The organism is Helicobacter sp. 23-1045 (assembly GCF_053654655.1).
This window is the reverse complement of sequence record NZ_JBSIUR010000002.1, coordinates 169,877-219,554: the sequence shown is the minus strand read 5'-3', so window position 1 is coordinate 219,554 and position 49,678 is coordinate 169,877. Positions and strand designations below refer to the sequence as shown.

The window sequence follows — 49,678 nt, the reverse complement described above, 5'->3', positions numbered from 1 at the left end:
CGCATTTTTCGCGGTGAGTGCTTCAACTTTGGCGAGATTTATTTGCAGTGCTTCGCCTAACTTTACCACAGGTTTTTTATTCCATTTGTCATTATTATGCGTGGTTTGCTTTGTCTCGCCTTCGTTATTTGAGTATTTTAAGTCTAAAATTTGGGATAGTAAATTTTCATTATTGCCGTTAAATTCCGCATTTATGGTGCTAAATTTATATGAATTTGGTGCGATGAAAAATGTCGTCTCTGCGCTTACAGATTTGCCATCTTTGCTAGTGCCGACACAAGAGATACTCGCCTCACCGCTAGATTCTGGCGCATATTCGCCAAAGATGAAATTTTTCCCTTTGCCTGAAAATAATGCGCTAAAAAAGCTATTTTCTTTTGCCGCTCCGCTAAAACTTTTGCCACTTTTTTCGGTGATGGTGCAGTTTAATGATGAAATGCCACTGCTAAATTTCCCCGCGCTATCGATTGAAAAAATGCGGAAATTGTATGAGTTGCCTGAGATTTTCGTATGGACTTTTGAGGCGATTTGATTTGTATTGCCATCTTTTTCATCTAAAATTACCAAGTTGCCTAACTCATCGGGCTTTTCGGGTTCGGGCTTAGAAGTGTCGCTCCACCCGCCACTTGGTGAATCTGAGCTCTGTTCGCAGGGGATTGCAGCGGTGCCCTGCCAATTTATGTATTCTTGGAATACGACAGATTGCCCGTTGCCGTTTCGTGGCATATTTGCAGGTGGTGCTGGGTCGGTGTATGTGTAGCAAAATCGCCATCCACTTGCTAGTCCCTTTATGCCTTTTAGGTGCTTTTCGCACTGCTCTTGTGTCATATCTGCCTTGCAGTTTGGCTTCCAATAATATCGTGTGCCATTAGCGTCTCTCTCGCATTTATTTTTGTCGTTTTCATCTTTGCCTGTTTGCTTATCCACGCATTTTGCGACTTTGGACCAATCGCTGGTGCGGACGCAATATTTGTAGGTTGTAAATGGATTTTTGGAGCCGGTGCCTATGGCGAAGTTATTATCTTGGCATTGCAAGGGGCAGTCTGTGCCTACTTCGGTAACTCTGTCATCCTTGCCATCCAAGCTCCACACCCACTCTTTGTTGCAGTTTTCCGTTGTGGGTTTTGGGAGGCAGTAACTGCCAAGCATATTTTTTTTCGTGCTTTTCGTTTTGCCAATTTCGGAAAAACAGCGAAATTGTTTGTCAGATGGTTTTATGCCCCCCCCCGCTGCAAAAACAGCAGAAACGCTAAATCCAAGCAACAAAAGCAGTGCAAATATCTTTTTCATCGTAAATCTCCAAAGGTTAAATTTATGAAAATTTGGCATTTTAGCAGGATTGATTTAAAAAATGTTTAGATTCTGCGAAATTTTTGAAAATCGCAGAATCTTGCGTGAATTTTTGCAGAATCTAATAGATTGCCACGACTTGCTTTCGCAAGTCTCGCAATGATGAAATGGATTCCCACTCCCTTGCGGAGGGGATTAGGGGGTGGGTAATTTTCGCATTAGATTCTGCGTTTTTCGCAGAATCTTGCCCCAAATCCGCAGAATCTGCCAAAAAAATCATAGATTCTGCCCCTACAACCTCATCTCCAACACTTGATAGCTAAAATCAAACACCATCGCACCGACATTTTCAACCTCCATTATTAGCTTCATATTCTTTTTTTGCTGATATTCTAACTCATCAAATGCGATTAGAAATCCCCTTGCCCAGCGGTTTCGCACCCCTAAAATCTCATCACTCTCTTCAACCTCAATCTCTCGCATCCACATAAAATCCACATTATTTGTCAGCCGAAAATGTAGCGATTCTACAAGCGGGATATCCACCTCGCTAAAAATCTCAATGAAAAAATACTCCCGCCCCGCGCCAAAAATGCGTGAATCGACATTATTTAAATGCGTAGCGATGGCAATTACTTCGCTTTTGCCACCCTTTGAAATCTCTGCCTTGCGACTTTGATTGATTTTTTTCTCCATTAAAACGCTTGGTTTATACCCATCTTTGTAAAGTCCGCACCCGCTAAAAAATCCCGCATTTAGAAACGCAATTAGAATAATCCACCGCACCATTAAACTTCTTTTTTTAAAAATTTTTGGATAAGATTTTAGCAATTTTTTCTTTAAAGGATAAAAATGGCAAAGCACCTTTTAAGCACGACAGAATTAAGCGTAGATGAGATTTATGGCATTTTGGATGAAGCACTTGCGATGAAAAATGCGCCAAATATCGCGCCATTTTTGAGCGATAAACTTGTTAGCACGATTTTTTTTGAGAACTCCACTCGCACATTAAGTAGTTTTGAAATCGCCGTAAAACGCTTGGGCGGGAAGGTTGTCCGCCTTGATATCTCTAAAAGCTCCACACTCAAAGGCGAAAGTATGGCAGATACCGCCGCAAATATCAACGCAATGCGCCCAAATGCCATCATCATTCGCCACAGCCAAGCGGGAGCGGGCGAATATCTCGCGCGGTATGTGAGTGCGCCAATCATAAACGGCGGAGATGGCGCGCACGCCCACCCTACACAAGCATTGCTAGATGCGATGACGATGAGAGAGCATTTTGGCGAGTTGCGTGGCAAGCGAATCGCGATTGTGGGCGATATCGCAAACTCGCGCGTGGCGACAAGCGGGATTGATTTATTTACGCGACTTGGGATGAAGGTGATTTTAGTCGCACCACCGCATTTTCAAAGTTTAGCACAAGAATCGCAAAACTTGCAAAAATGCGCTGATTTGCGCGAAGTAATAGATTGCGTAGATGCGATTATGAGTTTGCGGACGCAAAGTGAGCGGCATAATCATCAAATCTATGGTTCGCTAAAAGATTATGCGTCAAAATTTTGCATAACGCGCGAGTTGCTTGGGGAGCGGGATATCATCATCTTGCACCCGGGACCTGTGCATCGAAATATCGATATTGATGATGAGATTTTGCGTGATAGGCGAAGCAAAGTGCTCTCACAAGTCGCAAATGGCGTTTTCGTGCGAATGGCAGTGTTGAAGCAATTTGTGCGATGAGAGTGCGCGAAAATTGCTAGATTCTGCGAATCGCACGAAAATCGCAGAATCTACCACAAATCCGTCATTGCGAGGCACGAAGTGCCGAAGCAATCCACACATTTCGTCATTGCGAGATTCTGCGAATTTGGCGCATTAGATTCTGCGAATCGCAGAATCTGCATTAAAATTTCACATTTTTATTAAGGATTTGAGTTTTGAAAATTTTTATTTTATTTTGCGCTATTTTTTCCGCACTCATCGCACAGCCCTACATTTCAATCGATGGTAAAATCAAATACAAAAATTTAAAGCATTTTGATTATGCAAATCCAAACGCACCCAAAGGCGGGACGCTCAAATCCGCTGCGATTGGCACTTTTGATAGCCTAAATAATTTTAGCCTAAAAGGCGCGAAGGCAGAAGGTTTGGAGCTGATTTATGACACGCTCACGGTGCAGAGCAAAGATGAGCCTTTTAGCGAGTATGGGTTGATTGCCGAATCTATCGCGCTTTGCCCAAAAAATGACTGCGTGATTTTCACCATAAATCGCAATGCGCGCTTTAATGACGGCGTTGCTGTGAAGCCAAGCGATGTGAAGTTTAGCTTTGAAGTGCTGATGAAGTATGGCAATCCGCTTATAAAGCAGTATTATGCCGATGTGAGCGCGGTTTCGCTGATTGGCGATGATAAAATCAAATTTAGCTTCAAAAACGGCGACAATCGCGAGTTGCCTTTGATTTTGGGGCAGTTAAGCGTGTTGCCAGAGCATTTTTATAAAGACAAGGATTTTGAAAATCCGCTGTTAGTCCCGCTAGGCAGTGGCGCGTATAAAATCAAATCCTTTGAAGTAGGGCGAAAGATTGTCTATGAGCGCGTGAAAAATTATTGGGCGCAAAATCACCCCACGCGCAAGGGGCTTTTTAACTTTGATGAAGTGATTTATGAATACTACAAGGACGAAAATGTCGCATTGCTCGCATTTAAAAGCGGTGCGTTTGATTTTCGATTAGAAAATAGTGCGAAAGTGTGGGCTACGGGCTATGATGGCAAGGCGTTGCAAAGCGGTGCGCTAAAAAAGGCGACATTCACTCACGCGCTCCCTAGCGGTATGCAGGGCTTTTTTATGAATACGGCGCGGGAGGTTTTTAGCGATATTGCCTTGCGTGAGGCGATAAACTATGCCTTTGATTTTGAGTGGAGCAATAAAAATCTTTTTTTCTCTCAATACACGCGCACAAAGAGCTACTTTGATAATTCGATTTTCGCTTCACGCGGGATTCCTAGTGGCAAAGAAAAAGAGATTTTGCGCTCTTTGGGCGCAAGTTCGCATATTTTAGATTCGCCATTTCCTAGCGTGGTGTTTAAAAATGCAAAACAAAGGCGCGAATCGCTTCTCCACGCGCAAAAAATCCTAAAAGACGCAGGATACACAAAGCGCAACAATCGCCTTTTTAAGGGCGATTCGCAAGTGCGCTTTGAGATTTTGCTAGTCTCAAAGGCAATGGAGCGAGTCGCCTTGCCCTTTGTGGCAAATCTCAAAATTTTAGGCATTGAGGCAACTTTGCGCACTATTGATTTGGGGAGCTACATAAATCGCGTGAATAATTTTGATTATGATATGATTGTCGCAGTAATCCCGCAGTCGCTATTTCCGGGCAATGAGCAGCGGTATTTTTGGAGTAGCCAGAGCGCGGAGACAAAGGGTTCGCGCAATTTCGCGCGGATAAAATCGCCCATTGTCGATAAACTCATAGAAAATATTATAAACGCCAAAGATAGCGATTCGCAAGTCGCAAATGTCCGTGCGTTGGATAGAATCTTGCTTTGGGGATTTTATGTCGTGCCACATTTTCACTCACGCGAATTTCGCGTGGCATATTATGATAAATTCGCATATCCCGCAACTTCACCACTCTATGACTTTGATATTTTTTCGTGGTGGGCGAAGTAGATTTGGTGGATTTGTGCGAATCTAAAAGATAGATTCGCGTAATGATTCAAAGTTGAATCTATAAATAATTTGCATTTAGATTCGCATAAAGTCCGCGAATCGCACAAGATTCACGATTCGCTGAAATAGATTGCTTCGTTGTATTCGTTTTACTCACGCACCTCGCAATGACGAGAATATTAAAATAATTTGCGTTAGTAAATCACAATCCGCAGGATTTGCGAACGAAGTGAAGCAACCATCGAAGTAATGGCGGTGTGGCTTTGCACGAAGTTTGCCCTATTGCAAGGAAATAGGACTAATCGTCCATTGACGAAGCAATAGGGCAAACTTCGTGTGAATTGCATACCAAAGACACAAATTGTCCCGCCCTACGCTTACTTCCGCTTTTTTAGCACTTCCGCCAACAAAAACGCCAACTCAATCGCCTGTGTCGCATTAAGTCGCGGGTCGCATTGTGTGCTATAATTTGACGCAAGCGCACTCTCCGTGATTTGCGCCCCGCCACCGATACATTCCGTTACATCTTGCCCTGTCATTTCCAAGTGAATGCCCCCAGCGTAGCTATTATGCGCCTTGTGAATCTCAAAAAAGCTTTTCACTTCCTCCAAAATCTTGTCAAACGCGCGGGTTTTGTAGCCATTACTTGCCTTAATCGTGTTGCCGTGCATTGGGTCGATACTCCACAAAATCTTGCGCCCCTCAGGTAGCACCGCCTTTAAAAGCGCAGGCAACTTCGCCTTTATCTTATCTGCGCCCATTCGCACGATGAGATTTAGCCGTCCTGCTTCATTTTGCGGATTTAGCGCATCGCAGATTCCCATAATCTCATCTTTTGTCGCGGTACTACTGATTTTCACACCAAGCGGATTTTCCACCCCGCGCAAAAACTCTATATGCGCACAATCAAGCCCCCGTGTGCGCTCCCCTATCCACAGCATATGTGCAGAGCAGTCATACCACTTGGCCGTGAGCGAATCCTTGCGACAAAGTTGCTCTTCGTAGTTTAGTAGCAACGCCTCGTGGCTTGTGTAAAACTCCGTTTCTTTGAGCTGCTGCGTATTTTGCGCATCGATTCCACAGGATTTCATAAACTCCAACGCCTCCGTGATTCGCTCTGCCAAAACCTCATATTTCTTGCCAAATGCGTTGTTTTTGACAAATTTCATATTCCACTTATGCACTTCATTCAAATCCGCAAAGCCCCCTTGCGCAAAGGCACGGAGCAGATTTAGCGTAGCGGCTGATTGATTGTATGCCTGTAACATTCGCTTTGGATTTGGCATCCGCGCCTCCACGCTAAAATCTGTGCTATTTATAATATCGCCCCGATAAATAGGGATTTCCACGCCATTTACAATCTCACTATCATTGCTTCTAGGCTTTGCAAACTGCCCTGCTAGTCGCCCGACTTTCACCACAGGCATACCCCCTGCAAATGTCAAAATCGCGCTCATCTGCATTATCACCTTAAACATATCGCGGATATTTACGGCATTAAACTCGCTAAAAGATTCGGCGCAATCGCCACCTTGTAGCAAAAATGCCCTGCCCTCTACCGCGTCAGAGAGGCGTTTTTTAAGGTTTCGCGCCTCCCCTGCAAAAACAAGTGGCGGATAGCTTTTGAGCTCGCTCTCCACGCGCTTTAATAGCGTTTTATTTTCGTAAGTGGGCTGTTGCTTGATAGGGAAATTTCTCCAACTCTTTGGCGTCCAATCTTTTGTATGTGGCATAAATCCGTCCTTAAAAATTTATAAAAATCGCCATTTTAGCAGAATCTGCTTTAAGTTTTATCAAAATCGCAGAATCTGCGGTGTTTTTCGCGTTAGATTCTGCGAAAAATTATTAGATTCTGCGATTTTGATAAAACAAAAAATTGCCGAAATTGCCTGAAATACTTTCTAAAATACTTTGCAGTGGGGGCGAAATATGCTTCAAAAAATGCTTAAAAAATGCGCGGTTTTGGTGCTATTTGTGGGATTTGGCGCGAATTTGAGTGCGGAGGATTTCAGCGATAAGAGCAGTCTTACAATCGGTGCGTATGGCAATTTTGGCGCGACTATGGGCGTTGGCGTGGATTTTGGCTTTACGATTTATAGTAGCGATAGCCTGTGGCAGGTGCGAAACATTATCTCAATGGAGTATAAAGGGCTGAAATTGCAAGGTGGCGCGTATGATTCAAGTGCGCTGATTTTTAATGAAAAAGTCGCGTTTGCTTTGCTTTTAGGAAGCTCGGTTAGCGCGCACATCGACTTTTCGTTCTTTCGCCCATATCTTTATGTAAGCGGCGGATTTGGACTGCTTGGCGCGAAAAATTCGCCGATGGGAAATGCGCCGTTTTATTATGAAGTGCAAGGCGGTTTGGGGCACGAATTTATCACGCTTGGCGGGCATACGCTGTTTTTTGAAATCGGCGGGGGGATTAGCAATATCACCTACCCACTGCCAAATCAATCCAAAAACGCCACGCTTGGCGGGATGGTAAAGACGATAGTGGGGTATAGATTGCATTTTTAGATTCTGCGAATTTTGCGTGAAGTGCGAGAAAAACACAGAATCTAGCGGGAAAATCGCAGAATCTCACAAGAAAATCGAAAAAAACGCAGAATCTGTCGTGTTTGTTTTTTTGTCATTGCGAGAATCCGCGTTAGCGGATTCGTGGCAATCTAAAATCAAATCTTGTGTTTTTCGTGCAAAATTCTGCGATTCGCAGAATCTAGCGCGGTTTCCGTCATTGCGAGATTCTGCGAAGCAGAATCGTGGCAATCCATTAGAGAGACTCTGCATTTTAGACGAATCGCTTACTTGCAACGAATCTGTATTGATTTGCTTTTGGGATATTGATTCAATATTTTGATTAGATTCGCGTGATTTATGGATTGCTTCGTTGTGGCTTCGCCACGCCTTGCAATGACAAAATAAAAGCAGATTCTGCGATTCGCAGAATCTCGCAAGAAATTCAAAAAAACGCAGAATCTAGCAAGAAATTTGCAAAAATTTGCAGAATCTATCGCAGAATCTAATGCGAAAATTACCCACCCCCTAGCCCCCTCCGCAAGGGAGGGGGAACAATTTCCGCAGAATCTCGCAAGGAAATCGCAGAATCCCGCACGAAATTCGCAATAATTTGCAGAATCTAGGATTGTCACGAATCCACTAACGCAAATTCTCGTAATAACGGAGATATTTCGCTTCGCTCAATATGACAAATTTCTGCGTGTGAGATTCTGCGAAAGGCACAAATTTCGCAGAATCTCGCATAAAAATCAAAAAAACGCAGAATCTTCGCACATTTTCACACAAATCCCCACGCAACCTAACGCATTTGATTACCCATCATTTTTCCCCACATTAGCTTATATTTGCGTTGCACTGCTTCTAATTCGCGCTTTTTATTTTCCACCTCTTGCAAAAGCGTCTCTATCATTTTTTTATCGTCTGCTTCTTTTTCTCTCGCACTCAAAAGCGTATCTTTTAAAAACTGATTTTCGCCCTTTATTGTGGCAATCGTCTCATCTTTTGCTTCAATCACCTTTTCGTGCAAACTCAAAATCGTCCCTATGCTTTGCTCAAAAAAGTCGCCATCCACGCCACTTTTTGCCACCAAATCGCTCTGTGTGCTTCGCACAAGCGCATTTGTCCCGCTCACACTATCGACATATAGGACATTTTCGATATATTTTGCGTTGATTTGCCCCTTTGCGATTAGCTCTTTGATTTGTTCGGTTTTTAGTCCTGTGATTGTCAAAAATTCATCGATTTTTATCCAATTTTCTTTTGTATTCGCGCTCATTGGTTAAATCCTAACTTCGATTTCCGCAGAATCTAACTCGACTTTTTTTGCCTTCATCACCCTATCTTGAATGAGTTTTCCTGCCAACTCTTCATTTTTTAACGCCAAAATCTGCATTGCCAAATACGCCGCATTTATCGCACCTGCCTTGCCTATCGCCATTGTCGCCACAGGCATTGCGGAGGGCATTTGCGCAGTTGATAGTAGCGAATCTAGCCCATTTAACGCACTTGCATTGAGTGGCACACCAATCACAGGGCGCGAAGTCTCCGCTGCCACCGCACCTGCCAAATGCGCCGCCATTCCCGCAGCTGCGATAAACACACACGCACCGCGATTTTGCGCGTCTGCGACATATTTGCGTGTCCGCTCGGGGCTTCTGTGCGCAGAGCTAATGATGACTTCATAAAGGCAATCAAACTTTTTTAGCACTTCCACGCACTCACTCATCGTCTCATAATCGCTTTTGCTCCCCATAATTATGCTGATAAAATCCATATTCGCGCTCCCAAAATTAAACTTTTTGAAATGATAGCAAATTTTAATCCCTTTGCCAAAAACTCTCTTGTAGGCGCGAATCCGCGCTAATTTGCGATGCAAAATCCACGCCATTAGATTCAAGTAAGGTTTGTCCTAAAAACGGATTGCGCCCTAAACCAAAGGATTTTGTGCAAATTCCTAGCGAATCTAAAATAAGTGGCGCAAAGTCAAAGTGCGAAAGATTGCGGGATTTTGGGCTTAGATTCGCGGATTTTGTGTGCGAATCACAAAAGCGCGGATTTATAAAGACATTGTAGATTTTGCGCGATTCGCGGGGCAAATCGATATTTGCATTCATCAAATGGTCGCCCACAATCAAAATCGTAGTATTTTCATAAAAATCCTGTGTGCGAATCCACGCCACAAATTCGCCAATTAGCGAATCTTCGCAATTTATGGCGTTTTGGTAGTTTTCTTCCATTTCGCCACAGGTGGATTCGATGAAAAAGTCGGGCGAATGGGTGTTGTTTGTCAATAAATATAACGCAAAAGGTGCAAATTCGTCTTGTGGCGATAAATCGGGGAGACTTGCCACTCGCTTCGTTGATGAACTATCAGTTCTATCGCCTCGCTCGTGGCTACGCAACCCCGATTTCTCGCTCACAATACTAGAATTTGTATTTTGATTTTTCGCTGAATCTGTTAGTTTTCGCAACTCATCTTTTGCAAATTCAAATAATTTGCTATCCGAAAAACCCCAATGGTGCGGATAATCATTTGGCAATGCGCCGATTTTTTTGTAATGTTTCACATCTTTGCTTTGTATTTTGTGAGTGGCTAAAAACGCGCCCTTTGCGACAAAATCATCGTTTTCACCCATAATCATCACTTGATTGTAGCCCATTTTTGCAAGCGAATCGCTCACACACTCCGCATTTGGCAAAAATGTCTTTGCGATGATTGATGGCGAATTTAGCGGGATTCCGCACATATAGCCAATCATTCCAGCGATTGTCCAAGAAGTCGCACCCACTTGATTGTGTCCGCCAAAGCCCTGTGTGGTGGAGAAATTCACATTTTGATTTGCAAAGGCGCGTAGATTTGGGATAAGAAAATTTGACTCCAAAGATTCGACAAAGATTACAATAAGATTGCGCTTTTGCGTGGAGCGTGGCAAATCTTGCATTTCTATCCTATAATTTTCCTCATAAAAATTGCTATAATCCTTTGGCGCGAAGTATTTTTGCAAATGAAAATGCGAATCCAAAATCCACGCATTTAGCACGATGACAGCGATAAAAAGCGTGATTTGTGCGTAGAGATTCATAATCGCACAGATTTTTTTAAACAGCCAAAATATCGCAAAAATCACAAATGCGATTGCGCCAATCCACAAAATCGCCTTTATCGCAAACCACGCGCCAAAAGGCTCATTCCACCAAAATGATTTGAAATATCCGCCTTTGATGAAAGTTAGCACCATTTCATAAAGCGGAATGTGTTGTTGCCACGCCACAATCATTGAGACTTTGATGATTTTTTGCGCTTTTAGCAAAAATGCCCCAAAGATTAAGCCCAAAAATAGCGCGACATTTGGGCGAATCGCAAACAAAATCGCCACCAAAACGCTAGGGATTAAAGCGCGTGTTGCATAGCTTATCAAAAAGTCGCTATTTACGCCCACAAGGGGAAATCGCAAGTGAAACATAACCACATCAATGGTAATGTCGGCATAATAATTATTGACAATCCAAATATAGCTAAAAATCGATAGCGCACTTAAAAACGCGACAAAAATCGCAAAGATTCGCAAGGAAAGGTGAATCTTTTGGTGCGAATCTAAAAAATGCCACAAAGGCGCGTCAAATTTTTGATTTGGGCTTTGATTTGTGCTTTGATTTGCGCTTTGATTCACACTAAACCACGCAAATAAAATGGTAGATTTTTTTGCTCATCTTTGATAGTGGTGGGCTGTCCGTGTCCGGGATAAAGCGTGGCGTTGTAGGGGATTTCGCCAAATCGCTTTAAGGATTCGCGCATATCTTTTGGGCTTGAATAGGGAAAATCACTCCGCCCGATAGTGCGATAGAATATAAAATCACCGCTGAAAATGTAGATTTCGCTAGATTCTGTGTTTTTTGGACTTTTTTCGCTAGATTCTGCGATATTTGTGCGATTCGCAGAATCTGCGCTGTTGTCCGTCATTGCGAGATTTTGCAAAGCAAAATCGTGGCAATCCATAGGATTGAATAAAGAAACTTCGGCTTTGCCTTGTTTTGTGAGCGAAGCGAAACAACCATCTATTTTCAGATTCTGCGTTTTCGTGCAAGATTCTGCGTTTTTTATTTGATTCGCAGATTCTGCATTTTGTCCCCCCTCCCTTGCGGAGGGGGCTAGGGGGTGGGTATTTTTCGCATTAGATTCTGCGATTTTCTTGTCATTCTGAGCGAAGCACGAAGTGCGTAGCGAAGAATCTCTGCCATTTTGAGATATTTCGCTTCGCTCAATATGACAATTTTTATTAGATTCTGCGATTTTCGTTTGTTTCGCAGAATCTACCCACCCCCTTAATCCCCCTCCGCAAGGGAGGGGGAGATTTTGAGATTCTGCGATATTTATTTCATTTGCAGAATCTAGCGCAGAATCTGCCTCCAAAACAATTCTAGTATTTGCGGTGTGGCTTTTGTATTTGTGAGAATTTTGGGGATTGAGACTAGACTTGGAGTCTGCGAAATCCCCAAAATTTTCACAAGTGCGAAATTGCATACCCAAAGACGAATTGCTTTTACTTATTTTTATCATCGAACAGCCCGGCGTATGCCCCGCAAAGTGCATAAACTCCACTTCAATATCACCAAATCTAAAAATCGCATTTGGTTCTACTTCAAAATCCGCCGCACACGGCGTTAATCCCAAATCAAAGCAATCGCTTTTTAACATAAACGCATCGCCTTTGGGGCAGTAAATGGGGACGCCTAGCAATTTTTTCAACTCCGCATTGCACCAAATATGGTCAAAATGCCCGTGCGTGTTTAAAATCGCTAATGGTTTGCGGACATTTTCACACACCCATTTTGCCGAATCCACCCCCGCATCGATGATAAATTCGCCCATTTTTGTGCGTAAAATGTAGCAGTTTGTTTCATAGACGCCAAATGCTTTGCTTAATAATTCCACGATTCGCCCCCTAAAATTTCAGCAAAAAACGCAATTTTAAAGTAATTTTGATAAAATCGCAAATTTTAATTTTTTAAGATTCGGGAGCAAAAATGGCGCAAAACAAGCAAAAAAATGCAGATTCGCACACAAAAAGCGCAAAAAAATATAGCGACACACATAGATTTTATGATTCAAGCGATGATTTTAGAGAGCCCTTTGCGCGGGACAAAGATAGGATTATTCATTGCAGTTCATTTCGCCGTTTGGAGTATAAAACGCAGGTTTTTTTAAACGCGCATATCGAATCGCTTGAAGGCGATTATTTTCGCACACGACTAACACATAGCATTGAAGTTAGCCAAATAGCGCGAACGATTGCAAGATATTGCGGGTTAGATGAAAATTTGGCAGAAGCTATTGCGCTATCGCACGATTTGGGACACTCGCCTTTTGGGCATTGCGGGGGCGATGAGTTGGATTTGCTACTCAAACAAAATGGCTTTAAAAACGGCTTTGAGCATAATTTCCAAAGTTTTCGCGTGGTTACGAAGTTAGAAAAACGCTATCAAAATTTTGATGGACTAAATCTCACTTTTGCCACGATAGAGGGCATTTTGAAGCATTCTACGCCATATAAAAAGCCCTTTTTTGGCGCAAAGCTAAATAGCGAATTTAGCATTGATTTGCCACCGCGAATCGAAGCAATTATCGTAGATTTTAGCGATGAAATCGCCTATATTAGCCACGATATTGATGATGGCGTGAAACTTGGGTTGATTGATTTTGACATAATCGAATCTAACAAAATCGCAAAAGAAATCATCGCAAAAATCGAAGCGGGGGGCATAAGTCGCCAAGGCATAAGTCGAAAGGACAAGATTTTCAAATATCGCTTTACTTCTGCGCTAATTTGCTATCTAATCGAAGAAATTATCCGCAATTTTAAGGCGAGTGGGGCGATTTTCTATGATGAATCCATCGCAAAAAATCTCTCCAAACTAAAACAAATTTTATTCAAAAATCTCTACCGCCACGAAGATGTCGTCCGAAAAATGGCATTTGGCAAAAATGTCGTGCGAAATCTTTTTAGCGACTTTATGAATGATAGAGATTTATTGCCAAATGACTTGCGCGAGAAAATATCGCAGGGCGCGAAGTTACATCGCGTTGTCAGCGACTATATCGCCTCTATGACGGATAGATTTGCCATAAAACTTTACAAGGAGCTACACATTGGATAAAGAAAATTTCAGCAAAAAATATTTGCTAGACACATACGCGCGGGATTACACGCATTTTGTGCGTGGGGAGGGCGCGAAACTCTACACCGATAAGGGCGAAGAGTTTATCGACTTTACCGCTGGGATTGGCGTAAATGCGCTAGGGCATAATCACCCCGCGTTAGTTCAATCAATCGCAAATCAGGCGCAAAAAGTGCTTCATTTGTCAAATCTTTTTTATATTGATTCGCAATCGCATTTGGCAAAAAAAATGGTTGAGTTAGCGGGGCAAGGCTCAAAAAATCAGTGCGAAATGAAGGTATTTTTTTGCAATTCAGGGTTAGAAGCAAATGAATGTGCCATAAAAATCGCACGAATCTATGGGGAGAGATTTAGGGTAGATTCTGCGAAAAACGCAGAATCTGCTTCATTTTCTCATTCTCAAAACGCAGAATCTGCTTCATTTTGTCATTCTAATGGTGTGAAGCAATCCACCACTTTTTGTCATTCTGAGCGAAGCGAAGAATCTAAGAAAAATAGAGATTTTTCGCCTATGGCTCAAAATGACAATAATGATTTTTTCTCCGCATACAAAAATCACCGCTACAAAATCATCACGCTCAAAAATAGCTTTCACGGGCGCAGTATCGCCACGCTCCGCGCTTGTGGGCAAGACAAAATGCACACGCATTTTTCGCCATTCCCAGATGGATTTCTCTATGCAAAGGACATTAGCGAGATGATTGAGATTGCAAAGGCTGATAATGCCGTAGCTGCGGTGTTTATCGAGCTTATTCAAGGCGAGGGCGGAATCTACGCTTTGCCAAAAGAACAGGTGCAAGAATTGGCGCGATTTTGCGATGAGCGCGATATTTTGCTGATGATTGATGAAGTGCAAAGTGGCGTTTTTCGCAGTGGTAAATTTTTGGCGTCTCAATACTACGAAATCGCCCCAAATGTCGTAACTTTGGCAAAGGGATTGGCAGGCGGAGTGCCTATCGGCGCGGTTATGTGCGATAAAGGCGATATTTTTGCCCCATCACAGCACGGAAGCACCTTTGGAGGCAATCCACTATCCACAACAGCGGGACTAACCACGCTTGAAGTGCTTGAAGCGCACCAAAAAAGCGGTGATTTAGCCAAAAATATCGCGCTTTTTGATTCGCAACTACAAGCAGTCAAAAGCGCGTTTAGTAGCGTGGTGAGTGGCGTTAGTGGCGTTGGATTTATGCGCGGATTAAAAATCAAAGATGATGAGACACTAGGCGCAATCATCGCAAAGGCAAGAGAAAAGCGACTTTTGGTACTTCGCTCAGGCAACGCCACACTGCGCTTTTTGCCACCGCTTTTAATTAGCGAAAGCGAGATAACAGAGGGCTTTGCGCGATTAAAAAGCGCGTTTGGCGAAATTTAGATTTGCGATTTAGCGAGTATTTTGGCGAATGGATTTGCGCGTATTATGCGCAAACTCCGCTTGGGCGCGACTTTTATACGGCGGTTAGCACAAGTCGCTTTTTTGGTGGCGCAATCGCAAAATATATTTTGGATTTGCTTGAAACGCGCGAGATTGATTTGCCACTAAATATCATTGATTTGGGCGCAAATAGCGCGAATCTTTTGAGTGATATTTGCGCATTTTTAGAGACGCTAGGACTTGGGGTGGTTGAGAATTGCAATTTTATCGCAGTGGAAGCAAATGCGACTGAATTGTCATTGCAAGATTCGCAATGCAAATCAAAGCAATCATCCACTCCGTCATTTCAAGGCAAGTTATCGCCAAAGCAATCCGCTCCCACTCCGTCATTGCGAGGCGAATCGCAGATTCGCCGAAGCAATCCAAACAATATAATTTTTTACAAGAATCTTGCCGAATTAAAGAATGCGAATCGTTACGCAAATCGCCACAATATTTTCATCGCAAATGAATTTTTTGACGCGCTACCTTGCGAAATAATCGATAATGACAAAATGGCATTTATGCAAAATCATCGCCTTATTTTTAAAGCACACGATGATAAAAAAATACAAGAAATTTGCGAAAATTTTAAGATTCACAAAGGCGAAATCCCGCTAGTTTATGATGAAATTTGCGATGAGATTTGCGCGTTTAAATTTATATTTATCGCCTTTGATTATGGCAATGATTCGCCACAAAATGCCATCTCTACGCGCTTTTTTTATCGCCACAAAGTGCAGAATCTAAATGATATTTTGGCAGATTCTGCGTTAGATTCAAGCGCAAATAGCGCGAATCAGACGCACGATTCGCTAAATCAAAGCACGAATCTCGCACCGCTTTTTGGCAAATGTGATATTACTTATAATGTCCCGTTTTTTGTGCTAGATAGGGCGTTTGAGCAAATCGGAGCGACAAAGATTCTCTCCAAACGGCAGGATTTGGCACTCATTGAAAATTTCAAAATTTTGGATTTATTGCAAGATTTTTACGAATCGCAAAACGGCGCAAACCGCATATATTTGCACGAATCAAACAAAATCAAAACTTTGCTTTATGATTTAAGTCCAAAATTTAGCACACGAATCTATAAAAATTTTTAAGATTCGCCTAAATTTAGGTGGATTTGCGCTTTTTGCAAATGATTTTAGCGTTTCATTAAAATCCAAATCAAGCATAAAATAAATCATCAATTTATCTTTAAGTTTGATTTGATATTTTTTTGGCATAATTCAAACTATGGCAAAATTAGATGAGGCAAAAGAGCGATTGGGATTGTTAAAGTTTTGGCTAGGGATAATTGTCGGCTCGTTTTTGGCTAATGTGGCTTGGTTGGCTACAAATTATAATAAAACTGAAACTTTAATAATCATTGGCTCGATTTTGGTTTGTGTCGGTTTGATTGTTGGCTTTGTGATTATCAACCAAAAAATCGAAAAGAAATTAAAAGAGATTGGAGATTTAAAGAAATGATGACTTATATAGTTTTCGGTGTGATTGTAATTGGCTTTGCTGTGATAATTTACACAGGCATTAAAACTGCAATAAACGCATAAAACAGCAATATACGCGATTGTAGCGAATCGTTGATTTAGATTTACCCTATCATAGATTCACAAGCATTTTTTAAAAATTTAAAGTTTTTTTAAGCAAAAATCCACGCGAATTTTATGTATAATACGAAATTTGTTTCAAAATTTTTTAAGGGGGAGAAATGGCAGAGAGTATTGAGAGACGCGACTTTCTTGGTATGAGTTTGGGCGCGCTTGCGGCTGTGGGCGCAATAGGCGCACTTGGAGCGATGAAAAAGAGCTGGGACCCGCTTCCTAGCGTGGTTTCGGGTGGATTTACGATTGTAGATATTTCGCAGTTGCAATTTGGCGAATTAAAGACTTTTGAGTGGCGCGGACAGCCCGTGTATGTGCTAAAAAAGCCACAGGGCGAAGCAAAAGTCGATGGGAGAGATTTTGAAATCGAAGGTGCGGTATATACGATTGGATTGCAGGTTTGCACGCATTTGGGTTGTATCCCGCAATATAGAGCGGAGAAAAAAGAGTTTTTATGCGCGTGTCACGGGGGCGTTTTTGATATTTCGGGGCAAAATATGGCAGGACCGCCACCGCGTCCTATGAGTATCCCGCCATTTAATATCGATGGCAAAAAACTCGTGCTTGGCGAAGAAGGCGAGATTTACAAACAAATGATTAAGGCATAAGGGGGAGAAAATGGCAGAGTTTAAAAAGGCAGATGGCATTATTGATTGGCTAGACCAGCGACTAGCGGTAAAGACGCTTTCAAAAGTGCTAATGACTGAGTATTGGATACCAAAAAATATAAATTGGCTTTGGGCGATGGGCGTGGTGCTAACGATGCTCTTTGCGTTGCTTGTGGTGAGTGGGATTTTCTTGCTAATGTATTATAAGCCTGATACGGCACTTGCATTTGATAGCGTGAATCGCGTCATTATGCAAGAAGTGGAGTTTGGATGGCTGTGGCGACATATCCACGCTGTGAGTGCTTCGCTGATATTTTTAATCATCTACATTCATATGCTTGTAGCGATTTATTATGGCTCTTATAAGCGCGGGAGAGAGATGATTTGGATTACCGGTATGATTTTGTTTGTGCTATTTTCTGCGGAGGCATTTAGCGGATATATGCTACCTTGGGGGCAGATGAGCTATTGGGCGGCAAAAGTCATCACGGATTTATTTGGTAAAGTGCCTTTTATTGGACCGGATTTGGTGGTGTGGATTCGCGGTAATTTTATCCCAGCGGATGCGACTTTGACTAGATTTTTTATGCTTCACGTGTTTTTATTGCCACTAGCGATTATGCTACTAATCGCTACGCATATGTATTCACTGCGAATCCCACACGTAAATAATCAAGAAGGCGAATCTATCGACTTTGACAAAGAAGTCGAAGTCTATAAAAAAGACAAGAAAAAGGCAAAAATCGTGGCATTTTGGCCTGATTTCTTATCCAAAGATATTTTTGTAATTTGCACATTTATGATTTTGGTGGCGTATCTTGTGTGCTTTAATTATAACTTTGCGATGGACCCAATCAACTTTGACCCCGCAGACACGCTAAAAACCCCAGCGCACATTTACCCTGAATGGTATTTTTTGTGGAGCTATGAGATTTTGCGTGGATTTTATATGAGCGAGGCTTTGGGGCTGATATTCTTTGGCGTGGCGCAAGTGGTATTTTTCGCACTGCCATTTTTGGATAGAAGTCCGGTTGTCGCACCAGCGCATAAACGACCGCTATTTTGCGTGTGGTTTTTTGTGCTGTTAGCGGACTTAATCGTGCTTACCATTTTTGGTAAGCTCCCGCCAGAGGGCATAAATAACTATGTGGGATTTGTCGCGGCAATCGTATTTATCGCGCTAATCATCGCACTACCCATCATCACCAAAATGGAGAAAGGAGGTGCGAAATGAGTGCGTTAAGAGAATTGAAAATTTTGGCATTTGTGGTTGTGGCGGTAGGCATTTTGTATTGGGGCGTAGAGCCTTTGGCGCATTCGATTTTCCACCCAAAAACCGCGCCTGTGGATTTTGCATTTAGCGATTTAGAAAAGTTGCCTACAAGTGGCAATGCAGAGAATGGCAAGGCTTTGGCTTCGCTTTATTGCATTGCGTGTCATAGCATTGAAAAAGAGGGCTTCCCCGCGCTAATGGATAATGAATCGGCGTTTAACGCTTATGGCGTTGTCCCGCCGGATTTATCAAGCATTGGTGCGCTTTATGATGGCAATTTTTTGGCGAATCTCATCAAAGACCCTGTGAAAGCGTTGAAGTTAGGGCATAAATTTGGAGAGGATAAATTTTTCCCGATGACTGCCACACCCATAAGCGATGCGGAGATAGGCGATATGGTGGCGTATTTTGAAAGCATTGGCACAAAACATTTAGAAGCAAAAGTCGCAGAATCTGCTGAATACAAAGCAAAGGTTGAGGCGATAAATAAGGCAGATTCTGCGGATAAAAATACGCAACTTGCCTCGCTTAAAACGCACTTGCTAAACAAAGAGACTTTTAAAGAAGCGTGCGTGCGTTGCCACTCTATGAACTATGATAATGTCTCTTCGCTAACGCCAAGTGCGAATATTTTGGATTATATGGGCGCGAAAGCTCCAGATTTGTCGATGATGATTCGCTCGCGTGGGGCGGATTATTTGCATAAATTTATAAACGACCCGCAAAAAATGCTAGTCAATGCCTCTATGCCACGCGTAGGGCTAAATGAGGCGTCTCAAAAGCGCGTGGTTGCGTATATTGATAGCATTGGCGATAGCAAAAAAGAGCAGCGAAACTTCGTAGGAATCGTGCTTATTGGCTTTATGGCTGTGATGGCGATTTTGGCATATCTATGGAAGCGCAAGGTGTGGAGTAAGCTACATTAAGATTCTGCGAAAACGCAGAATCTGCGGTAGATTCTGCGAATTTCGCTTAAAATAAGGACAAAAATGAATTATGAAAACATAAATAATGGCAAAGATTTTTTGCAGTTAAATAAAAATTTGCGCGATGAAGAGTGCGAAGTGATTATGGACGCCTCGCCAAAATCGCCACTTTTTACCATCGCAATCCCCACTTATAATCGCATAGATACGCTAAAAGAAGCACTAGATTCTGCGATAAATCAAAATATTAAAATAGGGGGGGGGCAGTAGAGATTTGCGGAATTTAGATTCTGCGAATTTCGCAGAATCTGACAAAGAATCCGCAGAATCTACCGCATTTTTAAATATAGATTCTGCGAATTTGGCGTATGAAATTATTGTGGTTGAAAACTGCGATGATTTTAGCGCGACTTCCCCCACACAGGAATTCTTAACCAAATATTACAAGGGCAAAATTTCATATTACAAAAACAAACGCAATTTAGGTCTTTTTGGCAATTTCAATCAATGCCTAAAACTCGCAAAAGGCAAGTGGGTTTGCATTCTGCACGATGATGATATTTTGCTCCCAAACTATTTAGAGAAAATGTCGCAAGCAGTGCAAGATGTCGCGCCAAATACTTCTCTAATCTCATCTCGCCCCATATTTTTTGGCAATTTGGATTTATCTGAGATTCAAAAAGAAAATACAAAAACTTTTAAATATTACCTAAAAACGCACTGGGGCAGGACATTTCGCGCGTTAAAGGCGATTAAAAATGCAATTATTTTTAGCGCATTAAATATCAAAACTTACAAATATTTAGACACGCGAAGTGCCACATATATCGCAAATTTTAATCCACTCCATCCATCTTGTATGCTTCATAATCGCGAACTCTGCCTAAAACTTGGCGGGTATAATCAATCATATTTCCCAAGCGATGATTGGTATTTCCACACGCGCGCCGCTATGCACTCAAATGTCTATCAAATCAATGAGTTTTTAAGCAAATATCGCTTGGCAAACAACACTTCGTTTAATAAAAATACAATGCGTGGATTTGGCATTTTGGATTATTATTTCGTGCGGGATTGTATGCAGGTGGGGGCAAAAATGCGCAAGATTCTGCTCCAAAAGCATTATTTGCGAGTGATGAAATTTGGCGATGATGAGCTGATAGATGAAGTTTTATCGCACATCAAATTAACTCCCAAAAAACTTTCATTTTGGGATGAGTTGCGCTATAAAATGCACAGAATGCACGAAGTTGAAATGTATGGAAGCGAGTAGGTTTTGTGAGATTCTGCGATTTTGCGCCAAATTTTACGAGATTCTGCAAATAGATTCTGCGAGATTGCAGAATCGATTTGCAAAAATGAAATTTTTGCGCTAGAATTCGCACTTTTATTTTTGGAGAGTTGAGAAAAATGGAAGTTTTGCAGAGATTTAAGGCATTTGTGCAATATATTTGGGATTATAAAGTCGAAATTTCATTTTACGCAGAATCTAAAATCGCAGAATCTAGCGCAAAATATACCCACCCCCTAACCCCCTCCGCAAGGGAGGGGGAAGTTTTGGATTCAAACTTCGTAATGGAGGGGGAACAAAATATAAAAATCTTTGCAATGGCAGATTCTGCGATTTTCGCAGAATCTAGCAAATCCCCCCCCCCCCAATAAAAAACAGCAAAATAGCAGTTTAGAATCACAAAGTTTTCTTGCAGAACTTGCGCTAAATGTTTGGCGCCATCGATACAAAAATTAGAAGCAAAGATAAAAAGCACGGACAATCCACAGCAAAGGGCGATTTCTAGCGCGATTAGCAGAATCTATGACTTACTAGCGCAAAATCACATCACAATCAAAGATTACACAGGCATTAAATACAATGACGGGCTAAATATCGACATTGTAGAGTGTGTGCAAGTTGTCGCAAAAGATTCTAATGACACTAGCGAGATGATATTAGAGACACTTCAACCTAGCATTCTCATAAATGGCGAACTTTACAAAAAAGCAAAAGTCATCAAAGAAACCAAAATCAATCCAAATCAAACAAAGGAGTAAAAAATGGACAATATGGTAATAGGCATAGATTTAGGCGCGACAAATTCAGAAATCGCGCTATTTCACAATGGCAAAGTGGAGATTTTGAAAAATACGCTAGGCGATGAATATACGCCATCAGTCTTTGGAATCTCCAAAGGTGGCAATGAGGAAGTGGGCAAAAAGCCTTATACACGCTATTTTAAGGACTGCACCAAAGATGAATGGGAAAACAATAAGCCCGAAATCAAACGGCTAATGGGACAAAGCGAAAAAATTTATTTTCCGCGCATTCAAAAAAGCTACTTGCCCGAAGAGATTAGCTCAAAGATTTTGCTAAATTTAAAGCAAAATGTCGCACGAAAAAATAGCAATATCAATGCAAATGCTGCGGTTATAACTATCCCAGCGCATTTTGATACCACGCAATGCGAAGCGACAAAAAGAGCGGGGAATTTGGCAGGATTTGAATATGTGATTTTGTTGCAAGAGCCCATAGCTGCGGCGATTAGCTATGGTTTTTCAAATGCTGAAAATGAAAATTGGCTCGTGTATGATTTAGGTGGCGGGACTTTTGATGTCGCCTTAATCGCACTAAAAGACGGGAATCTAAGCGTTTTAGGGCATAGTGGCGATAATTTTTTGGGCGGAAAAGATATTGATAATCTAATTATCGATAAAAAGATTTTGCCTTTTATTAGCGAAAAATATGGCGTGAATCTTGATAGAAGTGATGATGAATACAAAATCGCCTTTGCAAAGCTAAAATATGCAAGTGAGAGCGCAAAAATCGCCCTTTCAAGTAGCGATTCTACCACTATTGAAATCGATTTGGAGGATTATAATATTTATGAAAATCTAACGCTTACAAATGCCGAGTTAGAAAATATTTTAGATGAGTTGATAAACAAAACTATTTTTCACGCCAAAAAGACTATCGATGAGGCAAATATAAGCAAAGTGGATAAGATTATTTTGGTAGGCGGACCCACGCAACTGCCTTTTATCCGCACACGATTAGAAAAAGAGCTAAATATCAAAGTCGATACAAGCTCCGATGCGCTCACTGCGGTGGCATCTGGTGCGTGTATTTATGCTACAAGCCAAAAAATCCCCGAGCATTTGAAAGTCAAAAAAGAGATTAGCAAAGATGCCTTTGAGATTGAGCTACATTACGAATCGCTAACTTCTAGCGATGATGAGCTAATCACAGGCATAATCCCACAGCTAAAAAACAGCGACAAAGATTATTTTGTGCGAATCCAAAACGATAGCAACACCTTCACAAGTGGCGAAATCAAACTAAAAAATGGCAAATTTAGCGCAAATATCGCATTAGAGCCAAAATGTGTAAATACATTTCATATCTTTTTATCCACACAAGATGGCACACCGCTAACGCTATCGCAAAATAGTTTTACTATCACGCACGGCATAAGCATTTCAGGGACGCCCATTCCGCATAGCATAGGCGTAGGCATTAGTAAGGCAGATTACATAACAGGCGAATTAAAGCAAGAATATGAAATATTTTTCCCTAAAAATTCCATTTTGCCATTAGAAAAAACCAAAACATTCAAATCGCTAAAAACCATCAAAAAAGGCGACAAAGAGAATTGTCTGCCCATCACAATTTATGAGGGCGAATTTCCTATGCCTGATAGAAATACAGAGATTTGCGATTTGTCCATTAGTGGTGAAAATATCAAATACACCATAGGCGAGGGCGAAGATATTGAAGTAACTATCAAAGTAAATGAAAGTAGAGAGGTTTTTGTAGAGGCTTATATCCCGCTAATAAATGAAACATTTAATGCGCGTGCTACGACTTTTGCCAAAGAAGTATCCGTCATTGATTTATCAAGGGAGCTATCAAAAGAAAATGAGCGCGTGGATAAAATCAAAAATTTACTATCCGATGAGGAAAAAGATGAGATTGAATCTAGCGCAGAATCCATTTCTAACTCCATTCACAATTCTGTAAATAGCAATGACGAACGCGCCAAAGCACAAAATCAACTAAAAGCACTTCGCGCAAAAATCGATGCAATCGAAAAAAGCAAAGACATTGATGTGCTTAAAAACGAATACAATAGATTAGTTAGCGATGCGCAAAATCTACTAGAAAAAGTCAGCGACAAAAGCAAAAAAGAGCAATTCGCCTTGCAATTTAAAACGCTAAAAAATGACGCACAAAAAGCGATTACGCAAAATAGTGCGACATTATTAGCAAAGGTAAATGAGCGATTCAAAGAATTTAACGCGGAATTATTCGGCGAAGATGATTCGATGTGGATTGAAATGTTTAATCAATTAAGTATTTTGTCGCTTGGTGCGTTTGATGATAGAGACAAAGCTAAAAAGCTAATTGCTATGGGCGAAAACGCATTGGAGGATAATGATATTGATGAATTGCGCGGTATTTGCATTGCGCTACTTCAAATGACACCAGAGTTCCGCAATAGAGCAGGTGGTGGCGATATAGCCAAAAATATCGGTAAAATCGCTGGAATCACCCTATAATGCAATCAAACCCCATTCTTTACAATGCTTATGGCATTTTGGGACTTACCCCAAATGCCACGCGCAAGGATATTGAGAAGCAAACAAAAGAGATTGAAAAACTCTTAAAAATCGATGAAGTCCCGCAATACACGCTTGATTTTGCGCATTTTGATTCCTTGCGCAATGAAAAAAATATCCGCGAGGCAAAGCAAAATCTACTAAATGCCGAATCAAAAATTTTGCATTATTTTTTTAGCTTTTATGTGACAAATAGCAATACGACTTTCGCCAAAAGGGCTATGGACTCTTATGTCAGTGGCGAATTTAACGCCGGCACATTTATTGATAAAAAAAATATGGCAATTTTCCTTTATCTCTACATTCACAAAAACGGCGTAGGAATCGCCATAAATCGCTATTTAAATCTTTGGAGCGAAGTGATAAATGATGAAAATATCGCAAAATTTAAAAAAATGTATCTCCACGATGATGACATAGAAATCAACGAAAATATCCTAAATAGCGCAGATTCTGCGATTAAAAATACCGCTATTTTATTACAAACCAAAATCGCAGAATCCATAAAAGACACAAACACAAAAGAGCAATTTATCGCAAATATCATCAAATCTTTCGCCCCAAGCGATGATATAATCGCACACATTGCGATAATTAGCGAGATTTACAAGCATATAAATGCAAATATTTCTGCCATCAAAAATGCCAAAAATAGCACCACTCTCAAATCCCACGCATTTAAATTAGGCACATTGTTTCATCGCTTAGAAAAGTTAGGATTGCAGCATAGCACCCAAACGACAATGCTAAAAGATAGGGCGGTAAAGATTCTGCGCGATAAGTCATTTTATTTAAACAACGAGCTAAATGACGCAGAATCTGCGCTAAATATCATCGATGAAGCACTAAAAATGTGCGGAAGCGACTTTGAGCGAAGCAAACTGCAAAAAAGCAAAGAGCAATTAAATGATTTGATAAAACACAAGCAAATCTCAAAATTGCTAGATGAAGTCAAATCAAAAGTCAATAAGGGGGATTTTTATGGATTTGATGAAATTGAAGCTAAGATTCGCGCAATCTCCCCAAAGAATAGCGATGATTTTATCGACCAAATCGCCGTAATCATCGGCAATAAGGCGATTGAAAATGCAAATAACGCATTAAAATACATAACTTCTTACGATAGAAATACCGCTATAATCACTCTAAATAACGCAAATAATGAGTTAGAATCTCGCCTAAATATCGCAAAAAAATACGCCAAAAAGCAAAGGACACGCGATTGGTTAAATAATCAAATGCCAAAAGGTGCTGAAACAGAAAAAATAAGAGAGATGGCAAATAGCATAAATGGCGGAAGTGGTGAAGGAATTGGTGGTTGGGGTATTTTTTGGTTTATTGTTATTGTTATAGCTATTGCAAAATGTAGCGGTGCTTAAAATGTCGCAGATTCTGTGATTTTTTGTAATTTTTTGATTAGATTCTGCGATTCGCGCTAAAAACGCAGAATCTCGCGCAGAATCTCGCAATAAAAACCCAAAATAATCATTTACCGCATTTTTACGCTACAATTTCGCGCAAAAATTTAACTTTTGGACGCAAAATGCAAAATAAACAAAAATTCGTAGTAGGCATTACGGGGGCAAGTGGCATTCGGCTTGGTATTCGCTTCGCAGGGCATTTGGCGCGGTTTGCTAAAAATAGCGAAATCTTTGTGATTTTTAGCAATGGCGCGAAAATGGTGGCGCAGTATGAGGAAAAAATCGCTAAAAATGCGCTAGATTCTGCGATATTTCAAGGCATTTCGCAGAATCTAACCATTCTAAACGACAGCGATTTGGATTCGCCCGTGTCCTCTGGCTCTTTTGGCGTTAGCGCAACGCTGATAATCCCGTGTAGTGCAAATACACTTGCAAAAATCGCCTGTGGCATTAGTGAGACGCTAATCACTCGCGCCGCCCTTGTCGCGCTAAAAGAGCGCAAAACCCTGCTTTTAGCTCCGCGCGAAGTGCCACTAAATGCGATAATGCTTCAAAATATGCTTATCCTCTCGCAAATGGGCGCAATCATCGCTCCGCCAATGCTCTCATATTACGCTGGGAGCGAAAATCTCGCCGAAATGGAGGACTTTGTGTGCGGAAAATGGCTTGATTCTATCGGCGTAACGCACAATCTTTTCCCGCGCTGGGGAGAATCTAGCGTTGATATATGCGAATCCACCCCTAAATCACGCAAATCTACCAAATCCAAAAAAGGACAATAATGCAAAAAATCGCAATTTATCCGGGCACTTTTGACCCTATCACAAACGGGCATTTGGATATTATCACGCGCTCATCGCAAATTTTTGATAAAGTCATAGTCGCAGTGGCGCATAGCGCGGATAAATCGCCACTATTTAGCACGGAAAACCGCATAAAGATGGTAAATCTTGCCATTTCAAATATGCCAAACATAAACGCAGAAACTTTTGATAATCTTTTGGCAGATTTTGCAAGTGAGAGGGGCTGTAATATTCTTATTCGTGGGCTTCGCGCCGTTAGCGACTTTGAGTATGAGCTGCAAATCGGCTATGCGAATGCTTCGCTAAATCCCGCGTTGGAGACGATTTATCTAATGCCTTCGCTCCAAAATGCCTTTATAAGTTCAAGTGTGGTGCGCTCGATTTTGCGCCACAATGGCAAAATCGCGCATCTTGTCCCGCCAAAAGTAAATGATTTTATTGCGGATTTTATCGCACATTTGGGGGCGCAAAATGGGTAAATATGTCGTAATTGAGGGCATTGATACCACAGGCAAAAGCACCCAAATCGCGCTTTTGCGCAAGCGTTACAAAAACGCAATTTTTACAAAAGAGCCTAGTGGGGGCGATTTTGGCGATACGATTCGCACTCTGTCCCTGCATAGCGATATTTGTAATCTCACGCAAACTATGCTTTTTCTTGCCGATAGGGCGCACCACACAAAGCGCGTGATTTTGCCAAATTTAGGCGCAAAACAGCTTGTCATTAGCGATAGAAGCCTTATTTCTGGCGTGGCGTATTGCGATTCGCTTGATTTTGATTTGGCTTTGCAAATCAATCGTGCGGTCGCAAAAGTGCCTAATTTAGCTGTGATTTTAGAGACAAATGAGGCGATTTTGCGCTCCCGTCTATCGCAAAAAGAAAATGACAATATTGAATCGCGCGGCATTGCGTATTTATTAGCGGTGCAAGAGCGAATCATAAAAACCGCCGAATCTTTTGGCGTGAATACGCTAAAAATCTCTTGTGATTTGCCAAAAGATGAGATTTTGGAGATGATTTGCGCTGAAATCGATTCGCTAGATTCGCACAAATTGCGCTAAGGCAAAAGCGCGATGAAATGCCTAATGTGCGAGGATTTTAGCTTTAATGTTATATGCAAAAATTGCGATTCATTGCTAAAACTATCCCCGCAAAAACGCTTTTATGCCGATGGATTCGCCGTTTTTAGCTTTTATGAATATCAATCAATCGAATTTTTGCTAAAAAGCAAATATCACCTAATCGGCAGTCGAATCTACAAATTTTTGGCAAAAAAGGCGTGGGCATATTTTAGTGGCACAAACGCCGATTTTGGTGGCGTGTATGGGATAGGAATCGATGATAGGGTGAGCTCATTTTACTCACATTCAGGCGTCATCGTGAAAGAATTTGCCAAAAGTTTCACACCACTTTTTGGCGCACTCAAAGCAAAAGGCGACATTCACTACGCGGGAAAATCCCTAAAATACCGACAAAATCACAAAAAAGATTTTGTTTATAGCGGAAAACGCGACATTAGCGCGGTGCTAATTGATGATATTATCACAAGCGGGGCGAGTATCGATGAGGCAAGAGAGTGCCTCGAATCAAACGGCGTGCGCGTTTTATTTGCGCTAGTGCTAAGCGATGCGAGATTTTAAGGTGGGCGCATTTGATAGAAAAATTTTTGATTACAAATGGCAATTATAATGCGATTTTGGCGAATCCTGCGCGATTAAAAGCGCATAATATCACCAAAATTTATTTGCGCGATAAAAATTTGTCGAGTGAAATTTTGCGTGAGTTTCAACAAATAAAAAATGTCGAAATTTTTGTGAATTATAGCGATTCGCCACAAATTTTGGCGTATAAATATATCCACCTAAAAGGTGATGAATTGCATTTGGTAAAAGCACTAAAATCGCAGAATCTAAAAATGGATGGTTGTTTCGCTTCGCTCACAAATCCTGTGGATTGCCACGATTCTGCTACGCAGAATCTCGCAATGACAGAAAACAGCGCATTAGATTCTGCGAATGAAACCAAATTCGCAGAATCTAAAATTTTATCCTATTCTGCGCATAGTTTGGAGGACATTATCCGCGCACACAAAGCGCGAATCGATTTTATTTTCATAAGTCCCATTTTTGCGGTTGAAAATAAAAATGCGCCACTTGGCATTGAGTTTTTAGCGCAAATCCCGCGCGAAATAAAGCCCAAAATTTTCGCACTTGGCGGGATAAATGCGAGTAATATTCATAAATTTGAAAATTTAGGCATTCGTGGTGTGGCTGGGATTCGCATTTTTGAGAATATTTTTAAGTAATTTTGTATATAATGCTTTAAAAACTCAAAAAAGGATTTAAAAATGGATGAAATCATCGCAAAACGAAAGAAAATCTACAATCCCGAATCTACCGAATCTGTAAATGAACGCAAAGTGTTTAACGGCAACCCTACGAGCATTTTTGACTTAAACAAAATCAAATATCAATGGGCGTATAATCTATGGAAAGTTATGCTTGCAAACACTTGGTTTCCCGAAGAAGTGGGTATGGCACAAGATAAGCGCGACTATGTGGGCGGACTAACAGAGCAAGAGAAATTAGGCTACGATAGGGCGTTAGCGCAACTTATATTTATGGATTCGCTTCAAACAAACAATCTCATCGACAATGTCAATCCCTACATTACAAGCCCCGAGCTAAATCTCATTTTGGTGCGTCAGGCGTATGAAGAGGCACTGCATTCGCAAAGCTATGATGTGATGGTGCAAGCAATTAGCGACAATACCGATGAGATTTATGAAATGTGGCGCAAAGATGTAGAGCTACGCAATAAAAACGACTATATCGCCGATGTTTATATGGATTTGGCGAAAAATCCCACTGAGACAAATCTACTCAAAGCATTTTTTGCAAATCAAATCTTAGAGGGTATTTATTTTTATTCGGGCTTTTCGTTTTTCTATACGCTTGCAAAAAGTGGCAAAATGTTAGCGTCTGCAAATATGATTCGCTTCATACAGCGCGATGAAGTTACGCATTTGCTTTTGTTTTCAAATCTTATCAATTCTGTCCGCAAAGAGCGCAGTGATTTATTTACGCCGAGTTTGGAGGAAGAAGTTATTGAGATGTTTAGAAAAGCTGTCGATTTGGAATCTAATTGGGGCGATTATATCACACAAGGGCAGATTTTGGGGCTTACAAGCGAGATTATCCGTCAATATATCGAATATTTGGCTGATGAACGCTTAGAGCGCGTGGGATTTGCAAAGCTATACAACGCAAAGCACCCCATAAAGTGGGTTGACCAATTTAGCAGTTTCAATGAGCAAAAGACAAATTTCTTTGAATCAAAAGTAACGAATTATTCCAAAGGGAGCATAACATTTGATGATTTCTAAAAAATCTACTGGCGCGATTTTAAAGCGATTTTACGCACTGCAAATAAAAATCAGCACTTCATTTGAAGAAAATTTAAGCCGAATCGAATCGCTTTCAAAAGGCTGTGGCGAGGGCGCAATCATTTTGACGCCCGAAGTGGCGATTAGCGGATTTTGCTATCAAAAGATGAATGAAGCAAGTGAGTTTAGCAAAGTCGCCACTGAGCGACTTTTGGAGGCAAGTAGTGATAAGACAATCATTACCACGATGATTGAAAAAAATAAGGGCAAATTTTACAATAATCTCAAAGTTTTTTCGCGTGGCGTTATGATTCACAAGCAATCAAAGCACAAACTTTTTCCACTTGGCGATGAGCATAATCACTTTGCAGCAGGGGAAGAGGGCGAATTTTGCGATTTTAAAATTGATAACATAAAATGCGCTGCGATAAATTGCTTTGAAGTGCGATTCCCGCGAATCTGGGATTTGGTAAGAGGCGCAGATGTGATTTTTGTCCCCGCACAATGGGGCAAAGAGCGCAAAGAGCATTTTGAGACGCTAACTCGCGCCCTAGCGATTGCAAATCAAGCGTTTGTGGTTTGTGCGGACGCTGCAAATGTAAATCTGGCAAAGGGAAGCGCGATTATTTCGCCATTTGGCGCAGTGATTAAAAATGACAAGCGCGAAATGGTTAGCGCAGAAGTGGATTTGAGCGAAGTTGCAAAAATGCGAAAATACATAAAAGTGGGGTTAGATTGAGAGTAGAGCGAATGTTAGATTTAATCGCAAAAGAATTTCCCATCGCGCCAAATGTGCGAGGTGCGATGAGCCAAATCCCGCGCGATATTTTTATGACAGAAGCATTGCGCCCTTTGGCGTATCGAATCGATGCCATTTCTATCGGCGCAAATCAATTCATCAGCTCCCCGCTCACTGTGGCAAAAATGACGCAGTTTTTAGAAATCGACAAAAGTTGCGATTCGGTGTTGGAAATCGGCTGTGGTAGCGGGTATCAAGCGGCGATTTTAAGCAAACTTTTTCGGCGCGTGTTTAGTATCGAGCGCATCGAGCGACTGCGCGAAGAGGCGATTGTGCGATTTAAAAAACTTGGCATTATGAATGTCAATACAAAAGTCGATGATGGCAACAATGGCTGGGAAAAATACGCGCCTTTTGATAGGATTTTGTTCTCCGCTTCGCCTAGTGTGATTGCACCAAAAGTTGCGACTCAGTTGGCTGAGGGCGGGATTTTGGTTGCACCGATGACGCAAAATGACGGCACACAAATCATCACGCGTTTCATAAAAAGGCACGGGCGGCTAAATGTGCTTGACACAAAAGGCGAATGCGAATTTGTCCCTGTTAAGCGCGATATTGAGCGATAAGAATGCAAGAAACGCAGAATCTAAACGCAGAATCTAATATGAAACACAAAATCAAAGCAATCTACGCATTAGATTCTGCGAATCGCAAAATCACACGCAAAATCGCAGAATCTGCCCCCGCTTCGTCATTGCGAGATTCTGCGAATGCAGAATCTAATGCAAAAAATCCGTCATTGCGAGGCGCACGAAGCGAAGCGAGTGCAACGAAGCAATCCAAACAAAATTTAGTCGCGCAAAGCGCACCCGAAACTCGCCCGCTTCGTGGTGCAAAAAATCGGGAAAAAGGTTGCAGTAGTGCAACCGCCGATTTTTTGCTAGAAGCGGAGAAGCGAGGCACTCCCCCTAAAAGCGAAAAGCGGCTGCTTTTGGGGATACAATTAAATAGTCGGGGGGAGCGGGAGCGGAGTGTAGCCCTTTTTGCGAAAGAAACAAGCGAATCTAATCTAAAAAATGGCGAAAATCTCGCAGATTCTGCGATTCGTGCAAAAAACGCAGAATCTTACACAAAATCGCAGAATCTAAAAAGAGATTCTTCGCTTCGCACTTCGTGCTACGCTCAGAATGACAATTTTAATTTGGATGGTTGCTTCGCTTCGCTCACAAAACAAGGCGAAGCCGAAGTTTCTTTATTCAATTCTGCGAATTGCCAAGATTTGCCTTTGGCAAATCTCGCAATGACGAAAAAAATACAAAAAAACGCAGAATCTTCGATTCACAGAATCTTACGCAATAACGCAGAATCTGCCGCAATTTCGCAGAATCTAATCGCAGAATCTGCCCCAAATTCTGCGAATCTTAAAGCGGGGTAAGGATAATGATTTTTTTAGAAAGCATTGAAATCATCACAGCGTTAATCTTTGGGCTTTGCTTTGGCTCGTTTTTAAATGTGCTGATTTTGCGCCTACCAAAGGGCGAATCTATCGCGCTCCCCGCTTCGCATTGCGTCTCTTGTGGCAACGCATTAAAGTTTTATCACAATATCCCGCTTTTATCTTACATATTTTTGCGGGGCAAATGCGCCTTTTGCGGGGCAAAAATTGCGATTCAATATCCGCTAATCGAAGTGATTTCTGGCGTTCTCGCGCTTTTTATCTACCTAAAATTTGGTTTTAGTGTCGAATCTATTTGCATTGGCATTGCGATTTTGCTACTTTTGGCGTTGAGTGTGATTGATTGGCGGTTTAGCGAAGTGCCTGACAATCTTAATTTCTCCGCATTTATTTTTGCGATTATTGGCGGACTTTTTTGGCATAAAGATTTTATTTTTATCATCGGCAGCGCGTTTGCATTTGCTGGATTTTTCACGCTTTTGCGATTTGCGTTTCAATCTTTTGCCAAAAAAGAAGCATTGGGCGAAGGCGATATCATCATAGTTGCCACGATGGCTGGGATTTTAGGCTACAAGATAGCGTTTGTAGCGATTTTTTTGGGCGCGCTTTTTTCGATAATCCCGCTTTTGGTGCTTGGCAAAAATGCCAAAATTCCATTTATCCCATTTCTCTACGCTGGGCTGTTAGTCGCGCTTTTTGGCTATGATTTCATCGTTGCATTCTTAAAAGACTACGCGCTATGAATTTTTCTACTTCAAATTTGCGAAATTATATTTCGATGTCCTTTGGGAGACTATTTTTTATATTTTTCATCATTTTATTTTTCATCTCATCGATTATCGTGCTAATCACCATCGCGCAGGTGACTTTTGTAGTTAAGATGAGCTTTGCGGATTTGTTTTGGTTATATTTGTATTCGCTCCCAAATAGCGTGCTTTTCGTGCTATCAATTACATTTTTTGCAGCAGCGATTTTATCGCTTTCAAAGATGAGCTATGATTATGAAATGCTTGTCTTATTCGCGCTTGGCGTTAGTCCGCATAAAATCATTCGCGTTTTTCTCCCGCTGTGCGCGCTTGTGAGTGTGACAATGCTAATTTTCTCCCTTGCTATTATCCCGCTTTCAAAGAGTGCGTATTCAAACTTTGTCGCCGAAAAGCGCGCAAATATCGATGTAAATATCAAGTCAGGCGAGTTTGGACAAAAGCTTGGCGATTGGCTAGTTTTCGTAGATTCTGCGGATAATCGCAATTATGAAAATTTGGTGCTGTTTTCAAATAAAGGGCTTGGATTTGAGAGCTTTATTTTAGCGCAAAATGGCAGTGCAAGTAGCGCAAATGGCGCATTTGAGATGAATCTAACAAATGGCGTGGCATACTTCGCAGAATCTGCCAAAATCCGCAAAATCGACTTTGAAAATATGATAGTCCGCAACGCCATCGATGAAGTGAAACTGCGTAGCTATGATTTGATGGCGTATTGGGGGAGTGCGTTTAGCGGTGATTCACGGCGAAATGCGGAGCGATTCACGCAATATGTGCTAATTGCGCTAATGCCTGTTGCGAGTATTTTTCTACTACCGCTCTTTGGCATTGCAAATCCGCGATTTAACAAAAATCTTTCATCGCTTTACATTCTCGCAAGTGTGGGGATTTACTATACGCTTGTATATTTTGCGATGGAGTATGCGCCACTTTATGGCATTGTGCCGCTTTTGGCAGTGTGGATTGGGGCGAGTTACGCGCTGTATCGGCGATTTATTTTGAGATTTTATTAAGGGGGTTTTGCGTGAATCATCAAATGTTGCTTGAAAATGTAGATACAATCTCGCTTTTTGTAATCGCGCTTGGGATGGCGTTTTCTCACTGCTATGGTATGTGTGGCGGGATAGTGCTTGCATTTTCGCAGAATCTCCCTAGTAGTTTTTGGGGGCGACTTTTTTTGCATTTGCTCTATAACACGGGGCGAATCAGCACTTATGTCATCATCGGCATTGCGTGCGCGCATTTGGGGGCGAAGTTTTCAGTAAGCGATTCAGCGCGGGGTGGGATTTTTATCATTTTGGGATTTTTGATGGGGCTTTTGGGCGCGGGGTATTTGATATATCCAAAAATCTTGCATTTTTTAGAGCCAAATATCGGGGGTTTTGGGATTTTTAAAAAGGCATTTGGGTTTTTTATGAAGCAAGCAAATCCGCTTCGCGCGTATCTTTTGGGATTTTTAAATGGACTTTTGCCCTGCGGGATTGTGTATTTTTTCGCGATGAATGCGATGATTGCGGCAAGTGATTTGCGCGGGATACACGCACTTTTAAAGGGCGCGGAGATTATGCTAATCTTTGGCGTGGCGAGTGCGATACCAATGCTACTTTTGGGGAGTTTTAGCGCGATTTTGGCAATCTCAAAGTTTAAAAATATCTTTGTAAAAATCTCGGCATTTCTCATCATCATCTTTGGCGTTTGGACGATGATGAAGGGCTTTGGGATTTTGTTTAAATAACGCTGAATCTAGGCGGGGATTTTGCGATTCAGCGAATCGCCACAAATCTCATAGATTCTGCAAAATTCGAGCAGATTCTGCGATTTTGCGATAAAATGCAGAATCTACATTTATTTTCAAAGGATTTTTATGCAAAAAGCGGTGTTTTTCGATAGAGATGGCGTGGTGAATGTGAATAATGAGTATGTCTATAAAATCAGCGATTTTGTGTATATGAGCGGGTTTGTGGAGTTTTTTTGCGCAATAAAAGAGCGTGGATTTTTGGCATTTGTCGTTACGAATCAATCAGGCATAAATCGCGGATTTTACAGCGAGCGCGACTTTGAATTTTTAAGTGATTTTATGCAAAATGATTTGCGCAAAAGATGTGGCTTTTGCTTTGATAAAATCTATCATTGTCCGCATTTGCCGAGTGAAAACTGCCATTGTCGCAAACCAAACATTGGTATGATAGAAAACGCAATGCGTGATTTTCCCATAGATTTGGGCGCGTCATATCTTATCGGCGATAATGAAAGCGACATTGAGTGCGCCATAAATGCGGGGATAAAAACGCAGATTCTGCTAAATAAAAATGCAAAGCAAAGCAAGGCAGGGCATATTGTTAGCGATTTTCAGCAAATTTTTAGTATAATTGCGCCACTTTAATCGGGAGGGTAAAATGAAATATATTTACGATGATTTGGACGATAAAGTCATTCTAATCACGGGTGGTGCGGGATTTATCGGTAGCAATTTGGCAAAATATCTAAACAAACACCACCCACGCGCAAAAGTTGTGATTTTTGATAGATTTCGCGATAATTCACACTTTGCAAACGGCAATCCTACTAGTTTGGGGCATTTTAAAAATCTGCTTGATTTTAAGGGGGAGATTATCGTAGGCGATTTGGCAAATAGCGCGGATTTGGGGCGATTAGATGACTACAAATTTGACTGCATTTTTCATCAAGGCGCGATTTCGGATACGACTTGCCTAAATCAAGAATTAGTGCTAAAAACAAACTATGAAAGCTTTGATTATTTCGTCCGAAAGGCAAAAAATGACAATGCAACGCTGATTTATGCTTCAAGTGCGGCAGTTTATGGCAATAGCTCTGCGCCAAATGTCGTAGGCGTAGGCGAATCGCCCGAAAATGTCTATGGTTACTCAAAATGGCTTATGGATAAAAAATTGCGCGAACTTATACAAAAAGCCCAAAATAGCGATGATGACGATGACAATGTCAAAATCATAGGTTTGCGATATTTCAATGTCTATGGCAATGGCGAGTATTTCAAAGGCACGACTGCTTCGATGATTTTGCAGCTTACAGAGCAGATTCGGCAGTTTAAAAAAGTGCGCCTTTTTGAGTTTGGCAAACATTTGCGTGATTTTGTGTATGTCAAAGATGTGATTCAGGCAAATATAAAGGCGTTAGAAGCACAAAAAAGCGGGGTTTATAATGTCGGTAGTGGTAAGGCGCGAAGTTTTAATGACATTGTGGCGATTTTAAAGGCGCATTTTGGGGAATTTGAAGTGGAATATATCAAAAATCCTTACGCATTTTATCAAAATCACACGCAAGCCGACATTAGCGAGACTACAAAAGATTTGTTTTATGAGCCTAGATATTCGCTTGAAGATGGCATTGCGGATTATGTCGAAGTGTTAAAGGGGCTTTGATGGCGCGAATCTTAATCATCGGCGATTTGATGTTAGACCACTATGTGTGGGGAAGCGTGGAGCGAATCTCACCCGAAGCCCCCGTGCAAATCCTAAAAATCACGCGCGAAAACAATCGCTTGGGTGGCGCATCTAATGTCGCGCTAAATCTCATCGCACTTGGCGCAAAGGCGCATATTTGCGGGATTATAGGCGATGATAGCGATGGCAAAATCATTATGGATTTGCTAGATTCAGCGGGGATTAAGCGTGATTTGCTTTGTGTAAAAAGCGATTTTCAAAGTATTAAAAAGACGCGATTTATCGCTTCAAATCAGCAAGTTTTGCGCGTGGATAGGGAGAGCGTGGATATGTCGCTTGATGGCGCGATTTTAGAGAAAATCAAAGATTCGCTACATAAATTTAGCGCGATTATTTTGTCGGATTATGGCAAAGGTGCGCTTGGCGTGGATTTTACAAAGCAAATTATCGCTCTAGCAAATGAGCGCGAAATCCCTATCCTTTGCGACCCAAAGGGCGATGATTACAGCAAATACACCAACGCCACGCTTTTAACGCCAAACAAAAAAGAAGCGCAAATCGCCACAAATATCCGCATAGATTCGCCTGAATCCTTGCTACGCGCCCTAAAAAAGCTCAAAAACGACTACAATCTAACCTATTCGATTATCACTTTGAGCGAAGATGGAATGGCGATTTATGATGACAAAATGACGCAAATCCCCACCCTCGCCAAAGAAGTCTATGATGTAACGGGCGCGGGGGACACGGTGATAGCCACACTCGCCTTTGGAATCTGTCATTGCGCAGACATTTATGAAAGCGCGAAGTTAGCAAATGCCGCAGCGGCTGTCGTTGTCGGCAAAATCGGCTCAGCACAAGCAAATATGAATGAGATTCGCGCGGTTATGGAGGATATTAGTGGCTGCTTTGAAGTCGATGATTTGAAGCTAATCGCGGATTTGAAAAAAGATGGCAAAAAAATCGTATTTACGAATGGTTGCTTTGATATTTTGCACTTTGGGCATATCAGTTATTTGCGCAAGGCAAAGAGTTTTGGCGATATTTTGGTGGTGGGGCTAAATTCAGATGATTCGGTGCGGAGACTAAAAGGCGATTTGCGCCCGATAAATGACGAATCCGACAGGGCGCAGATTTTAAAAGAGCTTGAATGCGTGGATTTTGTCATCATTTTTGATGAATCCACGCCACTAAATCTTATCAAACAGATTCGCCCCGATATTTTGGTAAAGGGCGCGGATTATGAAGGCAAAGAAGTCGTGGGAAGCGAAATCGTCCCTGATGTGCGATTGGTGGAGTTTGTGGAAGGCAAAAGCACAAGCAAAATCGTAGAAAAAATTAAAAATGCGTAGTGCGAATCTAAATAAAGATTCGTCATTGCGAGATTTTGCGTAGCAAAATCGTGGCAATCTAAAAAAAATAACAAACGGAGGTAATAAATGAATGATTTGATACAAGGTGAATTTTTCTCACATATCGATACAGCGCAAATGGCGTTAAAAGAGCTAGTAGGCGACATTGACAAGGCAAGTGCGATAATGATAACTGCGCTAAAAAACGGCAATAAGATTATGTCGTGTGGAAATGGCGGGAGCGCGGCAGATTCGCAACATTTCGCAGCGGAATTAAGCGGGAGATATTTGGAGGATAGAGACGGAATTGCGTGCGTAGCTCTCACAACCGATACCTCCGCGCTCACCGCAATCGGCAATGACTTTGGATTTGAGTTTATATTCTCACGCCAAGTCGAAGCCATCGCAAAAAAAGGCGATGTGCTACTTGCAATCTCTACAAGTGGCAACTCGCAAAATATCATCAAAGCAATCGACACCGCCAAAAGCAAGGGTTGCAAAGTCGTAGGTTTGAGCGGAAAAGATGGAGGCGCGATGAATGGGTGCTGCGACTTAAATATCGTAGTGCCAAGCTCATCAACCCCGCGAATCCAAGAGGTGCATTTGCTGATAGAACACATTTTATGCAATATCATCGAGCGAAGTTGTAAGTGAGTTTTGGGACAATTTGTTCTGGGGTAGTCATTCGCGTTGTTTTGGCACAAAATGTCGCTCAATGGACGCCCAAGTCCTATTTCGCTCATTTCGCGCCAAAACAACGCAAAGCACTACTGCCATTACTTCGATTGTTTGTTTATAAATTCTTTGTCATTCTGAGCGAAGCGAAAAATCTCAAAAATAACAGAAATTCTTCGCAAACGAAGTTCGCTCACAATGACAAAATAATCACAAAATCAAATCCATAAAATCCAATCCCCCCGTAAATCATTACAATTCTACACATTTTCGCAGAATCTACAATATTTTTTCAAAAATTTATCATTTTTAAGAAAACTTTAAGGTGGGGGGGGGATTATCATCGCAGTTTTATTTCAAATTTAAAGGGAGCAAATTATGAAAGCATTTTTGAGATTAGCGATGGTGGCGATGGCGGTGATTTTTGCGGGGTGTGCGAGTGCGGTAACGCCCTTTTCTACAAATGTGGAGGTTAAACCAAACGAGGCAAAATACGCAGAATCTACCTGCCGATGGGTATTTGGCATTCGCTTTAAGGGGTGCTCGGTGGATGAGGCGATTAGAGAGGCGGGGATAACGCAAGTGCAGACGATAAACTACGACTTTTTTCACATCGGCGTTTATAACTCGCAAACAATCGGCGTGCGGGGCAAATAAGCGAAATGATGAAAATAATCTTATTGTGCCTTTTGGCATTTGCGCCACTTTTAGCGCAAAATAGCGGTAAATCAAATGATGAGAAAGTCAAGCAATTAGAACAAGAACTGCGCGTTTTAGAGCTGCAAAAGCAAATAGAGCACGCAAAGCGCAACCCCATTCAGCGCAAGGACTGCTTTAACTGCGGGGAGAACTATATGCCAGGCGAGGTAGAACCTAGCGGATTTATGATAGGCGGGGGACTTGTGCTAGGCAAGTCGCTTGTTTCTATTAATAATGCTTATTGGCTTGAAAAATATGATTGGCGCACGCAGTGGGGTGGCGAAGTGCTTTTGGGGTATAAGTGGTTTTTTGGTCCTATTTTTGGACTGCGACTTTATACAAACTATCAAATTTTATTTATTAACGCTTTGGGTAATCCCACCACCACGCATAATTTTTCGGGTAATTTTGACTTAATGTTTAACTTTAACAAATCGCAAACTTTGCGCGTGGGACTGCTTTTGGGAGTGCATTTAGGTGGCGGGGTGGTGAAATATAAATATCCATTTTTCAATAGATTTGAAAACATTGATAGTAAGCCATCTTTCACGATTGGCGGTAATCTCGGACTGCGATTTGTGATTTATGATAATCACGCAGTTGAGCCGACTTTTCAGCCGAAAATGGACTTTTTTAATGGCTTGCAAATTATGGGACTTGTGAGGTATGTTTATACATTTTAGGGGGATTTTAGGGGGCGTTTTGCTTTTTGGGCGTAGATTCTGCGAAAATTATTAGATTCTGCGCTAGATTCTGCGAATCACACGAAAATTTGCCAAAATTCGCAGAATCTCGCGTGAAAAAATCTCACAAAAATCGCAGAATCTACGCCTTTTTATTTCACTTATTTCCACTTATTTCCACTGTTTCATCGCCATTTCGGCTTCTCTTTTGAGTGTTTTTTGCTTTAAGGATTCGCGTTTGTCATAGAGCTTTTTGCCCGAAACTAGCGCGATTTGGAGCTTTAAATTTTTTCGCTTAAAATACGCCGTAAGTGGCACGATACTAAATCCTTTTTGGCTTACTTGCGAAAAAAGTTTGTTTATTTCCTTGCGTTTTAGCAAAAGTTTGCGAGTGCGCCGCTCATCGGGCTTAAAATGGCTATTTGTCGTCTCTAAATGGCTAAAATGCGCCCCAAACAAAAACGCCTCGCCTTTTATGATTCGCACAAAGCTATCTTTGATATTCACGCGATTTTGCCGTGCAGCTTTGACTTCGCTACCTTTGAGCGCGATTCCAGCCTCCAAAGTTTGGTGGATAAAATAATCAAAATGCGCCTTTTTGTTGTTTGCGATGATTTTCATTTTATGCCCAAATTTCGCGGAGTTTTGGCGATGAATCCTTTATCCTAAAAAAGCTAGAGCCACTGCCACTAAAAAAATATCCGTCCTTTGCGTATTGGCGCAAATTTGGGTAGATTTTGCAAGCGGGAGCGTATAAATCATTTAGAAAATCTATCGTATTTTCGCGTAGTAAGCTAATCGAATCTTTTTTTAAAAGCTCCCGCCCTTGCGTAAAAAACGCCACTTCGCCACGCGCTTTCATTGCGCGAAACTCATCATAAACCGCCTTTGTGGAGCATTGAATCGGTGGCACGATAAATTCAAATTCAAGCGCATCTTCGCTAAAAAATTCCACTCCATCGCCTATGCCAAAGACATTCGCGCTTTTTTTATCGTATAGAAAGAAACTCACATCTGCGCCCACTTTCGCGCCAACTCGCATTAAATCCCTTTGCGATAGATTTAGCTCCAAAATCTCATTTATCGCTTTTAGGTAACTTGCCGCATCGCTACTACCTCCGCCAAGCCCTGCGAAAGCGGGGATTTTTTTATCCACTTCCACGCTAAAAAATTCTAGCGATTCGCGCATTTTGGTAGCACCTTGCGAATCTAAAAATTCCCCCAACGCTTCCTTTGCCTTAAAAATCGTATTTTCTTGCATTGCGCAACTAAAATTTCCATCTATTTGAAACGAATCTGATTTACGAATCTCTATCGTATCGCATAGATTCGCACTCTCCACAAGCACGAATCTTGAAGCGATTTCACAATAGCCATTTTGCAAAATATTTGTAATTTTAAAGCAAATATTTACCTTTGGATAAGCGCGAATTTCCATAATCTCAATCCCCAAAAATATCATTTTTTTGACAAAATTTTGCCTAATTTTTGCAAATTTAGTGCCGAATCTTCTTTTGATGCCTTTAAGTTTTCTCCCACAACTGCGGCTTTTAGCTCGCCCCTCAATATGACTTTGTCCTGTGGCGCGTCAAATCCAAGCTTTACAATACCATTTTGCACCGATATGACTTTGATTGTGATGTCCTCGCCGATTACTATTTCTTCGTCTATCTTCCTTGATAAAACTAACATAAATCAATCCTATTTAAAATATATTCTACATATCCGTAAAAATCAATGCGAATTATAGAAAAAAAATCATCAAAAATCGCAATATATCGCTGATTTTTTTGCGCTAAATCTAAATGGATTTTTTTGCCATTGTAGATTTTATCACGCAAATGCGGGATTTTTAGCTTATCGATTGCTAATTTTGGATAGGGCAAAAAATCAAGTGGATTTAGCATTTTGTAGTTTTCAAAGACAAAATCGCCTTCTTTGATTCGCGATAGTGCGGATAGTGCGCCAATCGTGCCTAAATTTTGTGCGATGATTGCGCCTAGTGAGCGGATATACGCGCCCTTGCTAACGCTAACTTTGAAGTTTAAAAATGGGTGATTGTAGCTTAAAAGCGCAATGTCAAAAATCTCCATTTCGCTTGAATCTAGCGCAAAATCCGCATTTTGCCTAGCCAATTTATAGGCGCGAATCCCGCCTACTTTTTTCGCGCTAAATTTTGGGGGCGTGTAAGTGATTTTGCCTTTTAGCGATTCAAACACCGCACAAATCTGCGCCAAATCAAAGGCGCGAATCTCACTCACTCGCAAAACGCGCTCAATATCAAGCGTGGGCGATTCAACACCTAGCCAAAGCGTGGCAATATAGACTTTTGGACTTAAATTAAAATGGCTAAAAAGTCGCGTGTGCTTATCACTAGCCACCACAAGCGTCCCACTTGCAAATGGGTCAAGCGTCCCACTAAAACCAAGTGTGCGATTGTCAAAACGCCTTTTTAGTGTGGAGAGAAAGGCATTTGAGCTGATATTTGTGGGCTTGTGAGCGACAAAGAGCAAATTTTAATCCTTTGTTTAAATATTTTACATTATTTTTTGCAATTCTAGTATCTTGCGTGAGATTCGTGGGTTGCGCCGAAAAATTTGATTGAGATAAGGCTAGTCGCCTATCGAATGAGAATTTTTCAAGCTCCCGCGAAGATTGCGTAAGAGACGAATTGCGCTACTTAAAATTTTCAATAAAATCTATAAATATATCCCGCAACTTCTCTATATCGCGCAAATCCACGCACTCATCTGTCGCGTGAATCCTATCATTGATTAGCCCAAACTCCACCACCTCTACGCCAAACGCGCTAAAATACCGCGCATCGCTTGTCCCGCCCTCTGTATTTGGGCGTGGATTTAGATTCGTATGCTTTTTTATCGCACGGGATAGCGAATCTAACAGCGTTTGCGAATCTGTGATAAAGGGGAAAGAGCCTTGACTAATCATCAAATCATATCTTTGAATCCCCGCGTTTTTTAAGAGCGATTTGACATAGTTTTCAATCGCATTTTTGTCAGTCAGCGGGTTATTTCGCACATTAAACATTAACTTTAAGTCGCTAGGCGTTACATTTGTGGCTTCAATCCCTGCGCGAATATCGGTAAGGACGATTTTACTAGGCGCGAAATGTTTATCCCCGCTATCCAAATCCACCCCCGCGATTTGCGCTAAAATAGGTGCGATTAAATGCGCGGGATTTACGCATTTATGTGGATAAGCGGCGTGCCCTTGTGTGCCAAAAATTTTCAAAACGCCATTTATTGAGCCACGCCGTCCGATTTTTATGCTATCGCCAAAATTTTTCTCGCAAGTAGGCTCGGCGACTATCGCAAATTGCGGGAGCAAATCGCGCTTTTTTAATTCATCTAACATAATTTTCGTGCCAAAAATGCCATCGCCCTCTTCATCGCTAGTCAAAAGCACAGACAAAATGCCATCAAATTCGCGCACAGCTTTCAGTGCAGATATAAAACACGCTACGCCACCTTTCATATCCTGCGCCCCTCTGCCGTAAAGGATGCCGTTTTGGATTATCGCACCGAAAGGATTTACGCTCCAATTATTTCCTGCGGGAACAATGTCGATATGCCCAGCAAAGCAAAGATGAGTGCGCGTTCGTCTCTTTGACGCTTTTGTGGGATTCTGCGCACTCAACTGCTCAATGGACGAATCAGTCCTATTTTCGCAGTTTCGTGCTTGAAAACCCACAAAATCGCCTAAAGATACTTCCGCGCAGTCGTTTTGAATGCTAGATTCTGCGATTTTGTGTGAAATTCTGCGATTTGCAGAATCTGCGCGATTTTCTCCACTTTTGCCATTTGATTCGCTTGAATCTTTTCGCAAAAAGGGCTGCACCCCCCCTACCACGCTCCCCCCGACTATTAAATTGTGTCCCCAAAAAGCAGCCGCTTTTTCGCTTTTAGGGGGAGTGCCTCGCTTATCCGCTTCTAGCAAAAAATCGGCGGACGCACTACTGCGTCCTTGAATCCGATTTTTTGCACCACGAAGCGGGCGAGATTTGGGTGCTTCGCACGATTGATTTTTATTAGTTTCTATGTTTTTGTTTTGATTTATAAAATCCGCACCAAAATCTTTATACAAAAACAAATTTTTTACGCCATTTTTTTCTAACTCAATCACCTTAAAGTCCGCCAACTCAGCCTTTATAATCTCATAGATTCCACATTCATTTGGCGTAACGCTCTGCCTTTTGATTAGCTCTTTTAGCAACTCCACCACTTCCATTTAGTCCCCTTTTAACGCGATAAAAGTCGCAAAATTTCCAAAGCGAAACACCACTTCAACCGCCCCAAATCCCGCGCCCATCAGCATTGCGACATTTTCATTTTCGCTAAAAGGAATTAGGATATTTTCTAATGCCTCGCGCTTTTTGCTAATCTCCGTTTTTGAATAGCCGTTTTGCGCCTTAAATGCGTGGTAAATGTCGATTAGCTTTTTATCCAACCACGCATTTTCGCACACTAGCTTTTCGCTCATCACAAACGCCCCATTTTTTTGCAACGAATCGCAAATCTTTTTGCAAAGCGATTCGCGCTTTTGTGGGCGGATAAATTGCATAGTGTAGTTTGCGATAATTGCGTCAAATTTATCTTTTTTGCGCGAATCTATGCGCAAATCTTGCGAATCTTTGGTGCGATTCGCATTTGAATCGCCAAACTTTTGTGGCACTTTAAAATCAAAATCCAAAATATCCGCTTCAATAAAATGCACTTTTGTGCCATAGGCACTTGCTTTTGCCCTTGCAATATCTAACATTGGCGCAGAGTTATCAATACCAAAAAGCGCGGTTTGCGGGAGTTTTTGCGCCAAATATAGCAACAAATTCCCCGTAGAGCAACCCAAATCACAAATCGCCTTTTTACCCTCCAAAAGATTGGCAATCAGCGCAATATTGTCATTGTAGTAAGGCACGGAGCGTGGCAACATATCATCAAAAACACTTGCCACCTCGCGATTAAATGAAAATTTCGCCCCAAAATCCTGCGTAAAAATCCTATCTTTCACCGCTCTGCCCTACCCTTTCGCATAAAATTTTCGCAAATTTCGCATAAAACCGCTCTTTTGCGTGAAATAAAATCGCAATTATATCGCAGAATCTAATATTTTAAAATCCTAAAAATCAACCCCATTTTATGAAAAATCGATAGATTTGAAAGCAAAGTGATTTTTATATATTTGCGCTTTTTGTGCGCTGTGCGCGAGTTTAGAAACTCCAAATACAAACTACTTGGCGAGAAAAATATATGATTTTTACTTCGCAGAATCTCAAAAAGTTTTGATAGCGCAATCTCTCGCCTAAACAAATATGCGTTATCAAACTTTTTGCCATTATAGTTATTTTCCCCGTGTATGCGGTATGAAATGCCATAAAAATCCAAATGATAAATATTCGCCCCAACCAAACTCGCCCCATAAATAATGCAATCATCCGCGCGGATTTTCCACTCATCCTCCAAATCAAGTGGCAAAATTTTCCGCAGAATCTGCGTCTTTATGCAAATGCACGAAGTTGCAACGCCAAAATATTCCCTGCCAAAATAAGTCGCATATAATCCAAATCCGATGTCGCTTTCATAAGGCACGGGGCAATTTTCCCTTTTGCCGTCATTGTAGAGATTCTGCGTTTTGCAAAAAATGTAGTCAATATTTGGATTTTTGGCGAATGCTTCCACGCACCGCGCGATATAATTTGCATTCATCAAATCATCGCTATCGATAAAAAAGACAATCTCGCAACCCTCTTTCACCGCGCTAAATCCAGCATTAAACGCACTTAGTTGCCCGCCATTTTGCTTTTTTACCACGCAAATTTCGCTAATTTGCGCTAATAAATCTAGCGAATTATCGCTACTTCCATCATCCACTACGATAATTTGCAGATTTGGATAATGCTGATTTTTTATAGAATCTATGCACTCTAAAAGAAACTTTCCATAATTATAATTTGTCACAATGCACGCAACGGCGGGGAGATTCTGCGATTTGTTTAGATTCTGCGAATTATTTGTCATTGCGAGATTTTGCGAATTATTTAGATTTTGCATTGAGTTGCTCCGCGATAAATTTTCTTTCATTTCCATCAAAATACCAATCCCACTCTTGCTTTTCGATGACTTTGAATTGATTTTTGGTATAAAATGCAGAATCTAACACTTTCCGCCCCCCCCAGCAGCATTTTTCGCAGAATCTTTATCATTTTTCGTAGAATCTGCGCCATTTTTCGCAGAATCTATTTTGATTGCTTTTATCGCATTTGAACCAAACTCATCGATAAAATCCACATAAAATCCATCGCAAATCTCGCTCAAATCGCAACTTTCGCATTTTTTGTGATAGATTTTGGATGGCACGATATCGCGCATAACTTCCTTTTGCTCGATGTAAAAATGCTCGATTTTGCTTAACTTTGGGCGAAATTTTGCATTTGGCGTGTAAAATCGCAGTTTGTTTAAAATGGGTTTTTGATATGGCAAAATTTCCTCATAATGCCTTGCTTGTGGCAAAAATGGCATAATTAGTCGCCTTAACCACCGCATTTTTTCACTCAAACTTTTAGAGCGATAAATCTTAGAAATCTTAAAGCGAGAGAGGTAATAAATCGTCCTTCGCTTCTCAATATCTGCCTTTGCCTCCCTTTGATTATTTCTATCAATCCAAAGTCTGGAACTCGCCTCCCACTCGTGAATATCATAAATCATCTGCTCACTATTTTGGATATTTTTACGATACTTTTCATCCATCACGCAAAATGGCAAAAATCGCACATTCACCTCAATATTAAGACTTTCCAATCGCTGTATTTGCGGGGCGAGTTTTGTAGCGATGATGTCATAATATGGGATTTTTTCCCTATCACGCAGAATCTTTTGGTCGCCTGTATTATTGTATGAAAGAAAATTCACCACCCTTGCGTTATATTTAATCGCCAAATCCACAATTTGTGGCAACTCGCTAATGATTTCATTGCTAAGCACGGCATTCACGCGAATGGGGATTTCCAACTTCGCTAAATTCTCCAACGCCGCTATTTGCTTTTCAAAAGCATTATTTTTCCCGACGACTTTATTATAAGTCTCCCCAATGCCCTGCAAACTTACCAAAAAGTCATAAATCCCAGCATCTTTGAACTTTTTAGCATACTCAAAATTCGCCAAAGCGATGAGATTTGTAATCAAAGTGGGTTTTAAATCAATCTCATTGCAATATTTTAGCAACTCAAAAATCTGCGGATAAATAGTCGGTTCTCCGCCCTGAATATCGATACTATTTAATCCATACTCATCTTTAAAGATTCTGCAAATTTCCTTTGCTTTTTCTATCGTAAAAAATGGATGCTGTGGGTGAGATTTATCTGCGATTTTTTCAGCAAAGTAGCAAAAATAGCAGTTTAAATTACAAGTCTGCCCCAACCAAATAACGCCACGCCGTGTGGGAAGTTTCTTGTTTGTGAGAACGAAATCTTTATTTATGACTTTGATAGAAGATTGGGTAGATTCTGCGTTTTGTGTTGCGTTCGCAGAATCTAGTGTATTTTTTTCAGTCATTGCGAGATTCTGCGTAGCAGAATCGTGGCAATCCATTTTTAGATTCTGCGATTTTGTATTAGATTCTGCGTTTTTTATTTCGTTTGCAGAATCTGCGGTATTTTCGCAATTTTTGCCATTTGATTCGCTTGTTTTTTTTCGCAAAAGGGCTGCACCCACCGCCCCGCTCCCCCTACGCGCCAAAAGCTGCCGCTTTTCGCTTTTAGGGGGAGTGCCTCGCTTATCCGCTTCTAGCAAAAAATCGGCACTCGCACTACTGCTCGTTCGAATCCGATTTTTTGCACCACGAAGCGGGCGAGATTTGGGTGATTCGCACGATTGATTTTTGTTAGATTCTGCGGTTTTGGCGATTTTTGTGCTTTTATTTGCAGAATTTTGGGTAGATTCTGCGGTTTTAGTTAGGGATTCTGCCCCCCCCCGTTTTGAAGTTTTTCATTTTTTTATCCTTTGTTTTGAAATTAAAATCGCAATCATAGCAAATTTATTTTAAAATCGCCTTTGCTTTTTTGATGTCTTTTTGAATCTGTGCTTTTAGCGCGGGGAGCGAATCAAACTTGCGATTATCACGGATTTTTTCTACAAAAAAAATCCGCGCTTTTTTGCCTAAAAGCATATTTGTTTCCTCCCCAAAATCGCCCAAAATGTGGCTCTCAATCGCAAAATTATTATCCGCACTTTCTCTTTTGCCAAGAAATGTAATCGAATCGTGCATTTTGCCACAAAGGCGCGTTTTACTCGCATACACGGCACTTTGCGGGAGCAAGTAATCACTCACTTCCACATTTATCGTAGGCACTACCGCTTTTTTGCCAAGCCCTTGCCCACGCACAATGCGCCCTTTTATGCTGTGCATTCGCCCAAGCAGTTTGTTTGCAAATGCGACTTTGCCATCTCCCAAAAATGCGCGGATATTTTGCGAATGCACAGGCGTCTTGTCGATTTTCATTTCCTTAAAAATGCGAGTTTTTAGATTTGAGATTTTAGAAATATCTTTTGCGCAAAATGCGCGATTTTTGCCAAAGCGAAAGTCCTCTCCCACGATGATTTCGCGCAAATGCGGGAGCTTTTTTTGCAATAATTTTATAAATTTTTTGCCACTTAGATTTTTGATTTTGTCAAATTTTATAAAATAAATGGGAGTTGAAATATGGCGTTTTTTCTCGCTTTGTGGGAGAATTTGTGCGTTTTGATTCGCGCCTTTTGACTTTGAATCGCTCAAATCGCCCCCAAACGCGATAATAATCACCGCACCATTTTTATCTAACGCCGAAATTAACCGCTGGTGCGCAAGATGAATGCTATCAAATTTGCCGATTGTGATGTTTGTGATTTTGTTATTTTTGGATATAGATGAAAATTTCTTCATTGCCTTCCTTTCCCTTAATCGCGCAAGATTCGGCACAAAGCACCTTAAAATCATTCGCTTTTAGCGTAGTTTTAAAAGATTCAAGCGTTTCTAAAATCGCGCTTTTATCCACCACCACGCCTTTTTTGTTGCGTTTGACATTTTTACCTACTTCAAATTGTGGCTTAAAAAGTAGCAATGCCTTGTCCGCACAAAGTCGCTTAATATCGGGCAAAATGTGGTGCAAAGAAACAAAACTCACATCGCACAGGACAAAATCATAAGTTTGATTCGCGTGAAAGTCTGCAATAGCGCAGTTTTCATAAAATCTAATCTTTGGATTTTGTCGCAACGCAGAATCTAACTGATTGCTCCCCACATCAACGCAAACCACGCTTTTTGCGCCGTATTTTAGCGCGACTTGCGCAAATCCGCCCTTTGCGCTACCAATATCGATGACGCTTAAACCCTGCAAATTTAGGCTGTGATTTTTAAAAAATGATTCTAATTTCTCTCCCGCTCTGCTTACAAAAATGTCGTTTTTAAGGATTTTGAGATTTTGCGCCAAATCTTGCGATTGCACTAAAAACGATGGCTTTAAAATAACGCGCCCATTTACGCACACAAAGCCATTTTTGATAAGCTCTACGCTTTGATTGCGCGATTGTGTGAAGCCATTTTTATGCAAAAAAATATCAAGGCGCATAGATTCTGCGTTTTTGCTTTGATTTGCAGAATCTAGCGCAGAATCCACCGCAGAATCTGTAAATTTTTGCATTCAACTCCCCTTAAAATTTTCATCGCATTTTAGCAAAAATTATCTCAAACTCACTGCCCTTGCCTAATTCGCTATGCACTTCGATTTTTGCATTGTGGATTTTGGCGATTGTGCGTGATAAGCAAAAAATCAATCGCGGGTAAATCGCAGGCAACTCGCTAGGCGCGTAAATATCCGCACCATCTTGAAATTTCAAGCAAAGATAATTTAGTAAATTTCTTTTTATTTTTGGCAGATTCGCGCAAATCTTGCGAATCACCTGCGCTAGATTCGCTATTTGGCTTTAAATTTTGTGCTACGCCGTTTATGAAATGCGCTGAATTTGCAATTCGCGCCTTTGTATCTTTTAAATCGCTTAAAAACATGCCCTAAATATTTAGCCACCAAAGCACCAAAATTTTATCTTTAACCTTAGCTCAAACTTCGCATATCAATGACGAAGCGAAAATTCGCTTCGCCTTTTGCGACTTTTTTGTAGGCGTTATCAAGT

65 protein-coding genes (1 of these 65 only partly in view) are annotated in these 49,678 nt (G+C 41.2%); 41 read left to right on the top strand and 24 right to left on the bottom strand.

Annotated elements, in window-relative coordinates:
- The 3 genes from ACWIUE_RS03700 to ACWIUE_RS03690 all read right to left on the bottom strand — a co-directional run.
- Nucleotides 1-1,290 (bottom strand): hypothetical protein (locus ACWIUE_RS03700; RefSeq protein ID WP_454134966.1); only part of this gene is annotated, 1,290 nt, incomplete at its 3' end.
- Between the two features lie 121 nt (nt 1,291-1,411).
- Nucleotides 1,412-1,570, bottom strand: coding sequence for a hypothetical protein (locus ACWIUE_RS03695; RefSeq protein ID WP_454134964.1), 159 nt, complete (start codon nt 1,568-1,570; stop codon nt 1,412-1,414).
- A gap of 11 nt (nt 1,571-1,581) precedes the next feature.
- Nucleotides 1,582-2,076 (bottom strand): hypothetical protein, encoded by a 495-nt coding sequence (locus tag ACWIUE_RS03690; RefSeq protein WP_454134962.1) that lies wholly within the window; start codon nt 2,074-2,076, stop codon nt 1,582-1,584.
- Between the two features lie 66 nt (nt 2,077-2,142).
- Here ACWIUE_RS03690 and ACWIUE_RS03685 point away from each other — a divergent pair, with 66 nt between their 5' ends.
- From ACWIUE_RS03685 to ACWIUE_RS03675, 3 genes are read left to right on the top strand one after another with little or no spacing between them, the layout of a single operon-like run.
- Nucleotides 2,143-3,030, top strand: coding sequence for an aspartate carbamoyltransferase catalytic subunit (locus tag ACWIUE_RS03685; protein WP_454134960.1), 888 nt, complete (start codon nt 2,143-2,145; stop codon nt 3,028-3,030).
- Nucleotides 3,020-3,169 (top strand): hypothetical protein, encoded by a 150-nt coding sequence (locus ACWIUE_RS03680; RefSeq protein ID WP_454134958.1) that lies wholly within the window; start codon nt 3,020-3,022, stop codon nt 3,167-3,169. Before ACWIUE_RS03685 ends, ACWIUE_RS03680 begins: the two co-directional genes overlap by 11 nt.
- A 58-nt stretch (nt 3,170-3,227) precedes the next feature.
- The gene (locus ACWIUE_RS03675; RefSeq protein ID WP_454134956.1) at nt 3,228-4,964 is read left to right on the top strand and encodes an extracellular solute-binding protein; all 1,737 of its coding nucleotides are present in this window, start codon (nt 3,228-3,230) and stop codon (nt 4,962-4,964) included.
- Between the two features lie 194 nt (nt 4,965-5,158).
- Here ACWIUE_RS03675 and ACWIUE_RS03670 read toward each other — a convergent pair whose 3' ends face one another.
- Nucleotides 5,159-5,311, bottom strand: a complete 153-nt coding sequence (locus ACWIUE_RS03670; protein WP_454134954.1) for a hypothetical protein — start codon at nt 5,309-5,311, stop codon at nt 5,159-5,161.
- 30 nt (nt 5,312-5,341) lie between these two features.
- Nucleotides 5,342-6,697, bottom strand: a complete 1,356-nt coding sequence (locus ACWIUE_RS03665; protein WP_454134953.1) for a class II 3-deoxy-7-phosphoheptulonate synthase — start codon at nt 6,695-6,697, stop codon at nt 5,342-5,344.
- On the opposite strand from ACWIUE_RS03665, the gene ACWIUE_RS03660 reads away from it, so the two are divergent.
- The 5 genes from ACWIUE_RS03660 to ACWIUE_RS03640 are packed head-to-tail and all read left to right on the top strand — an operon-like array spanning nt 6,645 to nt 8,090.
- Nucleotides 6,645-6,857: a hypothetical protein gene (locus ACWIUE_RS03660; RefSeq protein WP_454134951.1), complete on the top strand. Its 213-nt coding sequence runs from the start codon at nt 6,645-6,647 to the stop codon at nt 6,855-6,857. The two genes, ACWIUE_RS03665 and ACWIUE_RS03660, sit on opposite strands and share 53 nt — an antisense overlap.
- A 36-nt stretch (nt 6,858-6,893) precedes the next feature.
- Nucleotides 6,894-7,481 carry a hypothetical protein gene (locus ACWIUE_RS03655; protein ID WP_454134950.1) on the top strand — a complete coding sequence of 196 codons (588 nt, stop codon included), beginning with the start codon at nt 6,894-6,896 and terminating at the stop codon, nt 7,479-7,481.
- 16 nt (nt 7,482-7,497) lie between these two features.
- A complete protein-coding gene (locus ACWIUE_RS03650) occupies nt 7,498-7,821 on the top strand; it encodes a hypothetical protein (RefSeq protein WP_454134948.1) in 324 nt (107 codons plus the stop codon).
- Between the two features lie 10 nt (nt 7,822-7,831).
- Nucleotides 7,832-7,987, top strand: coding sequence for a hypothetical protein (locus ACWIUE_RS03645; RefSeq protein WP_454134946.1), 156 nt, complete (start codon nt 7,832-7,834; stop codon nt 7,985-7,987).
- On the top strand, nt 7,953-8,090 hold the full coding sequence (locus ACWIUE_RS03640) for a hypothetical protein (protein WP_454134944.1): 138 nt from the start codon (nt 7,953-7,955) through the stop codon (nt 8,088-8,090). Before ACWIUE_RS03645 ends, ACWIUE_RS03640 begins: the two co-directional genes overlap by 35 nt.
- A 30-nt stretch (nt 8,091-8,120) precedes the next feature.
- On the opposite strand, the gene ACWIUE_RS03635 is transcribed toward ACWIUE_RS03640, so the two are convergent.
- The 5 genes from ACWIUE_RS03635 to ACWIUE_RS03615 are packed head-to-tail and all read right to left on the bottom strand — an operon-like array spanning nt 8,121 to nt 12,414.
- Nucleotides 8,121-8,279, bottom strand: coding sequence for a hypothetical protein (locus ACWIUE_RS03635; RefSeq protein ID WP_454134942.1), 159 nt, complete (start codon nt 8,277-8,279; stop codon nt 8,121-8,123).
- A gap of 1 nt (nt 8,280) precedes the next feature.
- Entirely contained in the window at nt 8,281-8,757 is a 477-nt protein-coding gene (locus tag ACWIUE_RS03630; RefSeq protein WP_454134941.1) for a DUF3972 domain-containing protein, read from the bottom strand.
- 3 nt (nt 8,758-8,760) lie between these two features.
- Nucleotides 8,761-9,255: a 5-(carboxyamino)imidazole ribonucleotide mutase gene (gene purE / locus ACWIUE_RS03625; RefSeq protein WP_454134939.1), complete on the bottom strand. Its 495-nt coding sequence runs from the start codon at nt 9,253-9,255 to the stop codon at nt 8,761-8,763.
- A 43-nt stretch (nt 9,256-9,298) separates the two neighbouring features.
- Nucleotides 9,299-11,152, bottom strand: a complete 1,854-nt coding sequence (locus tag ACWIUE_RS03620) for a sulfatase-like hydrolase/transferase (RefSeq protein ID WP_454134938.1) — start codon at nt 11,150-11,152, stop codon at nt 9,299-9,301.
- Complete coding sequence (locus ACWIUE_RS03615; RefSeq protein ID WP_454134936.1) at nt 11,149-12,414, bottom strand: MBL fold metallo-hydrolase; 1,266 nt, start codon at nt 12,412-12,414, stop codon at nt 11,149-11,151. The genes ACWIUE_RS03620 and ACWIUE_RS03615 overlap by 4 nt, the downstream gene beginning before the upstream one ends.
- 92 nt (nt 12,415-12,506) lie before the next feature.
- On the opposite strand from ACWIUE_RS03615, the gene ACWIUE_RS03610 reads away from it, so the two are divergent.
- The 32 genes from ACWIUE_RS03610 (at nt 12,507) to ACWIUE_RS03455 (ending at nt 39,497) form a co-directional block, all read left to right on the top strand.
- The gene (locus ACWIUE_RS03610) at nt 12,507-13,637 is read left to right on the top strand and encodes a deoxyguanosinetriphosphate triphosphohydrolase family protein (protein WP_454134934.1); all 1,131 of its coding nucleotides are present in this window, start codon (nt 12,507-12,509) and stop codon (nt 13,635-13,637) included.
- Nucleotides 13,630-15,030, top strand: a complete 1,401-nt coding sequence (locus tag ACWIUE_RS03605; protein WP_454134932.1) for an aminotransferase class III-fold pyridoxal phosphate-dependent enzyme — start codon at nt 13,630-13,632, stop codon at nt 15,028-15,030. The genes ACWIUE_RS03610 and ACWIUE_RS03605 overlap by 8 nt, the downstream gene beginning before the upstream one ends.
- Nucleotides 15,031-15,032: 2 nt before the next feature.
- Nucleotides 15,033-16,175, top strand: coding sequence for an SAM-dependent methyltransferase (locus ACWIUE_RS03600; RefSeq protein WP_454134930.1), 1,143 nt, complete (start codon nt 15,033-15,035; stop codon nt 16,173-16,175).
- Between the two features lie 136 nt (nt 16,176-16,311).
- Nucleotides 16,312-16,545 (top strand): hypothetical protein, encoded by a 234-nt coding sequence (locus tag ACWIUE_RS03595; RefSeq protein ID WP_454134928.1) that lies wholly within the window; start codon nt 16,312-16,314, stop codon nt 16,543-16,545.
- Between the two features lie 241 nt (nt 16,546-16,786).
- Complete coding sequence (locus ACWIUE_RS03590) at nt 16,787-17,287, top strand: Rieske 2Fe-2S domain-containing protein (RefSeq protein ID WP_454134927.1); 501 nt, start codon at nt 16,787-16,789, stop codon at nt 17,285-17,287.
- A gap of 10 nt (nt 17,288-17,297) precedes the next feature.
- Nucleotides 17,298-18,521 carry a cytochrome b gene (locus ACWIUE_RS03585; RefSeq protein WP_454134925.1) on the top strand — a complete coding sequence of 408 codons (1,224 nt, stop codon included), beginning with the start codon at nt 17,298-17,300 and terminating at the stop codon, nt 18,519-18,521.
- Nucleotides 18,518-19,486 (top strand): c-type cytochrome, encoded by a 969-nt coding sequence (locus ACWIUE_RS03580; RefSeq protein WP_454134923.1) that lies wholly within the window; start codon nt 18,518-18,520, stop codon nt 19,484-19,486. The genes ACWIUE_RS03585 and ACWIUE_RS03580 overlap by 4 nt, the downstream gene beginning before the upstream one ends.
- A 63-nt stretch (nt 19,487-19,549) precedes the next feature.
- Nucleotides 19,550-19,756, top strand: coding sequence for a hypothetical protein (locus tag ACWIUE_RS03575; protein ID WP_454134921.1), 207 nt, complete (start codon nt 19,550-19,552; stop codon nt 19,754-19,756).
- A gap of 4 nt (nt 19,757-19,760) precedes the next feature.
- Nucleotides 19,761-20,759, top strand: a complete 999-nt coding sequence (locus ACWIUE_RS03570) for a glycosyltransferase family 2 protein (protein ID WP_454134919.1) — start codon at nt 19,761-19,763, stop codon at nt 20,757-20,759.
- Between the two features lie 137 nt (nt 20,760-20,896).
- Nucleotides 20,897-21,148 (top strand): hypothetical protein, encoded by a 252-nt coding sequence (locus ACWIUE_RS03565; protein ID WP_454134917.1) that lies wholly within the window; start codon nt 20,897-20,899, stop codon nt 21,146-21,148.
- Between the two features lie 60 nt (nt 21,149-21,208).
- Nucleotides 21,209-21,535, top strand: a complete 327-nt coding sequence (locus ACWIUE_RS03560) for a hypothetical protein (RefSeq protein ID WP_454134915.1) — start codon at nt 21,209-21,211, stop codon at nt 21,533-21,535.
- 3 nt (nt 21,536-21,538) lie between these two features.
- A complete protein-coding gene (locus ACWIUE_RS03555; RefSeq protein WP_454134913.1) occupies nt 21,539-24,037 on the top strand; it encodes an Hsp70 family protein in 2,499 nt (832 codons plus the stop codon).
- Nucleotides 24,037-25,476, top strand: a complete 1,440-nt coding sequence (locus ACWIUE_RS03550) for a hypothetical protein (protein WP_454134911.1) — start codon at nt 24,037-24,039, stop codon at nt 25,474-25,476. The genes ACWIUE_RS03555 and ACWIUE_RS03550 overlap by 1 nt, the downstream gene beginning before the upstream one ends.
- A 164-nt stretch (nt 25,477-25,640) precedes the next feature.
- A complete protein-coding gene (locus tag ACWIUE_RS03545) occupies nt 25,641-26,300 on the top strand; it encodes a UbiX family flavin prenyltransferase (RefSeq protein ID WP_454134909.1) in 660 nt (219 codons plus the stop codon).
- Nucleotides 26,300-26,800, top strand: a complete 501-nt coding sequence (gene coaD, locus ACWIUE_RS03540) for a pantetheine-phosphate adenylyltransferase (RefSeq protein ID WP_454134907.1) — start codon at nt 26,300-26,302, stop codon at nt 26,798-26,800. Before ACWIUE_RS03545 ends, coaD begins: the two co-directional genes overlap by 1 nt.
- The gene (gene tmk / locus ACWIUE_RS03535; protein ID WP_454134905.1) at nt 26,793-27,383 is read left to right on the top strand and encodes a dTMP kinase; all 591 of its coding nucleotides are present in this window, start codon (nt 26,793-26,795) and stop codon (nt 27,381-27,383) included. Before coaD ends, tmk begins: the two co-directional genes overlap by 8 nt.
- A 12-nt stretch (nt 27,384-27,395) precedes the next feature.
- A complete protein-coding gene (locus ACWIUE_RS03530; RefSeq protein ID WP_454134903.1) occupies nt 27,396-27,962 on the top strand; it encodes a phosphoribosyltransferase in 567 nt (188 codons plus the stop codon).
- Between the two features lie 11 nt (nt 27,963-27,973).
- Nucleotides 27,974-28,627, top strand: coding sequence for a thiamine phosphate synthase (locus tag ACWIUE_RS03525; protein WP_454134901.1), 654 nt, complete (start codon nt 27,974-27,976; stop codon nt 28,625-28,627).
- 51 nt (nt 28,628-28,678) lie between these two features.
- Nucleotides 28,679-29,707 (top strand): ribonucleotide-diphosphate reductase subunit beta, encoded by a 1,029-nt coding sequence (locus ACWIUE_RS03520; protein WP_454134991.1) that lies wholly within the window; start codon nt 28,679-28,681, stop codon nt 29,705-29,707.
- Nucleotides 29,697-30,446: a nitrilase-related carbon-nitrogen hydrolase gene (locus tag ACWIUE_RS03515; protein ID WP_454134989.1), complete on the top strand. Its 750-nt coding sequence runs from the start codon at nt 29,697-29,699 to the stop codon at nt 30,444-30,446. The genes ACWIUE_RS03520 and ACWIUE_RS03515 overlap by 11 nt, the downstream gene beginning before the upstream one ends.
- An 11-nt stretch (nt 30,447-30,457) precedes the next feature.
- A complete protein-coding gene (locus tag ACWIUE_RS03510; RefSeq protein ID WP_454134987.1) occupies nt 30,458-31,072 on the top strand; it encodes a protein-L-isoaspartate(D-aspartate) O-methyltransferase in 615 nt (204 codons plus the stop codon).
- A 2-nt stretch (nt 31,073-31,074) separates the two neighbouring features.
- Nucleotides 31,075-31,881, top strand: a complete 807-nt coding sequence (locus tag ACWIUE_RS03505; protein ID WP_454134900.1) for a hypothetical protein — start codon at nt 31,075-31,077, stop codon at nt 31,879-31,881.
- Between the two features lie 5 nt (nt 31,882-31,886).
- On the top strand, nt 31,887-32,645 hold the full coding sequence (locus ACWIUE_RS03500; RefSeq protein WP_454134899.1) for a prepilin peptidase: 759 nt from the start codon (nt 31,887-31,889) through the stop codon (nt 32,643-32,645).
- Nucleotides 32,642-33,679, top strand: coding sequence for an LptF/LptG family permease (locus ACWIUE_RS03495; RefSeq protein ID WP_454134897.1), 1,038 nt, complete (start codon nt 32,642-32,644; stop codon nt 33,677-33,679). The genes ACWIUE_RS03500 and ACWIUE_RS03495 overlap by 4 nt, the downstream gene beginning before the upstream one ends.
- 11 nt (nt 33,680-33,690) lie before the next feature.
- On the top strand, nt 33,691-34,401 hold the full coding sequence (locus ACWIUE_RS03490; RefSeq protein WP_454134895.1) for a sulfite exporter TauE/SafE family protein: 711 nt from the start codon (nt 33,691-33,693) through the stop codon (nt 34,399-34,401).
- 129 nt (nt 34,402-34,530) lie between these two features.
- Nucleotides 34,531-35,049, top strand: coding sequence for a D-glycero-alpha-D-manno-heptose-1,7-bisphosphate 7-phosphatase (locus ACWIUE_RS03485; protein WP_454134893.1), 519 nt, complete (start codon nt 34,531-34,533; stop codon nt 35,047-35,049).
- A gap of 13 nt (nt 35,050-35,062) precedes the next feature.
- Nucleotides 35,063-36,067, top strand: coding sequence for an ADP-glyceromanno-heptose 6-epimerase (gene rfaD, locus ACWIUE_RS03480; protein ID WP_454134891.1), 1,005 nt, complete (start codon nt 35,063-35,065; stop codon nt 36,065-36,067).
- Nucleotides 36,067-37,440, top strand: a complete 1,374-nt coding sequence (gene rfaE1, locus ACWIUE_RS03475) for a D-glycero-beta-D-manno-heptose-7-phosphate kinase (protein WP_454134889.1) — start codon at nt 36,067-36,069, stop codon at nt 37,438-37,440. Before rfaD ends, rfaE1 begins: the two co-directional genes overlap by 1 nt.
- Before the next feature lie 87 nt (nt 37,441-37,527).
- Complete coding sequence (gene gmhA / locus ACWIUE_RS03470; protein WP_454134888.1) at nt 37,528-38,094, top strand: D-sedoheptulose 7-phosphate isomerase; 567 nt, start codon at nt 37,528-37,530, stop codon at nt 38,092-38,094.
- Nucleotides 38,091-38,345: a hypothetical protein gene (locus tag ACWIUE_RS03465; protein WP_454134886.1), complete on the top strand. Its 255-nt coding sequence runs from the start codon at nt 38,091-38,093 to the stop codon at nt 38,343-38,345. The genes gmhA and ACWIUE_RS03465 overlap by 4 nt, the downstream gene beginning before the upstream one ends.
- A 148-nt stretch (nt 38,346-38,493) precedes the next feature.
- Entirely contained in the window at nt 38,494-38,772 is a 279-nt protein-coding gene (locus ACWIUE_RS03460; RefSeq protein WP_454134884.1) for a TRL domain-containing protein, read from the top strand.
- An 8-nt stretch (nt 38,773-38,780) separates the two neighbouring features.
- Complete coding sequence (locus ACWIUE_RS03455) at nt 38,781-39,497, top strand: outer membrane beta-barrel protein (protein ID WP_454134882.1); 717 nt, start codon at nt 38,781-38,783, stop codon at nt 39,495-39,497.
- A 171-nt stretch (nt 39,498-39,668) separates the two neighbouring features.
- On the opposite strand, the gene smpB is transcribed toward ACWIUE_RS03455, so the two are convergent.
- The 9 genes from smpB to ACWIUE_RS03410 form a co-directional block, all read right to left on the bottom strand.
- Nucleotides 39,669-40,118, bottom strand: coding sequence for an SsrA-binding protein SmpB (smpB, locus tag ACWIUE_RS03450; RefSeq protein ID WP_454134880.1), 450 nt, complete (start codon nt 40,116-40,118; stop codon nt 39,669-39,671).
- A 1-nt stretch (nt 40,119) separates the two neighbouring features.
- A complete protein-coding gene (locus tag ACWIUE_RS03445; protein ID WP_454134878.1) occupies nt 40,120-40,935 on the bottom strand; it encodes a 4-(cytidine 5'-diphospho)-2-C-methyl-D-erythritol kinase in 816 nt (271 codons plus the stop codon).
- A gap of 20 nt (nt 40,936-40,955) precedes the next feature.
- A complete protein-coding gene (gene csrA, locus ACWIUE_RS03440) occupies nt 40,956-41,189 on the bottom strand; it encodes a carbon storage regulator CsrA (RefSeq protein ID WP_454134877.1) in 234 nt (77 codons plus the stop codon).
- Nucleotides 41,183-42,010 carry a tRNA pseudouridine(55) synthase TruB gene (gene truB / locus ACWIUE_RS03435; RefSeq protein WP_454134875.1) on the bottom strand — a complete coding sequence of 276 codons (828 nt, stop codon included), beginning with the start codon at nt 42,008-42,010 and terminating at the stop codon, nt 41,183-41,185. The genes csrA and truB overlap by 7 nt, the downstream gene beginning before the upstream one ends.
- Before the next feature lie 163 nt (nt 42,011-42,173).
- Nucleotides 42,174-43,745, bottom strand: a complete 1,572-nt coding sequence (gene dapE / locus ACWIUE_RS03430; RefSeq protein ID WP_454134873.1) for a succinyl-diaminopimelate desuccinylase — start codon at nt 43,743-43,745, stop codon at nt 42,174-42,176.
- A complete protein-coding gene (locus ACWIUE_RS03425) occupies nt 43,746-44,525 on the bottom strand; it encodes a methyltransferase domain-containing protein (protein ID WP_454134872.1) in 780 nt (259 codons plus the stop codon).
- Nucleotides 44,526-44,617: 92 nt separating this feature from the next.
- Nucleotides 44,618-45,565: a glycosyltransferase family 2 protein gene (locus tag ACWIUE_RS03420; protein WP_454134871.1), complete on the bottom strand. Its 948-nt coding sequence runs from the start codon at nt 45,563-45,565 to the stop codon at nt 44,618-44,620.
- Nucleotides 45,549-45,674, bottom strand: a complete 126-nt coding sequence (locus ACWIUE_RS03415) for a hypothetical protein (RefSeq protein ID WP_454134869.1) — start codon at nt 45,672-45,674, stop codon at nt 45,549-45,551. The genes ACWIUE_RS03420 and ACWIUE_RS03415 overlap by 17 nt, the downstream gene beginning before the upstream one ends.
- Entirely contained in the window at nt 45,668-47,302 is a 1,635-nt protein-coding gene (locus ACWIUE_RS03410; RefSeq protein ID WP_454134867.1) for a radical SAM protein, read from the bottom strand. The genes ACWIUE_RS03415 and ACWIUE_RS03410 overlap by 7 nt, the downstream gene beginning before the upstream one ends.
- Nucleotides 47,303-47,390: 88 nt before the next feature.
- Here ACWIUE_RS03410 and ACWIUE_RS03405 point away from each other — a divergent pair, with 88 nt between their 5' ends.
- Nucleotides 47,391-47,555 carry a hypothetical protein gene (locus tag ACWIUE_RS03405; protein ID WP_454134865.1) on the top strand — a complete coding sequence of 55 codons (165 nt, stop codon included), beginning with the start codon at nt 47,391-47,393 and terminating at the stop codon, nt 47,553-47,555.
- Here the strand turns inward: ACWIUE_RS03405 and ACWIUE_RS03400 are convergent.
- The 5 genes in view from ACWIUE_RS03400 to ACWIUE_RS03380 are tightly spaced (at most 46 nt apart) and all read right to left on the bottom strand, a layout consistent with a single transcriptional unit that may run on beyond the window.
- The gene (locus tag ACWIUE_RS03400) at nt 47,547-48,431 is read right to left on the bottom strand and encodes a bifunctional riboflavin kinase/FAD synthetase (protein WP_454134863.1); all 885 of its coding nucleotides are present in this window, start codon (nt 48,429-48,431) and stop codon (nt 47,547-47,549) included. The genes ACWIUE_RS03405 and ACWIUE_RS03400 overlap by 9 nt on opposite strands.
- Entirely contained in the window at nt 48,400-49,188 is a 789-nt protein-coding gene (tlyA, locus tag ACWIUE_RS03395; protein WP_454134861.1) for a 23S rRNA (cytidine-2'-O)-methyltransferase TlyA, read from the bottom strand. The genes ACWIUE_RS03400 and tlyA overlap by 32 nt, the downstream gene beginning before the upstream one ends.
- A 19-nt stretch (nt 49,189-49,207) precedes the next feature.
- Entirely contained in the window at nt 49,208-49,384 is a 177-nt protein-coding gene (locus tag ACWIUE_RS03390; RefSeq protein WP_454134859.1) for a hypothetical protein, read from the bottom strand.
- Nucleotides 49,347-49,553 carry a hypothetical protein gene (locus ACWIUE_RS03385; protein ID WP_454134857.1) on the bottom strand — a complete coding sequence of 69 codons (207 nt, stop codon included), beginning with the start codon at nt 49,551-49,553 and terminating at the stop codon, nt 49,347-49,349. Before ACWIUE_RS03385 ends, ACWIUE_RS03390 begins: the two co-directional genes overlap by 38 nt.
- A gap of 46 nt (nt 49,554-49,599) precedes the next feature.
- On the bottom strand, nt 49,600-49,678 hold the end of the coding sequence (locus ACWIUE_RS03380; RefSeq protein WP_454134855.1) for an NAD(P)-dependent alcohol dehydrogenase. 1,178 nt of this gene lie beyond the right edge of the window; 79 of the gene's 1,257 nt are visible here — the last part of the coding sequence; its start codon lies off the right edge, out of view — the gene reads right to left on this strand; the stop codon is at nt 49,600-49,602.

Bases quoted from the DNA above. Each gene is read 5' to 3' on its own strand.
- ACWIUE_RS03695 (WP_454134964.1), bottom strand. From the start codon at position 1,570: ATGATTTTTTTGGCAGATTCTGCGGATTTGGGGCAAGATTCTGCGAAA.
- ACWIUE_RS03685 (WP_454134960.1), top strand. From the start codon at position 2,143: ATGGCAAAGCACCTTTTAAGCACGACAGAATTAAGCGTAGATGAGATT.
- ACWIUE_RS03670 (WP_454134954.1), bottom strand. From the start codon at position 5,311: ATGCAATTCACACGAAGTTTGCCCTATTGCTTCGTCAATGGACGATTA.
- ACWIUE_RS03665 (WP_454134953.1), bottom strand. From the start codon at position 6,697: ATGCCACATACAAAAGATTGGACGCCAAAGAGTTGGAGAAATTTCCCT.
- ACWIUE_RS03655 (WP_454134950.1), top strand. From the start codon at position 6,894: ATGCTTCAAAAAATGCTTAAAAAATGCGCGGTTTTGGTGCTATTTGTG.
- ACWIUE_RS03630 (WP_454134941.1), bottom strand. From the start codon at position 8,757: ATGAGCGCGAATACAAAAGAAAATTGGATAAAAATCGATGAATTTTTG.
- purE (WP_454134939.1), bottom strand. From the start codon at position 9,255: ATGGATTTTATCAGCATAATTATGGGGAGCAAAAGCGATTATGAGACG.
- ACWIUE_RS03610 (WP_454134934.1), top strand. From the start codon at position 12,507: ATGGCGCAAAACAAGCAAAAAAATGCAGATTCGCACACAAAAAGCGCA.
- ACWIUE_RS03595 (WP_454134928.1), top strand. From the start codon at position 16,312: ATGGCAAAATTAGATGAGGCAAAAGAGCGATTGGGATTGTTAAAGTTT.
- ACWIUE_RS03590 (WP_454134927.1), top strand. From the start codon at position 16,787: ATGGCAGAGAGTATTGAGAGACGCGACTTTCTTGGTATGAGTTTGGGC.
- ACWIUE_RS03585 (WP_454134925.1), top strand. From the start codon at position 17,298: ATGGCAGAGTTTAAAAAGGCAGATGGCATTATTGATTGGCTAGACCAG.
- ACWIUE_RS03580 (WP_454134923.1), top strand. From the start codon at position 18,518: ATGAGTGCGTTAAGAGAATTGAAAATTTTGGCATTTGTGGTTGTGGCG.
- ACWIUE_RS03575 (WP_454134921.1), top strand. From the start codon at position 19,550: ATGAATTATGAAAACATAAATAATGGCAAAGATTTTTTGCAGTTAAAT.
- ACWIUE_RS03565 (WP_454134917.1), top strand. From the start codon at position 20,897: ATGGAAGTTTTGCAGAGATTTAAGGCATTTGTGCAATATATTTGGGAT.
- ACWIUE_RS03555 (WP_454134913.1), top strand. From the start codon at position 21,539: ATGGACAATATGGTAATAGGCATAGATTTAGGCGCGACAAATTCAGAA.
- ACWIUE_RS03550 (WP_454134911.1), top strand. From the start codon at position 24,037: ATGCAATCAAACCCCATTCTTTACAATGCTTATGGCATTTTGGGACTT.
- ACWIUE_RS03545 (WP_454134909.1), top strand. From the start codon at position 25,641: ATGCAAAATAAACAAAAATTCGTAGTAGGCATTACGGGGGCAAGTGGC.
- coaD (WP_454134907.1), top strand. From the start codon at position 26,300: ATGCAAAAAATCGCAATTTATCCGGGCACTTTTGACCCTATCACAAAC.
- tmk (WP_454134905.1), top strand. From the start codon at position 26,793: ATGGGTAAATATGTCGTAATTGAGGGCATTGATACCACAGGCAAAAGC.
- ACWIUE_RS03530 (WP_454134903.1), top strand. From the start codon at position 27,396: ATGAAATGCCTAATGTGCGAGGATTTTAGCTTTAATGTTATATGCAAA.
- ACWIUE_RS03515 (WP_454134989.1), top strand. From the start codon at position 29,697: ATGATTTCTAAAAAATCTACTGGCGCGATTTTAAAGCGATTTTACGCA.
- ACWIUE_RS03510 (WP_454134987.1), top strand. From the start codon at position 30,458: ATGTTAGATTTAATCGCAAAAGAATTTCCCATCGCGCCAAATGTGCGA.
- ACWIUE_RS03505 (WP_454134900.1), top strand. From the start codon at position 31,075: ATGCAAGAAACGCAGAATCTAAACGCAGAATCTAATATGAAACACAAA.
- ACWIUE_RS03500 (WP_454134899.1), top strand. From the start codon at position 31,887: ATGATTTTTTTAGAAAGCATTGAAATCATCACAGCGTTAATCTTTGGG.
- ACWIUE_RS03495 (WP_454134897.1), top strand. From the start codon at position 32,642: ATGAATTTTTCTACTTCAAATTTGCGAAATTATATTTCGATGTCCTTT.
- ACWIUE_RS03485 (WP_454134893.1), top strand. From the start codon at position 34,531: ATGCAAAAAGCGGTGTTTTTCGATAGAGATGGCGTGGTGAATGTGAAT.
- rfaD (WP_454134891.1), top strand. From the start codon at position 35,063: ATGAAATATATTTACGATGATTTGGACGATAAAGTCATTCTAATCACG.
- rfaE1 (WP_454134889.1), top strand. From the start codon at position 36,067: ATGGCGCGAATCTTAATCATCGGCGATTTGATGTTAGACCACTATGTG.
- gmhA (WP_454134888.1), top strand. From the start codon at position 37,528: ATGAATGATTTGATACAAGGTGAATTTTTCTCACATATCGATACAGCG.
- ACWIUE_RS03460 (WP_454134884.1), top strand. From the start codon at position 38,494: ATGAAAGCATTTTTGAGATTAGCGATGGTGGCGATGGCGGTGATTTTT.
- ACWIUE_RS03455 (WP_454134882.1), top strand. From the start codon at position 38,781: ATGAAAATAATCTTATTGTGCCTTTTGGCATTTGCGCCACTTTTAGCG.
- smpB (WP_454134880.1), bottom strand. From the start codon at position 40,118: ATGAAAATCATCGCAAACAACAAAAAGGCGCATTTTGATTATTTTATC.
- ACWIUE_RS03445 (WP_454134878.1), bottom strand. From the start codon at position 40,935: ATGGAAATTCGCGCTTATCCAAAGGTAAATATTTGCTTTAAAATTACA.
- csrA (WP_454134877.1), bottom strand. From the start codon at position 41,189: ATGTTAGTTTTATCAAGGAAGATAGACGAAGAAATAGTAATCGGCGAG.
- dapE (WP_454134873.1), bottom strand. From the start codon at position 43,745: ATGGAAGTGGTGGAGTTGCTAAAAGAGCTAATCAAAAGGCAGAGCGTT.
- ACWIUE_RS03420 (WP_454134871.1), bottom strand. From the start codon at position 45,565: ATGCAAAATCTAAATAATTCGCAAAATCTCGCAATGACAAATAATTCG.
- ACWIUE_RS03400 (WP_454134863.1), bottom strand. From the start codon at position 48,431: ATGAAGAAATTTTCATCTATATCCAAAAATAACAAAATCACAAACATC.
- tlyA (WP_454134861.1), bottom strand. From the start codon at position 49,188: ATGCAAAAATTTACAGATTCTGCGGTGGATTCTGCGCTAGATTCTGCA.
- ACWIUE_RS03385 (WP_454134857.1), bottom strand. From the start codon at position 49,553: ATGTTTTTAAGCGATTTAAAAGATACAAAGGCGCGAATTGCAAATTCA.